The sequence below is a fragment of the Pseudooceanicola algae genome, from assembly GCF_003590145.2.
Taxonomy (GTDB): domain Bacteria; phylum Pseudomonadota; class Alphaproteobacteria; order Rhodobacterales; family Rhodobacteraceae; genus Pseudooceanicola; species Pseudooceanicola algae.
In genome coordinates, this window is record NZ_CP060436.1 from 3302501 (window position 1) to 3360171 (window position 57671).

Here is a 57671-nt window from a genome sequence, read left to right on the forward strand (position 1 = left end):
GGTAGAGAATACCAAGGCGCTTGAGAGAACGATGTTGAAGGAACTCGGCAAAATACCTCCGTAAGTTCGCGAGAAGGAGGCCCGGTAGATACGCAAGTATTTGCCGGGGGCACAAACCAGGGGGTGGCGACTGTTTACTAAAAACACAGGGCTCTGCGAAGTCGCAAGACGACGTATAGGGTCTGACGCCTGCCCGGTGCCTGAAGGTTAAAAGGAGGGGTGCAAGCTCTGAATTGAAGCCCAGGTAAACGGCGGCCGTAACTATAACGGTCCTAAGGTAGCGAAATTCCTTGTCGGGTAAGTTCCGACCTGCACGAATGGCGTAACGACTTCCCCGCTGTCTCCAACATCGACTCAGCGAAATTGAATTGCCTGTCAAGATGCAGGCTTCCCGCGGTTAGACGGAAAGACCCCGTGCACCTTTACTACAGCTTCACACTGGCATTAGGCCGAACATGTGCAGGATAGGTGGTAGACTTTGAAGCCAGGACGCTAGTCCCGGTGGAGTCACCCTTGAGATACCACCCTTGTTCTGCTTGATGTCTAACCGCGATCCGTTATCCGGATCCGGGACCCTGTGTGGCGGGTAGTTTGACTGGGGCGGTCGCCTCCTAAAGCGTAACGGAGGCGCGCGAAGGTTGGCTCAGAGCGGTCGGAAATCGCTCGTTGAGTGCAATGGCAGAAGCCAGCCTGACTGCGAGACTGACAAGTCGAGCAGAGTCGAAAGACGGCCATAGTGATCCGGTGGTCCCAAGTGGGAGGGCCATCGCTCAACGGATAAAAGGTACGCCGGGGATAACAGGCTGATACTGCCCAAGAGTCCATATCGACGGCAGTGTTTGGCACCTCGATGTCGGCTCATCTCATCCTGGGGCTGGAGCAGGTCCCAAGGGTACGGCTGTTCGCCGTTTAAAGAGGTACGTGAGCTGGGTTTAGAACGTCGTGAGACAGTTCGGTCCCTATCTGCCGTGGGTGTAGGATACTTGAGAAGAGTTGCCCCTAGTACGAGAGGACCGGGGTGAACGATCCACTGGTGGACCAGTTGTTATGCCAATAGCAGTGCTGGGTAGCTATGATCGGAAAGGATAACCGCTGAAGGCATCTAAGCGGGAAGCCCCCTTCAAAACAAGGTATCCCTGAGGGCCGTGGTAGACCACCACGTCGATAGGCTGGAGATGTAAGTGCAGCAATGCATTCAGTTGACCAGTACTAATGGCCCGATAGGCTTGATTTGATCCAGTAGAAGACAGAAACTTCTACGGAAAATCAAAAGCATACACATCAACAAGTAGACTTGAACCTGAACAACAATTGATAATCTCTCGACTTTGGATTTTTCCTCGGTCTGGTGGTCATAGCGCGAGCAAAACACCCAGCCCCATCCCGAACCTGGCCGTTAAGTGCCGTAGCGCTGATGGTACTGCGTCTTAAGACGTGGGAGAGTAAGTCGCCGCCAGACCTAGAAAAAATCCAAAACGATCAAAAAAACAAAAAAGCCCCCGCAAGAGAAATCTCGCAGGGGCTTTCTTGCGTAAACAAAATCACGCAATCGACACAAGACGTAAGCGAAGAAAAGGTCCCCCTGCAACCGCCACAAGGGGGACCTGCCGTCGTCGTGCCTTGCTCTCCTCCAGACGCCTGAAATAATGTTGATGGTGAGCGGGTCATAAGCCTCCGGGCGGTCCGGATTTTCGTTGCCAGCTCTATAGCCGGGTATCGATCGGGCGCAGAGACTGTGCTGGTCCCGGAGCCCGCTGAACATGGGCCGGATTTGGTTGCAGCGGTCATCACTCTGCCTTCGGTCGTGAAGACGGCGTGGGATCGCGCACAGTGGATATGTCACAAGGGCTCGGCCCATTAGGGCAGGGCTTGGCGCCGTAGGATATTAGCCGGCCACACAGTTGAGTGGCAAACGGTCAGATATCGGCGCCCGACCGGGGATCTGTTCACGTCGCTGCCCTACGCGCCGTAGGATCATCGGAACTGCAGATGTTCATAGATGATGCGTTCTGCCGGAACGCCCAGGGCCAGGAACTGTTTCACCATGTCCTCGACAAAGGGAGACGAGCCGCAAAGCATGACTGCGAAATCCCCAAGCTCGACCTCCTCCATGATCTGCGCGGCGGTCAGCCGGCCGCGGTCGGTCGTGGTCCATTGGTTGTAGTCGATATAGGAATCCGCTTCCAGAAAGCGGTCACGGATCTCGGAATCATAGACCGCGTCCTCGGGCGTGCGGGTTATATAATAGAACCAGATGCGCCGAAAATCGTCGTTCGATTTTTCGAACTCCAGCATACCCAGAAAAGGTGTGATGCCGATCCCCGCACCGATCCAGACCATCCTGCGGTAGGGGGCGAAATGAGATTGCGTGAAGCCACCGAAACTTCCGAAGACCTCGACTTCGTCGCCGGGGCTCAGATCGCTCACGGCTCGCGTGAAATCCCCCACCTGACTGATCGAAAACCGCAGGTCCCGCTTTACCGGCGACCCAGAGATCGAGAATGGATGAAGTTCGGCGGAATGGTCGGTCAGGGACGGCGTGCGCAGGAATGCGAAGGTTCCCGGCTGGTACATCATGCGTCGGTCGCGGGGCCGCAGTTCCAGGTCGACCACCCTCGGCCCGCGCTGAACCACCCGTTGCACGGTGTAAAGGAACCGGGGCCCGAAGCTGCGGAACAGCAGCACACGATAGGTCCAGGCCACGGTCCCTGACAGCAGCAGGATCACGATCCAGGTGCGCAGTGGCTCGAAGAACCGGATGGTGCCGTCCTCGATCGAAGCATGGGCGGTGCCCAGCAGGAACAATACGCCTATCACCCGGTGCAGGTTCAGCCATAGCTCGTGCCGCATCCGCTTGGCGTAGGCCAGCACGCCCAGTCCGGCCAGAAGGTAGAAGACCGCGATGTCGACGGTTCGGGCGCCCGGCCAGAAGGGCACCAGCATCACCGCCGCAGACTGACCCAGCTGCACGGCATGCAGGCAGAGAAGCACCACATGCAGCCCCATCAGCAGGAACGCTGCCAGCCCCAGCCGCCGGTGCAGCCGCACACCGTTGTCCAGACCGCCTATCAGCGGCTCCAGCGCCTGTGCCCGCGACACCACGACGATGGCAAGCGCGGCGCATGTAAAGGACCACAGCATCACCACCTGTGACGGCGCCAGCCAGGGCCAGAGCGATCCGCCAAAGCCGATCGACACGCGGCCCGCCACCCACAGCACCGTCGTTACCGCCAGGCAACCACCAATCAGAAGCCAGGGTTTCTGCCTTCGGCTCAAACGGTCAGAGGGGGCTATCGGGGCGGTCAGGGGGGTGTCGGACATACCGTAACGGATCTTTCAAGCTGGACAGGGGCAAGTCTAGGCACCCGACGCTAGGAGTCGACGCTCCATTGTCCTTTTCGCAATCCGGGCGCGGTTCGACAGGGAGGTCGGACCTTCACCTGCCTGCGAAAGCATCCTGCCGGTTTTTGACGTGGCCGGCCACGAAAGGAATCCGGCAATGGAAAGGGCGAGCGACGAAGCAATGGTCGGCCACGACGATCGCGGGATGCTCTTGCTGCGGGAGGCGTAAAGGCCGCCTCCTTTCGCTATTTCCGGTGATGGGGGGGGCGGAAGAATATTTATTCTGGACTTGTAAGGGGTCGGCTTGCCTGGGCCGAGGGGACGAGACAGCGCAAGGGCGCGCATTATTTCGGGGTTTCACCCGACAGCGAGCAGAGGATGTTGGCGTATTCGGTTCCGCCGACCGACCGGCGCAAGGCCCCTATCAAGAGCGCGAAGCTGGATGGATCTACCGAGATCACCACCGCTTGACTCAAAGGGGATCGCGGTGCCCCGAATAATCAGCAGCACACTGCCAAGCATGTGTTCGAAAGGCTGCAGGCCGAGCACAGCTTCATCGGCGGCGACACGATCGTGTAGGAAAGGGGAACCTTGACGTTCAGCCGATTTGCCCAACAGAGCCGCGCCACTTGAGAACTGGAAATCCATGCTTCGCAAGAGGCCACTAAGACCTGATATTCGCCGCAGGCTGAGTAAAATTCAAGTTGGTCTCTAAGCCTTCTTGCGGAGGTGCAACGAAGGCCTTGGCTTTGAGGCATTCTGAAGGCTTGCTTCCGTCCGCTGGGAAAGAATGTCCCGCACTGCCGCGAAGGTTTGGAAATTTCCTACCTTGTTGTCCCTACACTGGGCGCGCCGGGTCTTTCGAGATCGGCTTTGGTCAGTGCTTTTTGGACATCACGGTCACTCCGGACCGGTTTCCCTGGACAATTTCCGCAAACGGCTCAGGGTGACGGAGCGCTCGCCGTCGATCCACGTCATAGATCTAGTTGAATTATTGTTGCGCGACTCGTCAAACGTTGACGTGGCGTTGACATGGAATGCGGACAAGCAAAAAGCCCCGCGTGATGCGAGGCCTAAGGCTTTGGTATTGTCAGATATTATTGGTTGCGGGGGTAGGATTTGAACCTACGACCTTCAGGTTATGAGCCTGACGAGCTACCGGGCTGCTCCACCCCGCGCCAATGTCCTTTCGGATGGCGTCGATGTATCCCGGCAAACGGGGACACGCAAGGGTCTGCGAGGCATTTTTTTGACAGATTGATAAAAGTTTTCCGACAAGCCGATTTTTGGAGTTCACAGAAGCCAACCAACCGAACTTTATCTATTTATATCAACCGAATGCACCGAACTTCAGCTCGACGCGCGTCCTGGGATCCCTCGGTAACCGGGCCTCGAACTTAGTAAAATTCGCGAAAAGCCCACCCTGCGAACCTTCACCCCACCAAGGCCCCATCCTGCGCAACAATCCCCCCCCGAGTATCCGGAGGCGCTGATCGTTGACGAACGGTTCATACATGAAATTCAGAGGCCGGCGCGATTGCGACCACCTTCACGGGCTTGCGCCCGAGCATCTGGTATAGCCAACCCGGTGCCTGACCTGATGCAATCTCTCTAGGTCCCCGCCGCGCGCTGATCTGGGCCATTGCGCCGAGGTAGGGCAACCTTCGCAGGTATCGATCGCCTGCCTTTAAGAACCGCCCGAGCCTTTCTTTCCCGTCGCTGGAGTGAGCTGTCGGCGTCAGGCCGAGCGTCACGCCGAAGGCGTGCTTTCAGCACGACGCCGCGTATTCGCCTGCGCTGCGGAAGGCAGCCAAGTCGGGGGGGGGTGCCGCAAACGCGCTGGACGAGATCGTGCCCACCTCAGGCACCGTCGCCAGTCGACACGCGAGCGCATCTTCGCCCTGCATCTCACTGATCCGTGCGGTGACAGTTCCAATCGGAGCCTGTGTCGCGCAGCTGCTTGGAAAACATGTCCAGCGCAGCGCGTGCTGCATGCGGCGCCGAGAAGGCGATGGACGTTGTGGATGCCTTTTGCAACGACGATACCGAACTTTGCCAGGAGCGTGCGGATCGCGTTCACGATCTGTGTCCGCTGCCCGACCAGGAAGTCCCGCGCCTTGTGATCGAGTAGGTCTTCACGCGACGCACGAACGCCGCGGCGCGGCGTTTCAAAAGTGGGGGATGACGATCGCGGGCCGCATCCGGTCATCTCGGGCAGATCGGCTGCGCGGAAACTCAAACAAGGCCCGCAAACGGCTACGCTATCGGGCGCTTGCCGCTCGGTTCGAGATGGTTCGATTGCCTGATATTATTTCTCTAGGTGCTAAGAAACCGACCGCCCCCAGACGTTGGAAGTTCGACGTCATCACGCGCCGGTGCGCTTGGCAAGGAAGGCCTCGAGCTGAATGAGAGCGTCGTAGATCAGCACTGCGAACAGGCCTACGATCAGGCCGCCCTGCAGCACGAAGGCGGTGTTGTTGGTCAGAAGCCCGGCGATGATCACCTCGCCAAGTGTTCGGGCAGCGACAGTGGAGCCGATGGTCGCCGTGCCGAGGGCGATCACGACCGACAGCCGGATGCCCGTGAGCATCACCGGAAAAGCCAGCGGCAGTTCCACCTGTCGAAGCCGCTGCCAGCGGTTCAGGCCAATTCCGCGGGCTGCATCCATCGTTGTCGGTGGCAGAGTCGTAAGGGCGGTGACGGAATTCTCGAAGATCGGCAGCAGGCCGTAGAGAAACAGTGCCACCAGTGTCGGCCCGGCGCCGAATCCAAGCGTGGGCACGGCAAGCGCCAGCACGGCCACGGGCGGGAATGTCTGGCCCATGTTGGCGATGGTGCGCGAAAGCGGGCGGAAGGCTGCGCCTGCCGGGCGCGTGACGAAGATGGCGAGCGCCACGGCCACGATTGTCGCCGCGAGCGTTGCAGCGGCGACGAGGCCGAGGTGGCTGAGCGAAAGGGACAGCAGCGAGCTTCGGGCATAGATCACCGGCGCACCCTTTGGCGCCAGCGGTGCGAAGATCGGCGTGAACCATTCCGGCCGCAGCACAAGCGCCAGCAGCAACACCACCAGGAGCGGGCGCAGGATCAGTCCGATCTTCACGCCTGCAGCTCCGCGCGGTTGCGGATCGCGTCGAAGGTGACGCGGCCGACGGGGACGCCGTCGCGCGTGACGGGCACGGCGGAGCGCCCGGTCGAGAGGCAGGCAGCCAGCGCCTCGCGAAGGCTGGCCTCCGCTGGCAGGGCCTCGCCTTCGGCCGGGCCGTTTTCGACAAGCTCTGACAAGGGGACAAGCGACAGAAGGCGCAGCGGCCGTTCGACATCGCCCACCATGTCGCGGACGAAATCCGTGGCGGGTTCGGCGATGATCTCGGCCGGCGAGTCATATTGCACCAGTCGACCACCGTCCATCACCGCGACCTTGTCGCCAAGGCGGATCGCCTCTTCCATGTCGTGGGTGACGAGCATGATTGTCGATCCCAGTCGCCGCTGAATGCGGCGCAGATCGTCCTGCGCGCGCGCCCGGATGATCGGATCAAGCGCGCCGAAGGGTTCATCCATCAGCAGAAGTTCGGGACGCGAGGCCAGTGCCCGCGCCACGCCGACGCGTTGCTGCTGGCCACCGGAAAGCTCTGCCGGGTAACGATCGCGGAAGGCTGCCGGCTCCATGGAAAAGAGGGTCAGCAGTTCGTCGACGCGCGCGCGGATCTTGTCCTTTTTCCAGCCCAGAAGCAGCGGCACGGCTGCGATGTTGCGCGCCACGGTATGGTGCGGGAACAGCCCGTGCCCCTGGATGGCATAGCCGATCCGGCGGCGCAGCAGATGAGGCTTCTCGGCATGTGTCGGCTTGCCGTTTATCCGCACCTCGCCGGACGTGGGTTCTTCCAGCCGGTTGATCATGCGCAGCAGCGTCGTCTTTCCCGATCCCGAGGTGCCGACGATGACGGTGATCGTGCCCGTTTCAGCCGTCATGGTCACGCCATCGACGGCATCCGTGTCGCCGAAGGTCTTGGTCAGGGTGTCAATCTCGATCATGCGGTGTCCTTCGGGATCGGTCGGGCCAGTTCGACGAGGATGTCCATGACAATGGCCGAGGTCAGCGCCAGCGCCACCGTCGGCACCGCGCCCAGCAGGATCAGGTCGGTGGCTGTCTGGTTGAGCCCCTGGAAGACGAATGTGCCCAAGCCGCCGCCACCGATCAGGCCTGCAATCACCGCTAGGCCGATGTTCTGCACCAGAACGATGCGCAGGCCGGTGAGGATGACGGGAAGGCCAAGTGGCAGCTCGACCTTCAGAAGGCACTGCGTCGGCGTCATGCCCATCCCGCGCGCGGCGTCGCGGGCGGTGGCCGGAGCCGAGGCCAGGCCGGCGACCGTGTTCCCGACGACTGGCAGAAGCGAATAGAGGACCAGCGCCAGGAAGGCGGGGGCGAAGCCGATCCCCGCGATGCCGATCGCCTGCGCCCAGGGCAGGCTGTCGCCGACCCAGCCGAGGATTGGTATCATCAGGCCGAACATGGCGAGCGACGGAATGGTCTGCAGCAGGCTGAGAACGGGAAGCACACTGTCGCGCAGCTGTGCGCGACGATGACAGAGGATGCCGAGGGGGAAGCCGATGGCGGCCGCCGTGGCGAGCGAGCCGAAAGCCAACGCCAGATGGCGCAGCACCGCGTCGGCAAATTGCGCGCGGCGGCTGGCGTATTCCTGAAAGATCGACAGCGGCGCAAGCCCGCCCGACCCGAAGATCAGCGCCAGAGAGCACAGCACCGCGGCCAGCAGTCCGGCGCGGGCCATCGGCCCCGGTGCCAGCTGGGTAAGCGCGTCAGCCATCATCAGGGTCAGGATCAACAGCAGGCACCAGAAACCCAAGGCGGGGGAGACGCGGGCATAGGCGCTGTCGGCAACGTCCAGCAACGCCGGGGCGCCCTGCATCAGCAGCCACAGAATGCCTGCGAGGCCAAGTAGCGCGCCGCTAAGGCGCAGGGAATGCCGCCCGGCCGGGATGCCGAGCACAAGGCCCAGCACGACCACAGCAACGCCTGGCAGAGTCTCGGCAGGGCTGGCGATGCGCCAGGCCATCACGCTGTCGCCCGCCACGATGCGGTTCGCGGCGATGGTCATGAACGGGATCAACAGCGCACCCATCCCGAGGACGGCAAAGAAGACGCCTGGCGGGTAGACCCCCCGCCAGGCCTTCGATGTGGAGTGTCCTGCGGCGATCAAGCGATCAATCCAGCACGCCGCTTTGCGTCAGGTAGTCGCGCGCCACGGCCTCGGCCGGCTCACCGCCGACCTGGATGCGGCCGTTGAGCTCCTGCAAGGTCTTCATGTCGAGGGCGTTGAAGATCGGGTTCAGCACCTCCGGGATTTCCGGATATTCTTCCAGCACCTCGGCGCGGACGATGGGGGTCGGCTCGTAGACCGGTTGCACGCCCTTGTCGTCCTCCATGACAACAAGGCCCGTCGCCCCGATGCCGCCATCGGTGCCGTAAACCATCGCGGCGTTCACGCCCGATGTGCCGCGCGCGGCGGCCTGGATCGTCGCCGCCGTGTCACCGCCCGACAGGATCACGGTCTGGTCTTCCGACAGATCGAAGCCGTAGGTTTCCTGCATGGCGGGCAGAACAGCCGGGGACGAGACGAACTCGGTCGAGGCCGCCAGTTTCACATCGCCCCCGTTCGCAATCCAGGCGCCGAAATCGGACATGGTGGCCAGGTCGTTCTCTTCCGCCAGCGGGCCCGTGACGGCGATGGCCCAGGTGTTGTTGGCCGGCGCGCTGTCGAGCCAGGTGACGTTGTTGGCTTCGGCGTCGAGCTCGGCGGCGCGGTCGTGCGCTTCCTGCGGGTTCTTCCAGACATCGCTGTCGGCCTCATTGAAGAAGAAGGCCGCGTTGCCGGTGTATTCCGGATAGAGGTCGATCTGCCCGGCCAGAAGAGCCTCGCGGACAACCTGCGTGCCGCCCAGCTGTAGCCGCCGCTCGACGGGCATCCCGGCATCTTCCAGCGCAAGGGCGATGATATTCCCAAGCAACCCACCCTCTGTGTCGATCTTGGACGAGACGGTGATATCGGTCTGAGCCTGTGCGGTGACGGCAAAGGCTGCGAACAGCCCTACGGCGGGGATGAGGAGCTTCTTCACGGATGATTTCCTTCCGGTGGGATAAGTGCGCGATGCCATTCGGCGTGAGTTCCTAGAGGAAGATAGGGTACGCAGGCCGCCTGCCAACCTCATGGGGATCAGTTCAGGAAGTCGGACTGCTCTTCAGAGTGTCACGGCAGTGCTGCGACAAAAAATGTGACAGGCCAAGGGCGTTTGCCTGTCCTTGTCGCCCGCAGGCTCTCGTTGTGCCAGACGGAACCTTGGTGGGCAGATCAGGCGCAAAGCGGGGTGTCTGAAAATACGACGCTCATCAGGTCAAGCCGTTCAGCGCCCCGGTCCCGCTTGCCGCCGCAGTCGAGCGTTCAAAAACGTCGGACGCGATCGCCCTTGCGAACTTGGCGTCAAGTGTCCCCCGATTAAGCAGCCGGTACCAGAATGCACCGTGAATATAGCCAGAAACCAGCTCTGCGTTTCGGTTTGGTGACAGCTCTCCACGCTCTTTGGCCCGTTGCAGGAAGATCGTGATCATCTTCTCCCGCGGCAAAACGAACTTGGTATAGAACGTCTCTTGAAATTTCACATCTTGCTGGGCGGCCGCGATCAGGGCGCGCAGAATGTCCCCATCGGCGGTCAGGTGGCTGAAGATGCTTGTCAGGAACTCTTCAAGCACGACGCAGCAATCTCGGGCATCATCCAGCGGAATGGCAGCCGCGTAGTTCTGCGTCACTTCGAACACGGCATCCAGGACAAGATCGGCTTTCGTGTTCCATCGATTGTAAAGCGTTTGGCGTGCCACACCAGCCTCTTGGGCGATCGCTGCTATCGAGACCTTATCGTAACCTTTCTCGCGCACGAGGCGTAGAGCAGCCGCTTTCAGGGCTGCACCCGCTTGGGCGTTCACGGGGCGCCCGCCCGCACTTTCACTGGTCATGCACAGTCCTGTTCACAAATGTGGAGAAGATCTCTCTTTACTTATTGGACTAAAGTCTACTAACAGCAAGTAGACCGCAGTCTAGTAATGCAGCAGGAACCACGATGCCCCCAATTACCCTTACCCCGAAACACGCCGCGGCCATAACGGCCACGTTGGGTTTGCTGTCTTTGTTCCCGCCGTTGGCAACGGATATGTACCTCGCGGCGCTCGGCGATCTGGCCACCTCGATGGGATCCACCCATACGGCGGCAGAATTCTCTTTGTCGATCTTCTTTCTCGGGCTCTGCATGGGGCAGCTTTTGCTCGGGCCCTTGACCGACAGCTATGGCCGCAAGGGACCCCTGTTGGTTGGGACCGCCTTGTTTACCGTAACATCTGTCGCCCTGCCGCTGGTCAACGACATCGCGTGGTTCAATGCCCTGCGCTTTGTACAGGCCATCGGGGCAAGCGCAGGCATGGTGGTCGGTCGTGCTGTCGTCAAGGATTTGTATGAAGGGCGCCGTGCGGCACAGGTGATGACCGTGCTTGTCATGCTGCTGACAGTCGGGCCGATTGCGTCACCAACCTTGGGCAGTATACTGCTCGAAGCGTTCGGCTGGCGTTCGATCTTTGCCACGATGGCGCTCATCAGCATCGTAGCGCTCGGGCTGTCGTTGGTGGTCTTGCCCGAAACCCTACCTGTTTCGGCCCGGAAAACCCGACCCTTCATCGACGGTGCGCGTGCAGCGGCCCTGCTGTTGTCACAGCGTAGATTTGTTGTCATGGCGCTTGTGTCGGGTCTCGTTCAGGGCGGCATGTTTGCGTTCATCACGGGATCATCAGGGGTCTTTCAAGGGATCTTCGGGCTGGGCCCGTTTGAATTCGGCATCATGTTCGCTGTCATTGCTGCGGCGTTGATCATGTTCGGCAAGGTCAACGGAGTTTTGCTCAACCGCTACAACCCCGAGCAGATTGTCACGGCGGGGCTGCCAGTATTTGTTGCCTCGACCCTGCTTTTGACGCTGGTGTCCGGTACGGACACGCTTTGGGTTTTTGCCATTCCTCTGTGGGTTTCAATCGGCATGGTCGGACTGCTTTCGGCAAATGCGATGTCGATCACGATGGAGCTGTCCGGGGAGGGGGCTGGCATGGGTTCAGCACTGCTCGGCGCCATTCAGTTCGCCATCGCATTTTCCGTGTCATCCTGCGTCGCCTTGGGGGGCACTGATGTGGCTCTGCCGATGTCCCTTGGGCTATTGGTCACCTCCGGTTCCGCGGCGATCTTGTTCTACGCATTCGGCGACCGAGCACAAAACAGGTAGTTGTGCGCGGGAGTAGCTTAAATGCCAGCGGCACCCTTGCGGCATTCCGCGCTGTTCAAGGGGCCGAAGATGGCGTTGATCTTGTCGACGGTCAGCGCGTCCAGGAAGGTCCCGCCCATCATGATCCTGCGTCAGGACGGGCGGTTCAAAGCGGCCCCTGGGCGAGGCGCGCCCCTTAGCGCGGGCGAATGGCGGTGATCAGATCGCCCCGGGGATCGTCGGCGCCGAAGGACTTGTTGACCGCATAGACCGTGCCGTCCGGGCCGCTGGTCACGTCGTTGGGATAGCTGCCAAGGTCGAGCGTCGCAACGATATGCCCTTGGGCATCCACGGCCGAGATCGTGCCGGCGCCGCGATTGGTCACCCAGGCGAGCTGACCGGCGGGATCAAAACTGATGCTCAGCGCGCCAGCGCCGACTGGCACCGTATGCAGGACCTTGCCGGCATCCGGATCGACGATCAGCACATTGTCCGACCCTTGCCCGGACACAAAGACCCGCCCGCTGGTCGCGTCAAAGGCAATGCCCGTGGCGTGGATCGCGCCGGGCAGGGCAAAGACGCTGGTGACGCCCCGGCTTTCCAGGTCGATCACGGCCAACTCGCTGGTTGCACGGCTGCTGACGAAAAGGCGACCGCCCTCGGCATCAATGGCGCTGTTCATGACATAGAAATCCTCGCCGCGCAGGGAGGAGGGGATCTCGATCACCTCAAGCGGCTCCAGCGTCTCGGTGTCGAAGACATGCACCCTGGCTGTGGCGGAAGAGGTCACATAGGCTTTGCTGTGGACTTCGTCCACGATCACTTCGCGGCTGTGATAGACTTGGCCCTGGGGGAACTGGTGGACCAGCGACAGGTCGTCCTGGTCATAGACCGCGACGCTGTTCGATGCGGTGTTGGTCGCCCAGACATGGCCATGGCTATCGTCCAGACCGAGCCCGAAAACGGACGCCGGACCCGTGGCATAGGGGTTCTGCTCGCCATCGTTCTCGCCATCGTCCTCGTTTGTGTCCGCATAGGGCGCGGGCGTGATGCTGGCGATGGTTTCCAGCGTTTCCGGGTCCAGCTTCATCAGGGTCGAGCTATTGGGCCGGAAGGACGAGGCCGTGACGAACAGCGCCTTGGCACGGTCGCTATGGGCGATCTGGTAGAGGCCCGGCGTGGGCGAGGCGACAGAGGTCATCTCAAAAGCCTCGCTACCCGACAGCGGAATCTCGGGCGAGATCTTGAGGTCCAGAAGCTCTGTCGCCGAAGGATTCTCGGCCAGCACCACGATCGGATGCATGCCCACGGCGGCGGCTTGCGGCAGGGTCAGATCCAGCGTGACTTCTCCGGCCTCATCCGCGACCAGAGGCGCATCACCGGTCAGGACATAGGTGCCCCGTTGCAGGGTGATCTGCTGGCCGGGCACGAAACCGGTCCCGCGAAAGGTCATCTGCGTGCCGGGATGCAAGGGCTGGCCGGGACCGCCGGCAGTCAGGCGGAAGTGTCCTTCCATCTCGGCAGGGGCGGGGAAATCGGCTTGCGCGCGCGCGGTCAGCGGCAGGCCGGCAAGGGACATCGCCAGCGCAAGCGAGGTCGCAAGGCGCAACGGGGTTTGTCTGGGGGTCATGGGGAATTCCTTTTCAATCCGGCCCGGCAAAGGCTGGGCATGTGTGGGTCAGTAAAATTCGGTCAGAAGACGGTCCTGACGGCGCAGGGCGTCAAGGCAGGGTTCGGCCGGGGCGGAATCGCCCGGTTCTGAAAGGCAGGTTTCAAGGGCGGCCAGAATGGCAGCGCCGGGGGCGTGGCTGCCGCAGATCAGCACAGTCGCGCCCGAGGCGGTGAAATCACGCAGGCGGTCCCGCCGGGCGGTCAGCCAATCGGGCAGGCGGCAGGGGGCAGGCCCGCCGCGCGACAGCACCGCGTCGATCTGCAGCCGGGGCGGGGATTGATCCTGCAATTCCGAAAGGGGGGCGAAGACGTCGTGGCGTTCGCCATGGATCAGCCAGATCGGGGCTGTCCCGCGCGACCCGAGGCGCTGGCGCAACGGACCCAGGACCGCCGCCAGCCCGGTGCCGGTCGCGATCAGCAACAGCGGGCGGTCGGCCTGGTCGGCGGCTTGCAGGGCGCCAAGGTTTGGATTGTCGCGCAGGGTCATCCGCAGCGCCGCGCCCAGGGGCAGCCCGCCGGTCAGCCAGGCAGAACCGATGCCGAGCAGGCCTTCCCCGGTCTGACGCCGCCGCAGGATCAGTTCGACCGCGCCGCTGTCGGGAAGGGAAGCCACGGAATAGCTGCGTTGGCGGGGGCTGCCATCCGGGGCGGTGAGCATCACATCGGCGATTGCGCCGGGGGTCCAGTCGGGCGCTGGGCCAGAAGGTGCGAGGTGCAGGCGATAGACGGCCTCTTCCTTCTGTCCTGGGGTCAGCTTTTCGCGGTCTCTCAGGTGCCATAGGTCAGGCGCGGAAAGGGGGGGGAGGCAAGGTTCGCAAGCCGTGACCGGCAAAGCGGCTTCCCATTTCTCAAGGTCGGCGGGGGCAAGGCTGTCGACGTCTATGCGGGGGAACAGCGCGCGCGCGCCATGATCCGCCAGCCAGCCGTCGATCTGACGTCCGAAGCCGCAGAACGACGGGTAGCGCCGGTCGCCAAGCGCCAGAAGGCCGTAGCGCAGGCCGCTCAGGTCCGGGCGTGACCGGGCAAGCGCCTTGGCAAAGGTGCGAGCATTGTCGGGTGCCTCGCCATCCCCGGCCGAGGCCAGCAGGAACCAGGCCTCGCGCGTTTTGCTCAGGCATTCGGGCGTCACGGCGTCCAGCGGCAGGGCCGTGGTGCCAAGCCGGGCCGCCTGTTGCCGCGCCAGCGCCATGGTCTGCCCGGTTTGCGAGGCAAAGAGGACAAGAGGTTGGTCGGGCGTCGTGCGGGGGGCAGCCGCCTGGCCACGTCGCCATTTCCGGGTCAGCGTGGGCGCGATCCAGCCAAGGCCGATCAAGGCGGCAAGGCCAAGGCGCAGGGGATCGGGGCTGAGCGCGTCGATCATGCCGCCTCCCATTCCATCAGGGCGGGGCTGGCTTGCCGGATCACCTGGCCTCCGGGGCCGCGCAGGGTCAGCAAGACGCTCAGGTCGTTGTCGGCTGCGATGGTCAGCCCGGTTTCCGGCGGCAACACCATCAGCGCGCTGGCCCAGGCATCGGCGCTGGCGGCAGAAGGGTGAAAGACATGCACGCCCACCACTGCGCCGTCGCAGGGGCGTCCGGTGGCGGGGTTCAGGCTATGGCTCCAATCCTGCCCCGGTGCCCCGCTTCGGCGGCGCCAGGTGCCCGATCCGGCCACTGCGCCGCGATGCAGGGCGCCCAGCCAGCGGGCGGAGGGGGCTCCGGGCGCGGCCTCGACCTCGATCCACCAGGGGGCGCCCTCGGGGGACAGGCCCTTGGCGGCGATCTCTCCGCCCAGTTCGATCATATGGGTGGTCAGCCCCGCGGTGTGAAGCAGGGCCGAGGCGCGGTCCACCGCCCAGCCCTTGGCTATCCCGCCGAAATCGAGCCAGAGCCCGCCGGGTTGGTATAGCTGGTTCGCATCACCCCCCTTGGGTGCATGCAGCTTTTGCAGGCCCGAGGCCGCCCTTGCCCGCTCCAGTGCGTCAGGCGTGGGGGGCGTGGTCACCGGACCCGAAGGGCCGAAGCCCCAGAGGTCGGTCAAGCGGCCAAGCGTCGGGTCAAGGGCCCCCCCGGTCCGCGCGGCGATGTCGCGGGCGAGGTCCAGCAGGCCGGTGATCTCTGGTGGAAGGACGTGCCAGCCGGGTGCGGCGTGGTTGAACCGGGACAGGGCGCTGTCGCGGGACCAGGGGCTGAACAGGGCGATGGCCTCGTCCCAGGCGCGGTTGATCAGGGGTGCCGGGTCGGGCAGGCCGGGGCAGGTCCAGCATTGCAGGGACCATTGCGTGCCCATGCTCTGACCTCGGGCCGAAAGGCGCCGCCAGCCGGGGCCGGCCATGTGGCTGGGGCTGCCGGGTTCGACAAGGACGCGGTTGCAAGTCTCAGGCATGGATGAACAACAGGAACAGGATCGCGGGCAGCGCCAGCCCGCCCGCCGTCACCGGCCAGGTCGCCGGGCGGGCGCGGGCATGCAGAAACAGGAGCGCCAGCCCGGACAGGGCGAACAGCAGTGCGCCAAGGGCCAGCGCGTCGATGACCAGCGACCAGGCCGGACCGGTGTCGCGCCCCTTGTGCAGATCCGCCGCCACGGCCAGCCAGCCGTGCCGCGTGATCTCGATGCTGGCAGTGCCTGCCGCGCGATCGATCAGGGCCAGTCCATTGCCGCCCGGTCGCGGTAGGTCGATCCAGATCTCGTCTTCGGAAAAGTCCCCGCGCAGGGTGCTGACCGGCTCGCGGGTCTCTTTCAGCAGCCAGCGCGCAACGGGCGGCGGCAGGGGGGCGGTGCCACTGGTGGTATCTGCGGCCAGCGCGTCCCGAAGTTCGGCTGGCAGGGCAACTTCGCGGATCTCGGTGTCGCCGCGCCCGGAGAGGAAACCGGGGTGGTTCAGCACGAACCCGGTCACGGCGAAGAAGATCAGCGTCGACAGGCTCGCCGCGCCGGTCAGCCAGTGCCAAAGCTGCAATTGCCGCATCCACCAGCCGCGTCGGCCTTGCATCGGGGCAGAGGCGCGCGGCGCAGCGGCAGGGGATTTGACCGGAACGGGGGCCATCTCAGGGCGTGACCGTCAGGTGCAGCGCACCAAGTTCATCGGTCCCTTTGGCGCTGGCGGTGGCCGCCGCGCCGGTCCAGTCGAAGGGCAGGCGCACAAGGTCGCGCGCCCCGTCTTCGCGCGCGACCTCGACGGCCAGCGTGTATTGACCGGGGTCGAGATCGGCCAGTCCCGGCGAGGTGCCGTCCAGCGTGATGTCGTGACTGCCCGGGCCACGGGTCGGCCCGCTGATCCCGTCGGCGGGCAGTGTCATCTCCTTGCCCGTGGCGCGCCACCAGTTGCGCAGGTTGCTCAGGAAGCTGGTGCCGAGGTCATCGCGCAGGCGGGTGTCGTACCAGACTGCCACGGTGGCCAGCGGGGTCTTGTCTTCCACCGTCTCGACCCAGACCGCCAGGTAGGGGCGGTAGTAGGGGGTTGCGTCTATCTGCGGGATCGTGACGTTCAGCACCATTTCGCCGGCCTGCGCCGGAGAGGCCAGAAGCCCCCCCGCCACGACCGGCAGTGCAAGTCTGGTCAGGGTCATTGCCGCCTCAGTCCTGTGCGGCGCCATCGGATGCCTGATCGCCGCCGGTGTCGCCGTCGGCGCTGTCATCACCGTCGTCTTCGCGCACCGGGATCGGGTCGGCATCATCGACCACGCCGTTCTCGTCGGTGTCGTGACCGCTGAAGGTCGAGGCGGCCACCAGTTGCTGTTCGGACCATGACAACAGCCCGTCGCGGTTGCGGTCGACGATGGCGTGACGCACATGCGCCTGTTCCATCGAACGGTCGTAGCGCTCGTCCGGCGCCTTGCCCTGATCGGCATATTGCCGGTCAAGGCGGCCCTGGAATTCGGCGACGTATTCGGCCTCGTCCAGGTTGCCGTCATGATCCATGTCGGCCCCGTCAAAGCGTGACTGGCGCAGGTCGTTGTATTCATCGAGCATCACGACCCCGTCGCCATCGGCATCATGAGCGGCGATGAAGGCGGATTTGCGGTGGCCACCGGCCACACCGGGGGCGGGCGCGTCATCCTGCTGTGCCAGCGCGAGGCCGGGCAGAAGGGCGGCGAAGGCGATCGGGAAAAGAAGGCGGCTCATGGCTTGGTCTCCGTAGCTTGTGCTTTTGCGTTCAGGTTGGGACGTTCAGTTGGGGCAGGGGGCCGGGACCCCCTGCCCGGCGGGACCGTGTCTTGCGACCGGGGTCAGAAGGTCTTGGCCAGGCTGACCTTGAACGTGCGGCCGGGGGCGGCGCGGGTGGCAAGATGGGGCTGGTAGTATTCATCCATGAGGTTCTCGACCGCCAGGCGCATCTCGATCCCGTCGAGCATCCCTTGCTGCGCCGCGTAGGAGACCGAGATATTGTGGATGAAGCTGGACGGGGTCGGGTCGGTGGACCGGGTCATTTCGGCGTTGTAGACGCCTTCCCACTTCATGTTCACGCCATTGCCCAGACGCCGGCCAATACCCAGGCGTACCTGGTCCGCCGGTTGCTGCGACCAGTAATCCGACGTCGCGCCGACCGTCCGGTTGTAGCCGTTTGCGATGCTGGCGTTGAGGTCGGTGTAATAGCCGGCTGCCGTGGAATAGGCCGCCTCGACCTCGATCCCCTGGACCTCTACGTCGGTGACGTTGGAATAGGAGGTGATGTCGGACACATGGGTCTGGTAGCCATTGACCTTGACCGCCAGGGCATCGCCCGGCGCGATGACGCTGCCCGAGGCATAGGAGGCGCCGATTTCGTAGGTCGTGGATGTCTGAGATTGCGTCATGTAGGCCGGGTTCGACAGGTCATCCAGGATCGGCAGGCCTTCGGTATAGGCGTAGGAGGCAAAAACCGCGAAGCCGCTGTCCCATTGGTAGCGCAGCGACGCGCCGCCCATCAGCGCCTGGTTATGATAGGTGTCATAGCCATAATCGGTGCCGTCGATATTCTGGTCTTCGTAGCGCAGCGCGGGCGAGAAGGTGAAACCGCCGAACTCCATGTCATCGACCAGGAAGATGGCATAGCGCGTATCGTCGCCGCCCGGCGCCGATGAGGCATCCAGCCTGTCGCGGTTCATGTATTCGACCCCGACACGCAGCCGGTGATCGACCTCGCCGGAAGCGAATTCCATCGTGTTCTTCGCTGTCAGCTTGGTCGTGACATAGTCGTGGTCCGCATCCAGCAGGGAATTGGTGCTGGTCGGGTCGGTCGGGGATTGCTCGATCTCCTGATCCGCCCGGCTGAGCGTGACATCGACATTGATCAGGTCGCTGTCCATGGAATCGTAGGTGTATTGCAGGATCGTGGTCCGGGAATGAATGTCGCGGTCGACATTGCCGAAATCGACCTGGCCGAACTGGTCGTAGGGAACATCCTGTTCCGAGCTTTGCGTGTCGTTGTAGCTTAGCGTCAGGGCATGTTCGCGGTCTTCGCCGAAATGTACCGTGCCCTTCATCAGGTAGGACGGCGTTTCGAAATCCGTGTCGGATTCGGTATCGCCATTGCCGTCGACGTATTCTCCCTGCTCGCGGTAGGTGTAGTTGAACAGCAGTTCCAGCACGTCATCGGGCTGGTAGGCCAGCGTGGTCGAGGACACCAGCCCGTCGCCGTTGGAATTGTAGCCGAGGTACTGGCGCAGCTTGAAGCCCGGCTCGCCGCCCGTGAAGTCGGAGGCGTCCTTGGTTTCCAGCCGCACCATGCCGCCGATTGCACCCGACCCGTATTCGAAGGTGCCGACCGAGCCGCGGATGACCTCGGCCCGCTTGTAAAGCGCGGGGTCGGTGTAAAGCTGGGTTCCGATGCGGTATAGCTCCTCGGCCCCGCTGGAGGCGCCGTCGATCTGGATCTGCACCATCTGGTCATTGCCATAGGTGCCCGACCAGGCGCCGAAGCCCCGGATGTTGATGGCCGACCCGCCGGGGGTCGAGCCATTCACCAGCGTGACACCGGGCGCGGAATCCAGCAGTTCGGCAGTGGTGGAGGCCTGACGCGCCTCGATCTCTTCGCTGTCGATCACGGTGACCGGCGTGGCGGTCTGGGTCTGGACTTCGCGGTCGGATTCGACGCTGATCGGGGCGAGGATGATGACCTCGGAAGCCGATTGCGCAAGGGCGGTACAGGGGACGGTCAGCGCCACGCTGCTCAATAGCAGGCGACGCATTCTGGCAGAGGAGGCCATGGGTGCGATCCAATCTTTACCGAGGGGCAGCGAGATGGCGCGCCCTCTTCTTGTTTTTGATTTTATGGGAAAGCTGGATGCCGAAAGGGTTCTGGCTTGGCGCGTTCTTAATGGCGGATGCGCCGGAGATCAATCCTGATTATTTATGTCAAGTAATTTGGCGGGGCGCGCGATTCCCCGCTGACCGATCCTTGGTCGATGGGGGCCGTTTGACTGCGCGTGCCATGCCACAAGGGACCGCGCGCCGGATCAGGGGCGGCGGCAACACGCTCGGCTTTGCGAGAGGAGCCGAAAAACGGTCCGGGACTACAGGGCCACCGGGATTACTGGGCTACCGGGATTACTGGGCTACAGGGCCTCGGGCATCCGGCTGGCGATCCAGCGGGCGAATTCGTAGTTCGGCCGTTCCAGATGGCTGAGCGGGCCGGGATTGGCCAGACGCCCCTGCATGCCGCGCCAGACCCGTTCGGTACAGCCGCGGTCTTCGTCGTTCACATGGTCCAACAGGCCCTTGAGCGTGGCGAAATGGGTCTCGGCCTCGGGGTCGGCGGCAAAATCGGGATGCAGCCCGCCACCATAGACGATGCGCACCTGCCCCGGCCCGGCGGGGCTGAGGCAGAGATACCAGAAATAGCCCGGCGTCAGGGTGATCAGCAGAGACGGATAGATCGCCATCAGCCAGGTACGATAGCGGTCTTCGCCCTGAAGGGTCATATTGTCCTTGTGGGCGATGGACAGGGCGATGGAATCGTCCTTCAGGATATGGTGGTAATTGAAACCCGCCTTGCCTTCCGGGCAGGTCATGCGCCGCAGATCGACCGCGCCGCCGATGGTGGCGCCGTGGCACATGGGCAGGTGATAGCTTTCCATGAAATTCTCAGCCAGGATCTTCCAGTTGGTGTCCCACAGGTGGTCTTCGCGGAAGGTCTCGACATAGCGCGACATGTCGAGATAGCCGACAAGGTCGTCGACCTCGGCCAGCTGATCCTGCGGTTCCGGCAGATCGGGGTTGAGCGTGACCATGATCCAGCCGTTCCAGTCGGTACAGCGGATGGCGGGCAGGCCGTTGGCCTCCTTGCAGAAGCTCTTGTTCATGTCCATCGCCGGGGCGCCGCGCAGCGCGCCGTCCAGCCCATAGGTCCAGGCGTGGTAGGGGCAGGTGATCACGCGGGTATTGCCGCGCCCTTCCAGCAGCACCGACATGCGGTGACGACAGACATTGGACATCGCCCGCAGCCCCCCGTCCCGGTCGCGCAGGACCAGCACTGGCTCGCCGGCGATCTCCATGGTCAGGTAGTCTCCGGGGACCTTCAGCGCATCGGCCCGCCCTGCGCAAAGCCAAGATTTCGCAAAGACATGATCCTGTTCCAGTGCCTGAAAGCTTTCCGAAGTATAGACCGAGATCGGCATCGCGCGGGCCTGTTCGAAAGGCTGGGCGACATTGGCGCGCAATTCGGCTGCGGGGTCATGGATGTTCATCGGGCGCTCCCTGCGGTCTGTTCCTGGAAGGGGGCCGGGCAGGGGCGGCTTTTGCTGCCCCGGTTCCGGCTCCGTGGAATCACGGTCTGCCGATCTGGCGCAAAAGCAATAGAAGTGGTGGGGGCGGCGACGCTGCGCGCGCCCTCGGGGTTATAAAAACGGCAGGCGTTCAAGCCGGTGCCAAGCGACCGCAAGCTCTGGTTGCGTTGATCTTCGGTTGCGCTGGGCGCCGGCTATGGCCGGCCTAGCCCCAGGGACCGCTTTTCGGACCCCTGGATTTCTGCGGCCGGGTTGCCGCCGGGCGGGTCACGAAGGCGGGGTCCTGGCCGCCCCCGACGCGGGCCATCTCGCGCAGGGCGGCGATGCGGTTCTCGGTCGCCGGGTGGGTCGAAAACAGCTTGTCGCGCTTGTGGGCGTGCAGCGGGTTGATGATGAACATATGCGCCGAGGCCGGGTTGCGTTCCGCCGTCTCGTTGTCGATCCGGGCCGCGCCCATGGCGATCTTTTCCAACGCCGAGGCCAGCCAGAGGGGATTTTGGCAGATCTCCGCCCCGGCCTTGTCGGCGGCATATTCGCGGGTCCGGCTTACGGCCATCTGCACCACTGCGGCGGCCATCGGCGCCAGCACCATCATCGCCAGCGTGCCCATCAGTCCCAGGCGTTCGCGCGACCCGCCGAAAAACAGCGCAAAGTTCGCCAGCATGGAAATCGCACCGGCAAAGGTCGCCGTCACGGTCATGATGGCGGTGTCGTGGTTGCGGATATGCGCCAGTTCATGGGCGATGACCCCGGCCAGCTCTTCGCGCCTGAGGCTGCGCAACAGGCCGGTCGATACCGCGACGGCCGCGTTCTGCGGATTGCGCCCGGTGGCAAAGGCGTTGGGTTGCGCGGACTCAAGGATATAGACCGCCGGCACCGGCAGGCCTGCATTTCCAGCAAGGCCCGCGACCAGTTCCAGCAGGCTATCGGCCTCGCCCGGACCGACGGCGCGGGCATTGTGCATCTTCAGCAGCGCCTTGTCGGAATTCCACCAGGTAAAGATGTTCATCGCGGCGGCCACGACAAGCGCGATCACCATGCCGCTGCTGCCCCCCAGGAGATAGCCGAGCCCCATGAAAAGCGCGGTCATCGCCGCCATCAACATGCCGGTCTTGATATATCCCATGGTCATCGCTCCTGCTGCAGCGGCTGGAAGGGCCGTCCTGTGAAGGATATAGGGGATGGCAAAGGCCGTGCAATGGGCCGCCCCGCGCAAGGGCGCGGGATGGCAGCCAGGACCAGACGCGGCGGGTCTGGCGATTGGATCGAAGGCAGGGACGATGCGGGCAAGGGGCAGTGTGCGAAGATGACGACATATCGCCAGCAGGTCCTGACCCATCCCGGCCCCCGTCCCGGCGCGGATTACCGCGTGACGCTGTTCCTGCCGGATTGTCCTGCGCCCCGCGGCGGCTTTCCCAGCATCTGGTATCTTGATGGCAATGCGGCGGCGGCGGATCTGGATGGGCAGGCCCTTGCCGGGATCGACCCTGATCGCGCGCCCGTGCTTGTCGCGCTGGGCCAGGCGGGGAAGGACCGCTTTGCCGGGCTTGAGCGGGCGCGCGATTACACGCCCGAAGGTGGCGCGCCGAGCGATCCGCGTGGTCGTCCAGCGGGCGGTGCCCCGGCCTTTCAGACCCTGCTGACCGATCACCTGATTCCCGCCGCCGAAGCCTGCTTTGCCGCCGATCCGGGCGCGCGGCAGCTTTGGGGGCATTCTTATGGCGGGCTTTTCGTGCTGCGCATGGCAATGCAGAGGACGGCGCCGGTTTTCGCGCGGTTTACGGCGGCCAGCCCGGCGCTTTGGTGGGATCACGCGCGGTTCCTGGGGGTGCTTCAGGCGGGGCTTCGCGCCGGGCAGGGGCCCTGCGCGCCGGTCGATCTGCATCTTGGGGGGGCGGAACGCGAACGCGCCAGCCGTCCTGCGGACCCTTCGGCGCAACCGCTGGTGCAGATGCGCGCCGCCCTGCCACCCGATGCACTGGGCGGCCTTGCCGATGATCTGGCCCGTGCCGGCAACAGCGGCGCCTTCACCGTCTTTCCCGGTCTCAGCCATGGGGAGACCTTCACCCGCTCGGTCCGCGAGGTTGCGTGGCGACCCTGGCCGGTCGCGCGGGCCAGGTAACGACCCCGTCACCGGATCAGGCTATTAGTTGACTGTCTTCGTCAGGATTATTAAGCCTGCACCCGTTCACCCTGCCCATGCCGGACATTTCCCGGTGGGCAGGCATGGCGGGGACAGGCCTTGGCCCCGCGCGTCTGGCCCCGGCCCGGCGGAGAAGCCACAGCGCTGCTGCAGCAAACAGGGCGGGATTTTGACGGAGACCGGGACACCGGCGTCTCCTTGCAGCGAAAGGTCGATACATGATTCTTCACAGGGTAACAGCGCGCGGCTGGCTGAAGGCCACCGCTCTGGCCGGCCTCGTGGCCGTTTCCGCAGGCGCGCTTCAGGCCGAGCCCTTCTCGGAACTTGGCAGCTTCTCGGGGCGTCTTGGCGCATCGAACGCCGAACGCGGGCCGATCATCGCAGGCAGCGAAGTGCTGCTGTCGGGGCGTGGTCTGGAACCGGGCCAGCAGGTCAGCCTGCGCCAGGACGGCGAAACGCTGGGTGATCCGGTGACTGCCGACGACAACGGTGAATTCACCTTCAGCGTCCAGATCCCCGAAGATGCCGCGCCGGGCGCCTATCCGGTGGTTGCCGAACTGTCCAACCCCGCCTTTGCCACGACCTTCGATGTGCGGGTCGCGCCGAACCTCGGCCCGATCGGCACCGAAGATTTCACCGTCGAAAGCCATGACGCCGTGCCCGGTCTCTATCAGGTGGCAGAGGCCCCGGACCTCGGCGCCGTCTTTGTCGCGGCTGCCAACGGCCGCCCGCCGGTCGAGAAATCCGATCTGGTTAAACTCGACCTCGACACGCTGGAAATCCTGGCCAAGGTCACCCCCGCGCCTGCCCCCGACCGTGAAGATGGCCGCGCGGGCGGTGTCTATGCCGTCTACGGCGTGGGCGTCGATGCGGAACGTGGTCAGGTCTGGGCCACCAACACCCGTCAGAACAGCGTCGCGGTCTATTCCGCCGACGACCTCACGCTGATCAAGCAGTTCGAAGACGGGATCGTCAGCCATCCGCGCGATGTCGTACTGTACGAGGGCAAGGCCTATGTCTCGGCCACCTTCACCCCGAACGTCGAAGTCTTTGACGCCGATACGCTGGAACATGTCGGCACGGTCGAGCTGACCTCGGGCAAGCGTGGCGAGACCTTCGGCACCGGCTCCATGTCGCTGGAACGCGCCAGCGGAACGCTGGTCGTCTCGGGCCTTGGCAGCAGCGAAGTCGCGCTGGTCGACCTGGCCACCGGCGAACAGACTGCCGTTTACGCAGTTGATGGTGCAGAACGTGTCATCGGCGTGGCCGAGGATCTGGAACGCAACCGGATCTACACCGCCAATGCCGGCACCGACGATGTCTCGATCCTTGATGCAGGCACCGGTGAGCTGATCAAGACGGTTCCCGTCGGCTCCAGCCCGCTGAACGTCGCCGTGCAGCCCGACAGCGGCCTGGTCTATGTCGCCGTGCGCAACTCGGGCACCGTGGTGGTCCTGAACGCCGATGGCGAAGTGGTCGGCAACCTCGAAGTCGGCTCCTACCCGAACCACCTGACGGCGGATTCCAAGGGCGGCATCCTGGTTGTGAACAAGCGCCAGGGCGACAACGACGAGACCGGGGACAAGGTCACCCGTATCACCCCGAAGATGTAAGCAATTCCCGGCCGCGCGGATCCCTCCGCGCGGCCGGACCTTTCGGAGATCCCCCATGAAGCCGCTTTCCCAGACCTGGCCCGATGATCTTGCCGCCCGCTACAAGGCGCGGGGCTATTGGCGTGGCGAGACCTTTCCGGCCATGCTGCGGGACCGTGCGGCGGAACATCCCGACCGTATCGCCCTGACCGAGGGCGATACGAACCTGACCTACGGCGCCCTGAACGCCCGCGCCCGAAGCTTTGGCGCCGGCCTGCTGGCGCGGGGCTACCAGCCCGGTGACCGGGTGTTGGTGCAGCTGCACAATTGCATCGAATTCTTTACCGCGACCTTCGGCCTTTTCGCCGCCGGTCTGGTCCCCGTCTATGCGTTGCCCGCGCATCGGCGGACCGAGGTGGACCACCTGCTGCGCAAATCCGAGGCCGTGGCGATGATCACCAAGGCGCGCATGGACGGCTTTGACCACGGGGCACTGGGCGCCGACCTGCTGGGGGACATCCCCGCACTGCGCGAGGTGATCCTGATCGGCGGGACGGGCGATGCCGCCGGGCTGCCCGATCTTGAAGGTATCAGCGGCGATCCCGCGACCCTGCCCGACGACCCCGATCCCCAGAGCGTCGCGCATGTCCAGATCTCGGGCGGGTCGACCGGCATGTCAAAGCTGATCCCGCGCACCCACGACGATTACATCTATACCCTGCGCGCCAGCAACGAGATCTGCAATGTCACCGCCGCCTCGGTCTATGGCGCGGTGCTGCCGGTGGCGCATAACTTCACCATGAGCAGCCCCGGCGTCTATGGCGCGCTTCATGCCGGGGCGCGGGTGGTTCTGTTCCCCTCTCCGGTGCCCGATGCGGCCTTTCCGCTGATCCGCCGCGAAGGTGTTACGATCACCGGGCTGGTGCCGCCGCTGGCCTTGCTCTGGCTGGATTCGGCGGACCGCAGCCAGGCCGATCTTGCCCCGCTGGAGGTGCTGCTGGTCGGTGGTGCGAAATTCCTGCCAGAGGCCGCCCGCCGGGTGACCCCGGTACTGGGCTGCACCCTGCAACAGGTCTTCGGCATGGCCGAGGGGCTTGTGAATTACACGCGCCTTGACGATGACCCGGCGGTGATCACCCAGACGCAGGGCCGCCCGATCAGCCCGGATGACGAGATCCTCGTGCTCGACGATGCCGGTCAGCCGGTGCCGGATGGCAGCCCCGGTCACCTGTTGACCCGGGGTCCTTACACGATTTCGGCCTATCACGACGAAGCAGGCGCCAATACGCGCAGCTTCGAGGATGGGTTCTATCGCACCGGCGATATCGTGATCCGCCATCCGTCCGGCCATCTGACGGTGCAGGGACGGGCGGGGGATCATATCAACCGCGCCGGTGAAAAGATCTCCGCCGAAGAGGTCGAAGATCACCTGCTGGCGCATCCGGGCGTCTTCGATGCGGTGGTCGTGTCGATCCCGGACAGCCATCTGGGCGAACGCATCGCCGCCTTCATCCAGCTGAAACAGGGCCAGGCCCTGCGCGCGCTCGATATCCGCAAGTTCATGCGGACCCGCCAGGTCGCACCCTTCAAGACGCCGGACGACATCCGCTTTGTCACCGAATTCGGCACCACCGCCGTCGGCAAGATCAGCCGCAAGGAACTGCGCAATCAGCTGCGCACCGCCGCGCTGGCCGAGGACGCCGCAGCAGACACGCCTACGGAAGCAGAAAATACATGACCCAGACCGCCCTTGCCCTGACCTGCGACCAGATGCGCGCCGATATCGCCAAGCAGATCGACCTGCCTCCGGAAGAGGTCGAGCCGGACGAGAGCCTTGTCGATCTCGGGCTGGATTCCATGCAGGTGATGACCCTGCTGATGAAATGGGGCGAAAAGGTCGAAGGCCTCGATTTTGCCCGCTTCATGGAGGCCGGGACATTGGCCGAATGGTGGGCCATCGCCGAAGCGGCGCAAGCCCGGTGACCAGGGTCCAGCCCTATCCGGCCGCCGCCCTGCCGCTGTCGGACAGCCAGGAAGGCATCTGGTACGCGCAGCGCCGCGACCCCGGCAGCCCGACCTTCATGACCGGGCAGGCCCTGCGGATGACCGGGCCGCTGGACCGCAACGCGCTGGCGCGGGCCATCGACCGTGTTGGGGCAGAGGCCGAATGCCTGTCGTTGCGGTTCACCGAAGGCCCCTCTGGTCCGGTGCACTGGATGGAGCCGGGCGGCGCCCCCGGTCTTGCGGTGCAGGACCTGTCGGGCGAAGCCGACCCGGAAGCCAGCCTTCAGGCCGCGCTTCTGGCCGAGGCGCAGCGCCCGGCCGACCTGTTTCATGGTCCCATAGCGGGTTTTACCCTGTGGATCCTGGGGCCCGAGGACCATGTGCTGAGCGAACGCATCCACCATCTGGCGGCGGATGGCTATGCGGTGATGCTGATCACCAACCGGATCGCCGCGCTTTACAACGCCTTCGCCAGGCAGACCGACCCGGACGAGGGCTTTCCCCCCTATGCCCAGGTGATCGAGGCGGAATATGCCTATCGCGACGGGCCGAAGCACGAAAAGGACCGCGCCTATTGGCACGAGACGCTGGCCGATCTGGGCCCTGTCGAGCCGATGGCCCCCGGCGAGGCGGTCGCCTCGCATTGGTTCCACCGTCACGAAATCCCCCTGCCGCCCGAGGCGCTGAGCCGCCTGCACGGGCTGTCGCGCGACATTTCGATGTCCTGGCCTGATATCCTGACCGCGCTGACCGGAGCCTATGTCGCCCGCTGCCTGCCCCCGGTGCCGGGCGAGGCGGATGCGCCGCGCGAGGTCACCCTGGGCGTGCCGCTGATGAACCGCATGGGGTCCAAAGCCGCGCGGGTGCCCTCGACGCTGGTCAATGTGCTGCCGCTGCGTGTGACCGTCGACGAGGACGCGCCCCTGGCCGAATGGCTCAAGACCGCCGGCCGGGCCATGGCCGGGATGCGCCGTCACGCCCGCTATCGCGGCGAGGCCCTGCGCCGCGAACTGGGCCGCGTCGGCTCGGGCCAGCGCCTGCATGGGCCGCTGGTCAATGTGCTGCCCTTCGATGCCCGCCCGAAGATGGTGGGTCTGGTGACGCATCTGCAGATCCTCGGGGCCGGGTCGGTGGACGACATTACCTTCTGCTATCGTGGTGACGGGCAGAGCCTGTTGGTGCAGACCGACGCCAACCCCGCGCTCTATGACGAGGCGACGACGCAGGCCCATACCGCGCGGCTGCTGCAGTTCCTTGCCACGGCTTTGCAGGCGCCCTGCCTGGCCAAGGTCGCCACCCTGACGCCGCAGGAGGTCCGGACCCACGTCACGACGCGCAATGCCACGTCCCATCCGGTGCCGGAGACGACGCTGGTCGCCCTGACCCGCGCCCAGGCCGCCGCCACGCCCGAGGCACCGGCGCTGGTCTGCGGCGATGAAACCCTGAGCCATGCCGAGCTTGACCGGCGCAGCACCGCGCTGGCCCGCCGTCTTGCCGGGCGCGGGATCGGGCCGGGCGACGTGGTTGCCGTGGCGCTGCCGCGTTCGACCGCGCTGATCCTTGCCCTTCAGGCAGTGATCCGCGCCGGGGCGGCCTATGTGCCGCTCGATCCCGAAGATGCCTCGGCCCGCCGGGCGGACATGCTGACCCGCGCGGCCCCAAGGCTGATCCTCGCCGCCGATGATTTCGACGCGGCCGGTGTCGCGCCGGTTCTGCCCCCCGAAGACTGGGACAAGGGACCGGAAGCCGAACCGCGGGCCCCCGCACCGGGCGATGCGGCCTATGTGCTGTTCACCTCCGGCTCGACCGGGCAGCCCAAGGGGGTGGTGATCGACCACCGCGCCATCGTGAACCGGCTGCTCTGGATGCGGGCGGAATACGGCTTTGGCCCCGGTGACCGGGTGCTGCAGAAGACGCCGACGACCTTCGACGTTTCGGTGTGGGAGCTGTTCCTGCCCTTCCTGTCCGGCGCCACGCTGGTCATGGCCCCGCCGGGGGCGCACCGCGATCCGGTGGCGCTGGCCGGACTGATCCGCGACCAGGATATCTCGGTCCTGCATTTCGTGCCTTCGATGCTGGCCCTGTTCCTCGCCGCGCCGGCTTCTGACGGGCTGGTGATCCCCAAGGTCTTCGCCAGCGGAGAAGCCTTGCCCGTGTCCCTGGCGCGTCAGTTTCACCAGCGGATCAAGGGGCGGTTGCACAACCTCTATGGGCCGACCGAAGCTGCCGTCGACGTGACCTTCCAGGAGGCGCGGGGGGATGAAACCGGGACCTCGGTGCCGATCGGCAAGCCTGTCTGGAACACCGGCTGCTATCTGCTGGACGACCGGCTGCGCCCGGTGCCCGACGGCGTGACGGGGCGGCTATACCTGGCGGGGCGGCAGTTGGCGCGCGGCTACCTTGGTCAGCCTGACCTGACGGCAGAGCGGTTCCCCCCCGATCCATTCGTTCCCGGTGCGCGGATCTATGACACCGGGGATCTCGCGACCATGGCGGGGGACGGCACGATCACCTACCAGGGGCGGGCCGATTTTCAGGTCAAGATCCGGGGCGTGCGGATCGAGCTGGGAGAGGTCGAAGATGCCCTGGCCCGCACCGGACTGGTGGCGCAATCCGCCGTTCTGGCGCCGATGGATCACGTCGGTCAGGCCCAGCTTGTCGCCTATGTGGTGCCGCAGGGGGGGGCTGATGCGTCCGCGATCCGGGCCGCCCTTGCGGCGCGGCTGCCGGCGATGATGATGCCCTCGGCCATTGTGCCGCTGGCGGCCTTTCCGCTGAATGCCTCGGGCAAGCTTGACCGCAAGGCGCTGCCGGCGCCGCAATTGCATGCCGATGCCCCGGCGCGCACCCTGCAACCGGGGACCGAGACCCGGCTGGCCGCGCTTTATGCCGAAACCCTTGGCCTGCCCGCCGCCACGCCCGAGACCGAGTTCTTTGCCGCTGGGGGCGACAGCCTGAAGGCCGTGCGGCTGACCCTGCGCATCGAAGAGGTCTTTGGCGTCGATCCCGGCCTTGGCACCCTGTTCGAAGCGCCGGTTCTCGCGGACCTCGCGCGGCGCCTTGACCGGGTGGTGGCCCGCGATGACGGGCTCGGCCCGATCGTGCATCTGTCGGCGCGTGCCCCGGCGCCGAGGGTGTTCGCGATCCATCCGGCGGGGGGGATTTCCTGGTGCTATCGCGGCTTTGCCCGGCATCTGCCCGGCTGGGACCTGGTGGGGGTGCAATCGCCGCTTCTGGACCCCGATGCCCCGCTGCCCGAAGACCTTGCCAGCCTCGCCCATGAATATTGCGACCGGATCGAAGCGCTGGCCCCCGACGGCTCGCTGCACCTGATGGGCTGGTCCCTTGGCGGCATCATCGCCCATGCCATCGCGGCCGAAGCCGAGGCGCGGGGACGCGAGATTGGCCTGCTGGCGCTGCTGGATGCCTATCCGTCGGACTGCTGGCGCGATGAGCCCGAGCCGGATGAACGCGCCGCAATCCGGGCGCTTCTGGCCATCGCGGGCCATGATCCGGATGCCTATCCCCATCTGGTCAGCCGCGACGATATCCTCGGGTTCCTGCGCGAGACCGGGCATCCGCTTGGCCAGCTTCCCGAGGCGGTGCAGCAAGGCGTCGTGCGTTCGGTACAGCAGACCAACAGGCTGGTGCGTGGACATCGCGAAAGACGTATCGCGGCGCCGCTGCTGCATGTCCATGCGCGGCTGGATCATGCAGGCAGCAACCGGGCCCCTGCGCTTTGGGCGCCCTATTGCGGTGGGGTGCAGGTGCTGGACCTCGACTGCCGCCATCCCGATGTGGTCGGACCGGCGCAGGCTGAATTCATCGCGCAGGAATTCCGTCGCAGAAAAACCGCTTTCTGTGACGCTGATGCGATTTTGCCACAGAGAGAGTTTTTCATACGGGAGTGTTCCTGAGCAATTTACTCGGATAACGGGCGCTCATATCACGACCCCCGAGGCACTTCCGTTTCATCCAGCCCGGGTCCACCGACCCCCTCTGCCAGAGACGACGTGTTCGGCCTCCTAACTCACTACTCCCAGGGGGACGACCATGACCATGCAAACCCGGCCCACCAGCCGGCGCTCGGCCTTTCTTGCGACCACCGCCCTGCTGATGGCGACGGCCCTTCCGGCCTTTGCCCAGGACGAAATCACCCTTGATGACAGCCTTTCGGACATGGAGACCTATGTCACCGAAGACGGCGAAGTCATCATGCTGGACGCGATCACCGTGCAGGCCGCATCGGATGAACTGAAACAATCCCTTGGCACCTCGGTGATCACGGCAGACGATCTGGAATCGCGCCCGGTCACCAACGACGTGTCCGAAGCGGTCCGCCGGATGCCCGGCGTCAACCTGACCGGCGCCTCGGCCACCGGCCAGCGCGGCAACCAGCGCCAGATCGACATCCGTGGCATGGGCCCGGAAAATACGTTGATCCTGGTCGATGGCAAGCCCGTGCTGTCGCGCAACTCGGTCAAGATGGGCCGGGGCGGCGAACGCGACACCCGCGGCGATTCCAACTGGGTTCCCGCCGAAATGGTCGAGCGGATCGAGGTCATCCGTGGCCCGGCGGCCGCCCGTTACGGTTCCGGCGCGGCCGGTGGTGTGGTCAACATCATCACAAAGGTCCCGGAAGAAGAGACCTTTACCTTCAGCCTGTTCTACGAGCAGCCCGAAAGTGACCTGGAAGGCGCCAACGGGCGGACCAACTTCCTTTGGGCCAAACCGCTTGGCGACAACCTGAGCTTCCGCCTGATCGGGAACTACAACAAGTCCGACGGGGATGATCCGTCGCTGAACGCCTCGTCCGTCGAAGAGGGCGACACCATCCTGGCCGGCAACGAAGGCGTCGTGAACAAGGACGTCTCGACCCTGCTGCGTTGGGATGTCGACGATTTCAACCGCATCGATTTCGAACTGGGTTACAGCCGTCAAAGCAACATCTACGCCGGTGACACTCAGCTTGGCAGCACCGACGAGCTGACCGAAGGCTTGGCCGACGAAGGTGCCGAAACCAACATCATGCAGCGGACCACGGCGGCGATCACCCACACGGGCGACTATGCCTTTGGTGAGCTGACATCCTACCTTCAGTACGAGCATTCGGACAATAACCGTCTGAGCGAAGGCGCCTCGGGTGGCGGTGAAGGCCGGATCAATTCGACCGAGGACTGGACCACGACGCTGCTCGACAACGTCACGGCGAAAAGCGAGCTGGACATCGACGGCTCCTTCATGGGGCACGAGACGGTCTGGACGCTGGGCGGCGAAGTTCGCTACGAGCGCATGAACAACACCGATCTGATCACCTCGCGCGGGGATATCGACTTCGACTACGGTGATACCTCGGCCTCTGCAGCGGACCGCGATCCGATCAGCTCGCAGACGATCATCGGCCTCTATGGTGAAGCCAACATCCTTTACGGCGATGCCACCACCATCACCCCGGCGTTCCGGGTCGATTATGCCGATACTTTCGGCATGAATGTCTCGGGCGGGCTCAATGCCTCGGTCGACGTGTCGCCGTCCTGGAAGATCAAGACGGGATACGCGGCCGCCTTCAAGGCGCCGAACCTCTACCAGCTGAACCCCAACTACATCTACACGACCCGCGGCAACGGCTGCCCTTATCCCTACAACGGCGACGGACCCTGCTATGTCCTGGGCAACGAGGATCTGGACCCGGAAACCAGCCTGAACTTCGAACTCGGCACCGCCTATGACGGTCCGAACGGGCTGAGCGGGACGCTGACCTATTTCCACAACGATTACCGCGACAAGATCCAGTCCGGCACAGAACAGCTGGCCTATATCACCGTCGGGGCCGATCAGTATCGTGTCTACCAGTGGGTCAACATCCCCGAAGCCGAAGTTTCGGGTCTTGAAGGCAACATCAACTACATCGTCTCGTCCAGCGTCAGCTTCAACGCCAACTTCACCTACATGATCACCTCGAAAAACAAGCAGACCGGCGATCCGCTGAGCCTGGTGCCCGAGTACACGATCAACGCCTCGGTCAACTGGGACGTGAACGACAAGCTGACGCTTATCCCGTCGGTGGTTCACTACGGTGAAATCGACGCGGCTTCGACCAATGCCGCCACCGGCTATGCCTATGACGACACGGATTCCCGTGATCCTTATACGCTGGTCAATTTCGGCGGCACCTATGACGTGAACGAAGACTTCGCCGTGAACTTCGGGGTGAAGAACGTCTTCGACACTTCGGTCCTGCGGTCGGGCGATGGCGCGAACACCTTCAATGAACCGGGCCGGTCCTACTATGTCGGCCTGACCAAGACCTTCTGATCCAAGGGGTTTCCGGGCCGGTCAGCGTTCTGGAAACCGAAAGGCCCCGGACAGGTTCCGGGGCCTTTTTGCGTCGCCCTGCCGTGGGGCGTGCCGCCCCGGTGCCCCCGCGATCCGGGGGGCAGGGAACGCCATCTGCCTGCCAGTCGGGCAGATGAATTTCGCGAAGCCGCATGTGCAGGGCATGTCGCGAAAAGTTGTGCTTCAAGCCGGCGGAAAATCCGACCCAATCCGTGCTACCAAGAGCCCCGGTCTGGAAAGGCCCGCGACTCGACGGATTTGGAGAACAGATGACCGCCCCACGCCCCCTGACGCAGATCGCGGCCAGACAGTCACGTCCCCCCTTGCGCCCCGTTACCGGCCGCCGCGCCATGGCCCTTGCGGCCGGCTGTGTGCTTGGCCTGCTGATCGCCCTGCCGGGCGCCGCAGAGGCCCAGTTCCGGGGTGGCCCCAAAGGCCCGACCGAGGTCGGTGTGGTCCTGCTGGAAAGCGGTCTCGTGCCCTATACGGTGACCCTGCCGGGGCGCGCCGTCGCCCATGACGAGACCGAGATCCGCCCCCGTGTCGAAGGTATCATCGACGAGATTTCTTATCGCGCCGGCAGCGAGGTCGAGGTTGGTGACCTGTTGTTCCGTCTGGATTCGGACACCTATGCCCTGGCTCTGGACGCGGCCGAAGCGGGTCGGGACAGCGCCTTGTCGGCACTGGCCGTGGCCCAGGCGACAGTTGATCGCTATGAAAAACTGACCTCGGCGGCGATCACCCAGGCGGATCGTGATACCGCGACGGCGACGCTGGCTTCGGCCCGTGCCACCCTGGCGGCGTCCCGTGCGGCGTTGCAATCGGCGCAGCTGAACCTGGACCGGACCGAGATCCGCAGCCCGATTTCGGGCATTGTCGGCCTGTCGGAGTTTTCCGTCGGTGCGCTGGTGACCGCCAATCAAAGCGATGCCCTGGCCACGGTCACGCGAGTCGATCCGATCTATGTCGATGTGCAGGAAAGCTCGGCCCGGATGCTGCGCAACCGCGCGCGGATGCAGGAGGGATCGCTGGTGCCGAACGAGAAGGTCGACATCCAGCTGGTGTTGGAAACGGGTCAGGTCTACGAGGGCCCCGGCACGCTTGTCACGCCCTCGACCGAAGTGTCGACCACCACCGGCACAGTGGATTTCCGCTTTGAATTCGACAACCCCGAACGGCTGATCCTGCCGGGTCAGTTCCTGCGCGTCAGCGCCACGGTCGGCAGCGTCGAGGCGATCCTTGTGCCGCAACGCGCCACCTCGCGCAGTTCCGACGGCACGCTGACGGCCTTCATCGCCGTGGACGGCACGGCCAAGCAGGTCACCCTGACGACCCAGGGCGCCTATGAGAACGCCTGGATCGCCACCGAAGGCGTCGAGGCGGGCGACAGCCTGATCGTCGATGGCCTGCGCGACCTCAAGGCGGGGGCCGAGATCAAACCGGTGCCGGTCACCATAGATGCCGACGGCATCGTGGTCGATCAGGCGCAGGGCGCGGCTGCCGAGACCGGGCCCGGACCGGGGCCTGATCCCGAAACGGTTGGCGGGAACTAGGCATCATGGTCAATTTCTTCATTCACCGCCCGGTCTTCGCCTGGGTGCTTGCCATCGTGACCATGCTTGCCGGGGCCTTTTCCTTTACCCAGCTTCCGGTCTCGCAATACCCCGAAATCGCGCCGACCACGATCCGCATCTCGGCCAGCTACTCCGGGGCCACGGCGGATGCGGTGCAGAATTCCGTCACCTCGGTCATCGAGGACAGCCTGACCGCGATCGACGGGATGCTCTACATGGTTTCCTCCTCGCGAGAGGGGAGTTCCTCGGTCACGCTGACCTTCGATGAAAGCGTCGTGCCCGTGGATGCCCAGAACGAGGTCCAGTCCAAGGTCAGCCAGATCGAAAGCCAGCTGCCCGACAAGGTGCAGTCCAGCGGCGTGACGGTCACGCGGTCGTCGGATTCCATCCTTATGGTCGGGGCGCTGGTGTCGCCCGACGGGCGCTATTCCACGATCGAGCTTGGCGATATCCTCGACAACATGATCAGTGGCCCGGTGCAGCGTACCGAAGGCGTCGGCAGCGTGAACATCTTCGGTTCGGGCTACGCGATGCGCATCTGGCTCGATCCGCTGAAACTGGCGCAGTATCAGCTGACGCCTTCGGATGTGACCAGTGCGGTCGAGGCCCAGAACACCACCGTCTCCGTCGGCTCGCTCGGCGATCTGCCCACCACGCAAGGGCAGCAGTTCACCGCCACGATCACGGCGCAAAGCCAGCTGACCTCGGCAGCGCAATTCGAACAGATCCTGCTTAAGGTCGAAGAAGACGGCTCGGCGGTCTTCCTCGGAGACGTGGCGCAGGTCGAAATCGGGCAGGAAGACTACGGTACCAATGCCTATTTCAACGCCGAAAACGCCGCCGGTTTCGGCGTCAACCTTTCGACCGGGGCCAATGCGGTGGACACGGCGGCGGCGGTGCGCGCCACGCTGGCCCGGCTGCTGCCCGCGCTGCCCGACGGGGTGCAGGTGGAAACCGCCTATGACACCTCGCCCTTCGTCGAACTGTCGATCGAAAAGGTCTATCACACGCTGATCGAAGCAGTGATCCTCGTGCTGCTGGTGATCCTGATCTTCCTGCAGAAATGGCGCGCGACGCTGATCCCGATCATCGCCGTGCCGGTGGTCCTTCTGGGCACCTTCACGGTGCTGGCGGCCTTCGGCTATTCGATCAACACGCTGACCATGTTCGCCATGGTGCTGGCCATCGGCCTGCTTGTCGATGATGCCATCGTGGTGGTCGAGAACGTCGAACGGGTGATGGAAGAAGATGGCCTCGACCCGCTGGAAGCCACCGTGAAAAGCATGGGCCAGATCACCGGGGCGTTGGTCGGCATCGCGCTGGTCCTGTCGGCGGTCTTCCTGCCGATGGCCTTCATGACCGGCTCGACAGGGGTGATCTACAAGCAGTTCTCGATCACCATCATCACCGCCATGGTGCTGTCGGCGCTGGTCGCACTGATCCTGTCGCCGGCACTATGCGCCACCTTGCTGCGCTCGTCCAAAGAGGGCAGCAGCATCGCCCCGGCGCGCTGGTTCAACCGAAATTTCAACCGGGTGACACGGGGCTATTCCGGCATCGTCCGGCGTTTCCTGAAGGCGCCCTTCATCATGCTGGTGCTGCTGGCCGCGGTCACATTCGGGGCGGGCGCGATCTATACCAAGCTGCCGTCGTCCTTCCTGCCGGAAGAGGATCAGGGCGTGATGATGGTGATCGTCCGCCTGACCGAAGGTTCGACCACCGCGCAGACCAAGGCCGTGGTGGACCAGATCGATGCCTACCTGCGCACCGAGGAAGCCGAGGCCGTGGAAAGCACCTTTGCCACGCTCGGCTTCGGGTTCGGCGGGTCGGGGCAGAATGCCGCGATGGTCTTTGCCAAGCTGAAGGATTTCGAGGACCGCGAAGGCGACGGCGCGACCGCCGGCGAAGTCGTGGGGCGGGGCAACGCCCGTTTCGGCAACCTGCGCGCCGGGCGGGTCTTCTTCATCCAGCCACCGGCCATTCCGGGGCTGGGCAATACCTCGGGCTTTTCGATGTACCTGATCGACCAGGCGGGCAACGGGCTGACGGCCCTGCGCACCGCTGCGGCCGAGCTTGAGGCGCAGGCCACCGCGGATCCGCGTGTGCAGAACCTGCGCGTGACCGGGGATGAAGACGAGGCCGTGTTGCAGATCAACCTCGATCAGCAGAAGGCCGAAAGCTTTGGCGTCTCGCTGTCCAGCGTCAACGCGCTGCTGTCGATCATCTTCTCGGGCTCTTCGGTCAACGATTTCAACATGAACGGCAATCTGCGCCCCGTGATGGTGCAGGGGGGCGCGGAATTCCGCATGCAGCCCGAAGACATCGCCAGTTGGTACGCCCGCAACGATGCCGGAGAGATGGTGCCCTTTGCCTCCTTCATGACCACGGACTGGGTGTCGTCCTTTCCGTCGCTGGCGCGCTATGGCGGGACCTCGGCCATGTCGATTTCCGGGTCGCCCACGGCCGGAACATCTTCGGGCGATGCAATTGACGCGATGGAGGAAATCGTCGCCGGCATCGACGGGGACTTCGACGTGGCCTGGACCGGGCTGTCCTATCAGGAACTGCAATCCGGGAACCAGGCGCCCTACCTTTATGCGCTTTCGGTGCTCGTGGTCTTCCTGTCGCTGGCCGCGCTGTACGAAAGCTGGTCGATCCCCTTCTCGGTCATGCTGGCGGTGCCGGTCGGTATCTTGGGCGCGCTTACGGCGGCCTGGTTCGCGGGCGGCGACAATGACGTCTACTTCAAGGTGGGCATCCTGACGACCATCGGGCTGGCGGCCAAGAACGCCATCCTGATCGTCGAGTTCGCCAAGGATCTGGAGGCCGAAGGCAAGGAACTGGTCGAAGCCACGATCCAGGCCGCGCGGATGCGGCTGCGGCCCATCCTGATGACCTCCTTCGCCTTCATGCTGGGGGTGGTGCCGCTTGCCACCGCCAGCGGGGCCGGGGCGGCGGCGCAGAACGCCATCGGCATCGGCGTGTTGGGTGGCATGGCCGCGGCGACCTTCATCGGTGTCTTCATGATCCCCAGCTTCTATGTCTTCGTGCGCCGGATGGCGGACCGTACGTCGCGCCGCAAGGCCTGAACGTCTGTCACGTGCTCCCGCGTCCTTCGGTTGCGAACCGGAGGGCGCGGAGTCGGCGCCCGTGCCCTTCCGACAAGTTTTCATTAACCAAGCTGATGAATTGGTTTACCTTTTTTTGGATTTCCCGAGACGCGGGGCGTTCAATATCGTATTCATGATGTAAGGACGCCCTGCCGGCACCGAAGACGGGATCTTCGCGACCGGGCCGGGCGTCAGTGGCAAAGCCGCGCTTTCAAGAAAACTCGTGTGACGGTGTGGGCCGCTTCTGCGCCCGTGATCGTCAGCGCATTCCCCCACATTCGTCGCTTCTGCAGGAACAGGAGACCCGAGATGCGCCTTCTCGTGACGGATACGACCTGGAATATCGCCGGCCTTGCCCATAACCTGGGCAAGGAAGGTTTCTACATTTCCGAAGCGGCCAATGCCGAGGAAACCCTGGAATTCGCAGCCTCGGCCGAGATCGATGCCATTCTGGTCGATCCCGATATGCCCGACATGCCGGCGGTGAAGCTGGTCGCGCGTCTGCGGATGGCCCATCCGCATCTGGTGATCTGCGTCGTGTCGCGGCGCAATACCGATGAAATCCGGGCCCCGTTCCTGATTGCCGGCGCCGACGACGTGATCGAATGGCCCGACCGAACCCAGGAAATCGCGGCGCGGCTCAGGGCTTTTGTGCGCCGGGCGGCGGGGTTCGCCTTGCCGGTGCTGGAAACCGGGGGGCTGCGGCTGGATTTGGGGCAGATGAAGCTGCACTACGAAGAGATGCCGATCCACCTGACACGCGTGGAATACGAGATGATCGAGATGCTGATGCTGCGCAACGGCCGGATCGTCACCCGCGATCAGATCATGATGCAGATCTACGCCTGGGAAGACGAACCGGACCCCAAGATCATCGACGTCTACACCTGCCGCATCCGCGCCAAGCTGGCCGCGATCGGTGCGCCGGACGACCTGATCGTGACTTGCTTCGGGCAGGGCCTGCGCATCCCCTATCTGGTCGAACCCCCACGCAAGACCGAGGCGGCCTGAGGTCCAGCACGCACGCATGTTAGCAAAACGTTAACCACGACCCGCGAGACTTTAACGGCCCGGAAGAAACGGGCGGAGTCTACGGATGCACCGGGCGGCAACCTTTTTGATCGGAATCGCGACGTCCTTGGGCGTCGGGCAGGCGCAGGCGGGGGCCTGGCCGCGCGGCGAGGGCAATCATTTTGTCTCGTCAGCGGTATACCTGCATCAGGGGAAGGACAGCGATTGGACCTCGCTGACTTATTTCCACGAATATGGCCTGACCCCGGACCTGACCATCGGGGCCGACATTGGCGGGGCGATTTCCGATGTCGGCAAGGCGGTCCTGTTTCTGGCCTATCCGCTGCCGCCGATGTTCGGGTTGAACATCGGCGGCCAGATCGGCATCGGCACGGTCGATCGCCAGCCGGTGTTGCGTCCGGGGATTTCCTTTGGGCGCGGGTCGGAAAAACCTTCCGGCTGGATCGTCACCGATGCGGTGCTGGAATATTTCATCGACGACCAGACCTATGACTGGAAGGTCGACACCACCTTCGGGCTGAACGTGACCGAGGGGCTGAAGCTGTATGGGCAGATCCAGTCGGGCCAGATCTATGGCGATCTGCCCTATGCCCGGCTGGAAGGGTCGGCGGCGGTCCGGTTGCGGCCGGGGCTGGACCTTGACCTCGGGGCCTCGTCGGGGCTGTACAACAGTGATGACCTGCGGCTGAAGATCGGCATCTGGCGCAGTTTTTTAAGGTTTCACCGGGCTTTTGACCGCGCCTGACCCGCGCTAGGGTGCGGGCATGACAGACCCCTTTCGCCCGGTGGGCGACGGCGCCCGCGCCACGGCCGTGACCCTGATGCAACTGCCCCATGCTGCCCTTGCCACGCTGACCGGGCAGGGGGCGCCCTTCGTGACGCGCATCGCCCTGGCGCGGGATCCCGGCGGCGTGCCCCTGACACTGGTGTCCCGGCTGGCGCTGCACACCGAGGCCCTGCTGACCGGCGCGTCCTGTTCACTGCTGCTGGGAGAACCGGGGGACAAGGGCGACCCGCTGACCCACCCGCGCCTGACCGTGCAGGCCCGGCCGGCGCCGGTGCTGCGCGATGATCCCGGCTTTGACGATTTGGCGCAGCACTACATCAGCCAGCGTCCCAAGGCGCAGCTTTACATCGGGTTCACGGATTTCCTGTTGGTGCGCCTGATGCCCGAGACCGCGTTTCTGAACGGTGGCTTCGGCAAGGCCTATCGCCTGACGCCCGGCGATCTTGGTCTGGCATCGCCCTGACATGAAAACGGCCCCCGCAGGGGCCGCCCATGATCGTCTTTCAAAAACGGATCAAAGCAGATCGCCGGCCAGCGCGCGGTCGATCAGATCGGCCGTTTCCGCGACGCCATAGAGCGCGATGAAACCACCGAACCGCGGGCCCTGGCTGGCACCCAGAAGCACCTCGTAAAGGCAGGAGAACCACTGCTTCATCGGGTCGAACCGATCCCGGCCGACGGTATAGACCACCGATTGCAGCCCCTCATCGGTCATCTCGCCGTCATGGGCCCGAAGCGCGTCGCGCAGCGCTTCCAGCGCCTCGCGCTCGGCGTCGGTCGGGGCTCGGAAGACCTTGCCGGGTTTCACGAAGTCATTGTAGTAGCGCACCGCGAAACCGGCGGCCTGATCCATCTGGGGGTTCGCCTCGGGGCTGGCTTCGGGCGCGTAACGGCCGATGAAGCCCCAAAGGGTCTCCTTGTCCTCGGCACCCGAGACCGAGGCGAGGTTCAGCAGCATAGAGAAGGGCACGACCATGTCGCTGGCCGGCACGTCGCCGCCGTGGATATGCCAGACCGGGTTGGCCAGCTGGCCCTTGGCATCCTGATCGGGATAGGCACGCAGCTGCTGGTGATATTCGTCCATCGCCCGCGGGATCACGTCAAAGAACAGCCGCTTGGCGGTCTTGGGCTTCTGGAACATGAAGTAGCTCAGGCTCTCGGTGCTGGCATAGCTCAGCCATTCGTCGATCGAGATCCCGTTGCCGCTGGATTTCGAGATCTTCTGGCCCTTGTCGTCGAGGAACAGTTCATACGTGAAATGCTCGGGCTTCTTGCCGCCGAGGATCTCGCAGATGCGGTCGTAGATCGGCGTGTTGGTGGAATGGTCCTTGCCGTACATCTCGAAATCCACGGCCAGCGCGGCCCACCGGGCGCCGAAGTCGGGCTTCCACTGCAGCTTCACGTTTCCGCCCGTCACGGGCAGGGTCCATTCGCGGCCGTCTTCGTCGTCGAAGGTGACGGTGTAATCGGTCGCGTTGACCTCTTTCATCGGGACGTAAAGCACGCGCCCGGTTTCCGGATGGATCGGCAGGAAGATGGAATAGGTCTGCTGGCGTTCCTCGCGCAGGGACTTCAGCATCACCTTCATCACGTCATCGTATTTCTCGACGGCGCGTTTCAGCACCTCGTCGAAGGCACCGGAGGCATAGAATTCCGTGGCCGAGAAGAACTCGTACTCGAAGCCGAAGGTATCGAGGAACCGGCGCAGCATGGCGTTGTTGTGATGGCCGAAGCTGTCGAATTCGCCGAAGGGATCGGGGACACTGGTCAGGGGACGGTGCAGGTTTTCCTTCAGCAGGTCCTGGTTTGGGACGTTGCCGGGGACCTTGCGCATGCCGTCCATGTCGTCGCTGAAACAGATCAGCCGGGTCGGGATGTCGCTGATTTCCTGGAAAGCACGGCGGATCATCGTGGTGCGCAGCACCTCACCGAAGGTGCCGATATGGGGCAGGCCCGAGGGGCCGTAGCCGGTTTCGAACAGGACGTGGCCGGATTTCGGCGGAGTCTTCTCGTAACGCTTCGCCAGGCGGCGGGCCTCTTCGAAAGGCCAGGCCTTCGATTCCAGTGCAGCAGCGCGCAGATCGGACATGATCGTCTCCATAGAACAGGGCAACCCCTTCGCCGGGGCCTGCGCTTCCTATTGTGCGGGGGCGGAGAGGTCAATATTCTGAAGGGAAAGCCCCTGCGACGCGGTTTCGTCGCGGATCCCAAGGAAGGACCCCCATGGCCCCCACACCTCCCCATACGCTGTCATCGCAGGATTGCCTCGTGCTGCTGATGATCGCGGTTTCCGTTTCCGACCAGAACGTGCGGACTGCCGAGCTGATCAAGATCGAGAACCAGGTGAATACCCTGCCGATCTTCGGCGCCTATGACGACAGTCGCATCCAGCAGATGTCGCTGATCGTGTTCGAACTGTTTTCCGAAGAAGACGGGTTGGATGCGCTGTTCGGCCTGATCCGCGACAACCTGCCCGCGCGGCTGTTCGAGACCGCCTATGCGCTGGCCTGCGATGTGGCCGCCGCCGATGGCACCTTGCGCGAAGCCGAGCTGCGCCTGCTGGAAGAGATCCGCTATGAGCTGGATCTGGACCGGCTTCATGCCGCCGCGATCGAGCGTGGCGCGCGCGCGCGCCACCTGACCGAGTGAGTCACCCTGCGCGATAGGCAAGGTCCCGCCCAACCCGCGCAGATAGCTAGAATGCTGACCTCTTCGTGAGCCTGTGTGTCTTGCAAGAATCCCCATCCGGGGCAAATTGGCAGGCGAGCAGACAAGAACGACTCACAAAAGGGAGCAGTCACATGAAACGCAGGTTTCTCATCATCGGTCTGGGCGTTCTATGCCTGATGCCGATCCTCGGCGCCTATGTCGAAAAGACCATGCCGGAAGGCGCGGTGCTGAAGGCGGTGCGCCTTCAGGCCGACAAGCCAGAGCCGCGGCATTGGGTCTATTGATCGCTGCCTGGGCAGGCCCGGCTGATCCGCGCAAGCGGGCCTGCGGTTACAGAGGACGTTGCTGAGTTCTGTATATTTCGGGGCTGTCAGGCGGTCCCGAACATCTCGTCCCAGCGGCGGATCAGGTTCTGTTGCAGCATTCTTGCGCGGTTGGCCCAGGGCAGACCGCCCGGCGGGCTTTCCCGTTGCGCGCGTGTCAGGGCGTCGCGAAGTTCCGCATCTGCGGACATGATGGCAAAGACCATCATCCGCCCGCTGGCCGCCTTTTCATATCCCGCCAGGGCGCAGACGAAATTCAGTGTACCTGTCTTGGCGTGAATGCCGATGGGGCTGTCGGACTGCGGCCGCCCGGAGGCATCGCGCGGGGTGATCTTTTTCAGCAGCGGTTGCAGGTCACGCTTGGCTTCCTCACTCAGCAGCATGGTCACCAGGTCACCGGCCGAGATCCGCGAGGCATCGCCAAGGCCCGAATGGTCCACCAGGTCGATGGTCTTCAGCCCAAGGTGCTGGCGGGCCCAAAGGCTCATCTCGGCGGCGGAATCGCGCAAGGTTTCCGGCGCGGTATTCGATGTGCTGGCGAAGACCGGAGTCAGCCCGCCCCCGTCCGAGCCCTGGGCCAGCCCTTCTGCGGCCGCTGCGGGCGGGCTGGCCGGGGGCGCGGCATAGGGGGCCACCAGCGGTGCGGGGGGCAGCGGCGCGTTGATCCGCGCCCGCGCCATCGAGGCGGTCAGCCCCAGCATCTCGGCCGTCATGTTGTTGGAATAATACAGCATGTCTTCGGCGATTTCGGTCAGCGCCGGGCTTTCGTGCATCGCCATCTGGTAGGTGATCTCGGGCAGTTCTCGGATCGGCTGCGGGTCGGACAACACGATGCCATGCGACCGCGCGAGGACCTGAAAGACCTCGGCGGTATAGGCCGCGGGGCGGCGGACCGGCAGCCAGCGCGCCCCGCCGGTGCCAAGCGCACCCGATGCAACGGTCCAGGCGTCGCGCCCATCGGTATCGGCAAAGGTATAGACCGGTCCGGCGCGGTCGACGATTTCCATGGTGGCGACGCTGACCTGGGGTTTCAGGTCGCGCACCCGCGCATCCATCGTGGCGACCCATTTGCCGCCTTCACGCTTCCATTCGAAATGCACGCGATTGAAATTCAGGTTCAGTCCCGACAGGCCGGGGTTGTAGCCAACCTGATCGGGCTGGGCAGCGTCGATCTGGCGTTCTTCGGGCACGACATTGGCGTGGTAAAGATAGCGGCCCGTGACCTCGGTCACTCCGGCGATCTTCAGTCCGGTGGCAAGGTCCGCAAGGTCGGCGGTATCGAGCACCGGATCCCCGCCACCGGCCAGGATCAGGTCACCGTCGAGCTTGCCTCCGACCAGCGGGCCGGTGGCCAGCAGCCGGGTGCGGAACCGGTAATCGCCGCCAAGGGTCGCCAGCGCATAGAGCGTCGTGACGGTCTTGGCGACGCTGGCCGGGGGCAGGGGAATATCCTTGCTGCGGTCTTCCAGCAGGGCGCCGGTGTTCATGTCGGCCAGGGCGAAATGGGTTTCGCCGCTGATCCGCGCCCGTTCGATCAGCCCGTCAGCGGGCGAGACGCTACGCTGCCCGAGGTTGGCGGGCCGGGACTTTGGCCGGATCGTGCCATCGGGCGCGGCAAGCGCGGCCCCGGCGCTGCCGGCGGCCAGCATGGCCAGAAAGCTCCTGCGGCGGATCTGTTTCATGTCACCTCGGTTCGTTCGGCTGCTGGGGCCCCACGGCGGGTCCTTTGGTGTCGGTAGTCTTGCGGGTAAGTCTTACGGCTCCGTCAATCGCCGGTCGTCCGGTTCGGGCTTCACGCTTCGGGCCCTGATCCATGTGCGTGATCCCCTGAGCTTGATCCCCTGACCGATGCGGTGCCATTTCTAGGGCTGCGGCGCAGGCCGGGTCAACACGGCCAACAGTCCGGTTCACGCGATTGTGCCGCCCCTGCACGCGGCGTCGCATGTTGCGGTGCGGTTCGGGAACCGGCGTACTTTAACCTCGCGGCGACCGCGCGCCAAGGGCGGCCGCGGGGTCGCCCCGGTCAGGGGGCGTTTCGGTGGGGGCATCTGAGCGTTCTTCCGCCACTTTCCAGCCGCCGGTCTCGCGAATCCGGCTGGAGGAGGCCGCGACCAGCGGGACATTGACGAAACACCATTGCGGCAGGCCATGTCGGCCCAGCAAACGGCTGTCGCGTTCGTTTAGCCGCGCGCCGCGATAGATCCGGGCAGCACGGGATTCGCGCGCCGCAAGGCGTTCGCCGGGGCGGGCCAGCACCCCGACGGGCACGTTGTTCATGATCCAGCGCCATTCCTGCCAGCGATCGATCTGGACCAGGTTGTCGGCCCCCATCAGCCAGATGAAGCCCGTGCCGGGATAAAGCCCTTTCAGCGCGCGCAGCGTCTCGGCAGTGTAGCGGGTGCCGGTACGGGCCTCGATCCCCGTGACATGGACCCTTGGATGCTGCATGAGGGCGCGGCCGGCGGCCAGCCGGGCCTGCATCGGGGCCGGGCCATGGGGTTTCAGCGGGTTGCCGGGGCTGACCAGCCACCAGACCGCATCCAGATCGAAACGCTTCAGCGCCTCCAGCGTGATATGACGGTGGCCTTCATGCGGCGGGTCGAAGGACCCGCCCAGAAGGCCGATGCGCTGGCCCGGCAAGGCGAGGGGGCGTTTTTGCACCAAGGGCGCGGGTCCTTTGCTTTCACGACGTCTGTTTTCCCGACGTAGGGGCGAGGTTGTGACGCAAGGCGCGGGAAAGTCAAACAATTCGCCACAATTTGAAGGTGTGGCGGGTCCGGCAACGCCAGGCCTCTGGGGCCGGACGCGGGGTTCAGGGTAGTTTCGCAGGCGTCGGCAGGGGGGCACGGCCCGGGGTTGAGCCGGCCAGCCCTGTGGCTGTGCCGCCAGAAGACGGCCCGGCGATCACGCCGCCTGGCTCGCCGCTGCCACGCAGGCCCATGTCGGCAGTCCGCGCGCTGCTTTGCCCGCGCCGCCGTCTGGCACGTTTGCGGCGGCGACTGATCTTGCGGCGCAGGTTGGCGTCTTCGCTGCCTTCCAGAAAGCTGCCGATGATCCGAAGCGCCGGGATGTGATCGCAGACAACCTTGAGGAAGACGAGGAAGGGCACCGCAAGCAGCGCCCCGGCGACGCCCCAGAGCCAGGCCCAGAAGATCACCGCGATGAAGACCGCAGCGGTGTTCAGGCGCAGGTGCCGCCCGACCAGGATCGGGGTGATCAGCTGGCCTTCGATCGAGGTGAGGAACAGGTAGGCGGCCGGCACAAGCATGGCCTGGCCGAAGCTGTCGAAGGTCACCAGCGCCACGGCGCCCGCGACGACGGTGCCGAGCATCCCCCCGAGATAGGGCAGATAATTCAGCAGGAAGGCCGCGACGCCCCAGAACAGACCATAAGGCATCCCGAGCACATGCAGCGTGACGCCGATGGAAATGCCGAGGCCCGCGTTGATGACCGTGATCGCGGCGAGATAGCGCGAGATCTGTCGTTCCACCACGCGGCTGATCCGTAGCGCGCGGCGTTTGCGGGCGAAATCGGGCATCGCCTCGACCAGCTTGCGTTGGAACATATCGCCGGAGGACAGCAGGAACAGCGCCAGCAGCAGCGCGATCACCAGCGCCGAGCCGGTGCCCGCCGCCGAGGCGAGCGCGGTTTGCAGGACCGAGCCTTCGCGCACCACGACGGTCGTCTGTTCGTCGTCGCCGGCCTCGGCCTCGCCGCCGGTAAGGGCCTGCATTTGTTCGGAGGCCTCGCGGACGCGCTCGATCTTCTGACCGACGGACCAGAGCTTCAGCCGGAGTTCCTGCTGGATCTCCGGGGCTTGCTGGATCAGCATCTGAACCGGCAGGCGCAGCATGTAGAGTCCATAGGCCATGCCGGAGCCGATGGAGACGATGATCAGGATGGCGGCGATATGCGAGGGCAGGCCGAGGCGGCGCAGCCAGCGTACGAAGGGCGCCAGCGTCAGCGCGATGAGCAGGCCAAGCACGATGGGCAGGACGATGACCTTGGCCAGCGAGATCGACCAGAAGGTAAAGAGGATCAGCAGCCCGGCCAGCAGGTATTCTATGCGGTGCAGGTTGCGCAAAAGCGCAGCAGGACGGCGCGCCGTTTCGGGTTCGGCGCTGTCCTGCGCTGCGCTTTGGTGGTTCATTCGGGGGACCTTCCGCCATTTGTGTCGATCTGTCTCAACGCGCCGCCTCGGCCGGGGTTCCCCTTGCACGTAGCGAGCGGCGCGGATCCGGAGGACGCGGCCTCTGGCGGGAGTATTTTCGGCCAGATGACAGGGAGGCACGCCGGGGCGCTGAATTTGGGGGGTGCCCCGGCATCCCGATTGCTCCTTGCCCCTGCTTTCTGTATCCAGCGGCCAAGCTATTCACCCTTCAGGGAGCATCCTCATGGCCGCCTATCAATACGTATACCACATGTCCGGCGTCTCGAAGACCTATCCCGGCGGGAAGAAGTGTTTCGAGAACATTCACTTGAACTTCCTGCCCGGTGTCAAGATCGGCGTCGTCGGCGTCAACGGGGCCGGTAAATCCACCCTGCTGAAGATCATGGCCGGCTGGGACAAGGAATTCCAGGGCGAAGCCTGGCACGCCGAAGGCGCCAAGGTCGGCTATCTGCCCCAGGAGCCCGAGCTGGATGCCTCGCTCGACGTGCGCGGCAACGTGATGCTGGGCGTCGCGGCCAAGAAGGCCATCCTGGATCGCTACAACGAGTTGGCGATGAATTATTCCGATGAGACCGCCGACGAGATGGCGCAGCTTCAGGACGAGATCGACAGCCAGAACCTGTGGGATCTGGACAGCCAGGTCGATGTCTCGATGGAGGCGTTGCGCTGCCCGCCGGACGATGCGGATGTGACCAGCCTGTCGGGCGGTGAAAAGCGCCGCGTGGCGCTGTGCAAGCTGCTGCTGGAAGCGCCCGACATGCTGCTGCTCGATGAACCGACCAACCACCTGGACGCGGAAACCATCGCCTGGCTGCAGAACCACCTGATCGAATACAAGGGCACAATCCTGATCGTCACCCACGACCGTTACTTCCTGGATGACATCACCAGCTGGATCCTGGAACTCGACCGCGGCAAGGGCGTGCCTTACGAGGGGAACTACTCTGCCTGGCTGGAACAGAAGGCCAAGCGGCTGGAACAGGAAGCCCGCGAGGACAAGTCCAAGGTCAAGACGCTGGAACGCGAACTGGAATGGATGCGCGCCAGCCCCAAGGCGCGGCAGGCCAAGTCCAAGGCCCGGATCAAGTCCTACAACGAACTGGCCAACCAGTCCGAGCGCGAGAAGCTGAGCCGCGCCCAGATCATCATCCCGAACGGCCCCCGCCTTGGCGACAAGGTGATCGAGGTCGCGGGTCTGAAGAAGGCCATGGGCGACAAGCTGCTGGTAGAAGGCCTCGACTTTGCCCTGCCGCCGGGCGGCATCGTCGGCGTGATCGGTCCCAACGGCGCCGGCAAGACGACCCTGTTCCGCATGCTGACCGGGCAGGAACAGCCCGACGAGGGCACGGTCGAGTTCGGCGATACGGTAAAGCTCTCCTACGTCGATCAGAACCGCGACGACCTGAACCCGAACGAGAACGTCTGGGAAGCCATCGCCGACGGTCAGGACATCATCAAGCTGGGCGATGCGGAAGTGAATGCGCGGGCCTATTGCTCGGCCTTCAACTTCAAGGGCGGCGACCAGCAGAAGAAGGTCAGCCTGCTGTCCGGGGGCGAACGCAACCGGGTCCACATGGCGCGCCTGCTGCGGTCGGGGGGCAATGTGCTGCTGCTCGATGAACCGACCAACGACCTTGATGTGGAAACCCTGCGGGCGCTGGAAGACGCGCTGGTCGATTTCGCCGGTTGCGCGGTGGTGATCTCGCACGATCGGTTCTTCCTTGACCGGATCTGCACCCATATTCTGGCCTTCGAGGGCGAGGCGCATGTGGAATGGTTCGAGGGCAACTTCGAGGATTACGAGGAGGACAAGAAACGTCGCCTCGGGGCCGATGCGCTGGAACCCAAGCGGATCAAGTACAAGAAGTTCGCCCGCTAAAGGCGAAAGGCGCCCCTGTCGCGGGGGCGCCAGGCCGGGCGAGCCGATTTCGGTGGGTTCCCCGGCAGATCTACTTGGTGATGATCTGCTGCTTGTACTGGTTGACGGTCATCTTCATCGACGGGCTGCCCTTGATGTTGCGGCCAATCAGATCGACCGTCTTGGCATCGATGCCCTCGACCGCATCGACGGCCTGCTGGGGTGTCATGCCCTGATCGATATTGACCTGCACCTGAGCATATTTGCGCATCTGGCTGCGGGTAAAGCCCGCTTCCTTGTAGGCAGGGCCGCGCCCGGAGGGCAACCAGATCTGAGCTTCGGCCGGGATCGCCGTGACCCCGGCAGGGACGGCCAGGCCAAGGGCCAGGGCCAGCAGCAGGGGGGATCTGACATGTTTCATGGGGGCGTCCTTCCAGTCTTTTGTCCTGCCGTATAAATGTGGTCGGCGCGGCGGGAATTCAATTCACAATTGCATGTCTCGTCAGGGGATCCTGTAAGGCGCGCGTAAATCGCGACTGGATCGGGGCCCGTTTCAGGATCGGCAAAACCCTGCCGGTTGTGCGGATCGCTGCCGATCCGGGCCGCCGAAAGGGTGACGTGACCCGGCGCAAGGTAAAGAAAATTCTTGGAGCGGTCCCGGAAGATCTGGTAAACTCAAGGGGCTAAGCGCTCTCTATCGACACTGCTGTTTGGCTATTCGGCTACAGTCATCGATCGACACGACGTAGCCGGGCTGTCGCATGTTGCGGGCAGCAGAAGAAACAGGAGTTTACGGGTATGGCTACTGGCACCGTGAAATGGTTCAACACCACCAAGGGCTATGGCTTTATCGCGCCGGACGGCGGCAAGAAGGACATCTTCGTGCATATCTCCGCTGTCGAGCGGTCGGGCCTGACCGGCCTGCAGGACGGCGCGAAGGTCACCTTCGATATCGAAGCCGGCCGGGATGGTCGCGAAAGTGCGGTCAACCTGGCGCTGGACTGAGGAACGCAATCCGGCCCGGCCCTGTCGCCGAACCGTTTTTCGACGCCGGGCATTTTGTCCGCAGGAAATTTGACAGGCCCGGAGCATCCTGCTTCGGGCCTTGTCGCGTCTTCTGGGCCCGCCTGCGGGCACGCGCCGCTCATGTCATTCGGGGGCTGGCATGTCTTTTGCTGGCGGGGATCGGGGTGTGACTCAGACCACTTGCGGGCTTTTCCGGGGCGCGGTGTCTGCGCTTGCTTCGGGTGCACAGAAATGCCGGTACAGCATGTCGATGATTTCGCGGACCGTGTCGTCCTTGAGGCTGTAGAAGATCGTCTTGCCTTCGCGGCGCGTCGTCACGAAATCCTCTTCACGCAGGCGGGCCAGCATCTGGCTGACTGCGGCCTGTCTTGTCCCCAGCAGGTCTTCGAGTTCCCCAACAGATTTCTCGCCGGTGCTGAGGTGACACAGGATCGTCAGCCGTCCCTTGTGCGCGAGAGCTTTGAGAAAAGACGCCGCGTTTTCCGCGTTTTCGGCCATTTCATCAGGCGTGGTTGTCATGTTCCTCATTCTTCTCAGTGAATTAATCCGGCGTCATGCCGTGTCTGGAATGGCAATTTGCATCATGTTTTTACAAATTTACGTTAACGTCAAGTGCGCGGGCCGCGGCCCTGCGGCCCCGGCGGAATGTCGTCCTGCAGGGTATTTCATGGGATCTTCCGGCCAAGGATCGGTCGATTGATGACGGACGACGGCTTTGATCGCGACGGTGCTCAATATCAGAGGCCACGCCGGGGGAACGCGAGACCTGTCAGGCCGGGTTGTCTTGCGCCGGGCCAGCCATGACGCCCCGGCGCGAGCTGAAAACCGATCCGGGTGTCAGAGGCGTGCCACTTTTGCCGCAAAGGCCCGCGCTGTGGCGGGGGCTTCGCCCATCTGGCGCGACGGGTCGAACAGACCGTCCAGATCAGTGTCGGGAAAGGCCCTTGCTGCGAGGTCGGCAAGCGGGGTGCCGGTGGCAACGCATTCCTGCGCCAGGGATTTCACAGCGGCCTGAGCCTCGGGGCGGGGCAGGGTTTCGGTCAGCCGGAACGACAGGGCCTCGGCATGCAGCAGGCCGAGGGAGTCGGCAAAAACGGCGGCCATGGTCTGGGCCTGGGGCTGCAATCCGGGCACGAGGTCGCGGGCGGTTTCAAGAGCGGCGCAGGCCGACAGGCAGAGCTGCGGCAGGGTCATCCATTCGGTGAACCAGGCCGCGCCATCGCGTTCCTGGCGTGGCATTCCCGCGCCTTTCAGCGTGGCCTCCAGCCCGATCACCTGACGCGCCAGGGCGATCAGCACCGAGGGCTGCACCGGGTTCTGCTTCTGCGGCATGGTCGAAGACCCGCCAGCGGCGCCAAGGCGGACTTCGCCAGCCGAGCTTTGGGCCATCAGCACGAGGTCCTCGCCCATCTTGCCCAGTACCTGCGCCAGCCGGGTCAGCCAGGCGGCGATGCGCAGCACGGGGCCGCGATCCGCATGCCAGCTGCGCTCCGGATCACCAAGGCCGAGGCCGTTGGCAAGGGCCGCGCGCAGTTCCGGCCCCTTGCCGGTGAATTCCGCGCTGGTCCCGGCGGCCCCGGACAGTGACACCCAAAGCGCGTTGCGGCGCAGGGCGGGCAGGTCCTCAAGCAGGTCCAGCAGGGGCCAGCCCCAGGCGGCGACATGGCTGCCGAAGCTGACCGGCGTGGCGAACTGGCCATAGGTGCGCCCGGCCATGGGCAGATCCGCATGGGCCTCGGCCTGGGTGGCCAGCGTCTGAAGGACCTCTTGCAGCCCGGTTTCGCACAGGGCCAGCAACTGGCGCAGGCGCAGCATCTGGGCGCTGTCCATGATGTCCTGCGAGGTGGCCCCCCAATGCAGGTACTGGGCATGTTCCGGGGCCTCCATCGCCTTGCGGAAGGCCGCGACCAGCCCAGGCACCGGCACGCCGTTCTGCGCGGCACTGGTTGCCAGCCCGCCCGGATCCAGCGGGATTTCCAGCGACGCGCGGTGGATGAAGTCCGCGCTTTCCCCGGGGATCAGCCCAAGCGCGCCCTGGGCCTTGGCCAGCGCCCCTTCGACCAGCAGCATGGCGCGGACCTCGGCGCTGTCGGTGAACAGGCGCGCGGCCTCACCAGCGGGGAACAGGCGGTTGTAAAGCTGGCTGTCGTGCACGGATCCGGCCATCAGTTGGCCCCCGCGATCTGGTGCAGAAGGGCGGCAAGGCCTGCGGGGTCGGAAAGAAAGGGGGAATGGCTGGTGGGCATGTCGTATCGGTCCTGCGGCGCGAATGTCTGGGCCATCCCGGCCTGAAAAGCGGGCGGAATGGTGCGATCCTCGGTGCAGCGGATATAGCAGCGCGGCACGGATTGGTAGCGTCCAGTCAGGCGGATCGGCGTGGCCTGCGGCGCGATGGCTTCGGGGCAAAGACGGGCTTCGGCCTGCGCGGCAAGGTCGGGGGGCAGGTCGTGATAGAACAGCCCCCGCGCCTTTCCGGGGCGCAGCGCATAGGCCAGCCCGTCGGACGTCTTGCCGAATGCACCGATCAGGGGCTGGCTGGCCTGCTCGCGGCGCATGTCGATCATCGACAGCCCGTCACGGGGCGCATAGGCGGCCAGGTAATAGAGCCGGGCAAAGCGATCCGGCGCGGCCTCGGCCGCGGCGGAGATCGGGAAGCCTGCCGCCGAATGGCCCAGCAGGTGCACCCCGCTGTCGCCCTGCGTCGCGTCAAGGATCGCCTCGGCATTCAGCGCCAGTGTCATGGCCTCGGGCGGGCGGCTGTCGCCGGGTCGCCCCGGCAGGTCGATCGCCCGGGCCACATGGCCCAGGCGTGCAAGGTCCGCGATCAGCGCCTGCCAGCACCAGGCCCCGTGACAGGAGCCGTGGATCAGCAGAAAGCCCGCCATCACATGTCCAGAAAGACGGTTTCACCTTCGCCCTGAAGGCGGATGTTGAAGGTGTACTTTCCTTCGGCGGTTTTCTTCGCGATCAGGGTCTCGACCCGTGGGCGCTGTTCGATCCGGGACAGGACGGGGTCGGCGGAGTTGTCCTCGTCCTCGAAATAGATCCGGGTCTGAAGGCCGGTGTTGATGCCCCGCGCCGTCAGCCAGAGCAGGATATGCGGAGCCTGCTTGCCGCCGCCACGCGCGGGCGTCGCCCCCGGTTTGACGGTGCGCAGGGTGAAGATACCGGTGTCGGAATCCGCGCCGATGCGGGCAAAGCCGGTGACGGCGGGATCGGCCCCGTCCTGACCGGGATAGACCCCGGCGGTATCCGCCTGCCAGCATTCCAGCATCACGTCGCGCAGGGCCCAGCCCATGCCGTCAAAGACTTCGCCCGAGATCTCGATGATTTCGCCCTTCGCGCCGTCAAGGATGGGACCATCGGTGCCGATCTCGATCGCAAGGGCGCCGGCATTGCCCGCATAGGTCGGCATGCAGCCGATGTGGACATAGGGGCCGGCTGTCTGCGAGGCGGTTTCAACCAGCCTGTCGAGTTTCTGAACCATGGATCACATCCCTTCCAGCTTGTTTTCAAAGCGCGTCTGGCGACGGCCCCGCAGCACGATGTCGAACTTGTAGGCCAGGAAATCCATCGGCCTTGCCTTGGACAGATCCAGCGCGGCGACAAGGCCTTCGATCTGGCTGCGGTCCTTGACCGTCTTCACGATCGGGCAGATGTCGATCAGCGGATCGCCTTCGAAATACATCTGGGTGATCAGGCGCTGGCCAAAGCTGTGCCCGAAGACGGAAAAGTGGATATGCATGGGCCGCCAGTCATTGCCCCGGTTCATCCATGGGTAGGCGCCGGGCCGCACGGTCAGGAATTCGTAATAGCCGTCCTCGTCGGTGATGGTGCGCCCGCAGCCGCCAAAATTGGGATCGAGGGGGGCGAAGTACGCGTCCTTCTTGTGACGGTAGCGCCCGCCGGCATTGGCCTGCCAGACCTCGACCAGGGTATGGGGGACGGGGCGGGCGTTCTCGTCCAGCACGCGGCCGTGCACAAGGATGCGTTCGCCGACGGCCAGTTCCTTGCCCTGCGTCCAGTTGGTGATCAGGTTGTTGTCATGTTCGCCCAGGACCGAATGACCGAAGCGCGGGCCGGTTTCTTCCGAAGGGGTGCTTTCCATCGACAGCAGCGGCCATTTGGGGCTGCGCGACACCGAGGTCTTGTACCCGGTGTCGAAGGCGGGCGGATGGGCGTCCCGGTTGCGGGGGATCAGGGGGCCGAGATCCGTGGTCATTCTGCGTCCTCTTCCATTTCGGCGTAGGTGGCCTTGGCAAGCTTCAGCGCGTGGTTCGCCTTGGGCACACCGGCATAGATGGCGACATGCTGGAAGGCTTCCTGCACGTCCTGTTTCGTCGCGCCCGTGTTCGCCGTGGCGCGGATATGCATCGGGATTTCCTCGAAATTCCCGGTGGCGGCCAGCAGGGCGAGGGTCAGCATCGACCGTTCGCGGCGGCTGATCCCGTCGCTGGCCCAGACCGTGCCCCAGGCGCCTTCGGTGATCAGCGTCTGAAAGGGGTCGTCGAAGTCGGTCTTGCCCGCTTCGGCGCGATCCACATGGGCGTCCCCCAGAACGGATCGACGGACCTGCATGCCCTTGTCGAAGGTCTCAGACATGGCCTGTCTCCTTGATGAAAGTGGTCAGAATGCGGGCGTAGGTTTCGGGATCCTCCACGCAGGGCAGGTGGCCCACGCCGCGCATCAGTTCGAACCGCGATCCCGGTACCAGGTCGATGGTCTCGCGCACGAGGTCCGGCGGGGTGGAGCCGTCGCGATCCCCGGCGATGCCCAGCACCGGCAGGCGCAGCCCGCTGGTCGGCGTGTAGAAATCCGTCCCCGAGATCGCCGCGCAGCAGCCCGCGTAGCCCTGAGGGTCCTGCCGGATCAGCATGTTGCGCCAGGCCTCAAGCTCTGCCCCGGCGCGGAAGGCGGGGGCGAACCAGCGCTCCAGCACGCCATCGGCCATGCCGGCGATGCCGTCCTCAAGCGTGGTGCGGATGCGGGCGTTCCACATGTCCGGCATCCCGATCTTGGCGGCGGAATTGGAAATCACCAGCCCACGCACCAGATCCAGCCGCTTGATCGCCAGCCCCTGGCCGATCATGCCGCCGATGGACAGGCCGACGAACAGGGCATCACGCACCTTCAGGTGATCCAGCAACGCCTCGGCATCGCGCACCAGCGTGCCCATGGAATAAGGCGATGGCGTCGCTTCGGTCAGCCCATGGCCGCGTTTGTCGTAGCGGATGATGCGCAGCCCCGGCGGCAGCATCGGCACCAGCTTGTCCCACAGGCGCAGGTCGGTGCCGAGCGAATTGGCAAAGACGATGGGCGCGCCTTCGGGGTCGCCTTCGTCGGTGTAATGGATCTTCAGCTGGTCAAGCGCGGCGATCTTCATCAGTAGGGCAATCCGATATAGTTTTCGGCCAGGGCGGTCTGCGCCGCCACGGAGCCTTCGAGGTAATCAAGCTCGGCCTCCTGCATGTGTAGCTCGAACCCGGTGTTTTCGGGGAAATTATGCAGCAGGTTGGTCATCGACCAGGAAAAGCGCTCGGATTTCCACACCCGCGCCAGGGCGCGTTCGGAATAGCTGTCGATGCCGCTGTCGTCGCCGTCATAATGCTGCACCAGCCCATGATAAAGGTAATGCACGTCCGAAAAGGCCAAATTCAGCCCCTTGGCCCCGGTGGGCGGAACGATATGAGCGGCGTCCCCCACCAGGAACAGGCGGCCCCATCGCATCGGCTCGGCCACGAAACTGCGCAGGGGGGCGATGCTTTTCTCAAGCGTAGGGCCGGTGATGATCGTCTCGGCGGCCTCTTCGGGGATCCGGCGTTTCAGCTCGTCCCAGAAGGCGGCGTCGGTCCAGGCCTCGACCTTGTCGGTCAGCGGGCACTGCACGTAATAGCGCGAAAGGTTGGCATTGCGCATCGAACACAGGGCAAAGCCGCGTCGGTTCTGGGCATAGATCAGCTCGTGCGAGACGGGCGGGGTTTCGGACAGCACTCCGAGCCAGCCGAAGGGGAAGACACGTTCGTATTCCTTCAGCACGTTGTCCGGAATGGTCTTGCGCGACACGCCGTGGAAGCCGTCGCATCCGGCGATGTAATCGCAGTCGATCCGGTGTTCGCGACCATCCTTCATGTAGGTCACATGGGGCGCATCGGATTTCGCGTCGTGGATCGTGACGCCTTCGGCCTCGGTGATGATCTTGCCATCTTCGGCGGCGCGGGCGGCGTATAGATCGCGGGTCACCTCGGTCTGGCCGTAGACCATGACCTGCTTGCCGGTGCGTTCGGCAAAATCTATGCGGAAGCCCCGGTTGCGGCAGGCAAGGTAGGTGCCGTCATGGGCAAAGCCTTCGGCGTCCATCCGTTGTCCGACCCCGGCTTCGCGCAGTAGCTCGACGCTGCCCCATTCCAGCACGCCGGCGCGAATGCGTGACAGCACGTATTCCTGGCTGCGGCGCTCAAGGACAATCGTGTCGATCCCCTTGCGGTGCAGCAGTTGGGACAGCAGCAGACCCGATGGCCCACCGCCGATGATGGCGACCTGACAACGCATGGCATCCTCCCTGAAAACAGGATGAAGATGTCAAAAGTGATTGTCACCGTCAATCAAAATCGACTTTTCGAATCTGCATGGACGCAAAAGCCCCGCAGCCGGGTCAGCGGCGCGGGGCTTGTCATGTCGCAGGGCTGTGGGCCGGAAGCGCCTAGAGCATGGCGAGCGCGCGGGTGAACATCGCCGGGTCGACATTGCCGCCCGAGACCACGGCGATCACGGTGTCGCTGTCCAGCGCGGCGGCCGTGTCGAGCGCGGCGGCCAGGGCAACAGCGCCGCCTGGTTCCGCCACGATCTTGAGCCGCAGGAAGGCTTGGGCGACGGCCGAAAGCGCCTGACCCTCGGTCACGGTCAGACCGGGGCCACAAAGGGATTGCATCAGCGGGAAGGTCAGTTGCCCCGGCGCGGGCGTGATGATCGCGTCGCAGATATTGCCCGACAGGCGGTCATTGCGCTCGATCTGGCCCGAAATCAGGGACCGGGCCACATCGTCGAACCCTTCCGGCTCGACCGGGCGGACGCGCAGGCCGGGCGCGCGTTCGGCGCAGGCCAGGGCGATGCCGGAGGTCAACCCACCGCCACCACAGGGCACCAGAACCTCTGCCTCGCGGATGCCGAGCGCCTCGGCCTCGGCGGCGATCTCAAGCCCGACGGTCCCCTGTCCGGCGACCACCTGTGGTTCGTCGAAGGGCCGCACCAGCGTCAGACCGCGTTCCGCCGACAGCCGTTCGCCGATCTCGTCGCGGTCCTCGGTGGCGCGGTCGTAAAGGACGACCTCGGCCCCAAGGGCGCGGGTGTTGGCGATCTTCAGGGACGGGGCGTCGGCGGGCATGACGATCACCGACGGGATGTCGTGCTGGCTGGCGGCATAGGCGATTCCCTGGGCATGGTTGCCCGACGAGAACGCAATCACGCCACTGCGACGCAGCGCGGGATCAAGCGCGGAAATCGCTGACCAGGCGCCGCGGAACTTGAAGCTACCGGTATGTTGGAGGCATTCGGGTTTGATCAGGACCCGGCGCCCGGCCAGTTGGTCGAGAAAGGGAGAGGACAGCAGCGGGGTCTGGCGGGCATGGCCTTTCAGGCGCCCGGCCGCGGCCAGGATCATGTCGAAATTCATTGCAGTAGCTCCAGCCAGTCTTTCAGGGCAGCAAGGGACGTGGGTTCGTCGAGGAAGGGGACATGCCCGCGACCCGGAACGAGACGCGCGATCATGTTGGGAAAGACCTCCTGCATCCGGGCAAAGGTTGCCGGGGCAAGGATGTCGGAATGTTCGGCGCGCAGCGCGGCCAGAGGCAGGCCCTCCAGCGCTGCGAACAGCGGCCAAAGATCCGGGGTGGGCGCATCGACACCGGCCAGCACCGCATCGCGCAGGGCCGGGTCATAGGTGATCTTCACGCCATCGGGTGTCTCGGCCAGACCATGGGTGACCTCCTGGCGCCAGCGTGACAGGGGCACATCGGCAAAACCCGGCGCGGCGGCGCGGGC

At 64.5% G+C, this 57671-nt stretch carries 48 protein-coding genes, 1 tRNA gene and 2 rRNA genes (2 of these 51 running past the window's edge); 19 read left to right on the forward strand and 32 right to left on the reverse strand.

Annotated elements, in window-relative coordinates:
- A 23S ribosomal RNA gene (locus tag PSAL_RS15455) occupies window positions 1-1234 on the forward strand; it begins 1604 nt to the left of the window's first position.
- Window positions 1235-1344: 110 nt separating this feature from the next.
- Window positions 1345-1459: ribosomal RNA gene (rrf, locus tag PSAL_RS15460) — 5S ribosomal RNA — on the forward strand.
- A gap of 515 nt (window positions 1460-1974) precedes the next feature.
- On the opposite strand, the gene PSAL_RS15465 is transcribed toward rrf, so the two are convergent.
- The 3 genes from PSAL_RS15465 to PSAL_RS19390 form a co-directional block, all read right to left on the reverse strand.
- A complete protein-coding gene (locus PSAL_RS15465) occupies window positions 1975-3321 on the reverse strand; it encodes a ferredoxin reductase family protein (protein WP_119838197.1) in 1347 nt (448 codons plus the stop codon).
- 1122 nt (window positions 3322-4443) lie between these two features.
- Window positions 4444-4520 (reverse strand) — tRNA-Met (locus tag PSAL_RS15470).
- Between the two features lie 330 nt (window positions 4521-4850).
- Window positions 4851-5096 carry a transposase gene (locus PSAL_RS19390; RefSeq protein WP_119838198.1) on the reverse strand — a complete coding sequence of 82 codons (246 nt, stop codon included), beginning with the start codon at window positions 5094-5096 and terminating at the stop codon, window positions 4851-4853.
- Between the two features lie 215 nt (window positions 5097-5311).
- Here PSAL_RS19390 and PSAL_RS15480 point away from each other — a divergent pair, with 215 nt between their 5' ends.
- On the forward strand, window positions 5312-5473 hold the full coding sequence (locus tag PSAL_RS15480) for a hypothetical protein (RefSeq protein ID WP_196222721.1): 162 nt from the start codon (window positions 5312-5314) through the stop codon (window positions 5471-5473).
- 234 nt (window positions 5474-5707) lie between these two features.
- On the opposite strand, the gene PSAL_RS15485 is transcribed toward PSAL_RS15480, so the two are convergent.
- The 5 genes from PSAL_RS15485 to PSAL_RS15505 all read right to left on the reverse strand — a co-directional run bounded on the left by PSAL_RS15485 (window position 5708) and on the right by PSAL_RS15505 (window position 10369).
- Window positions 5708-6442, reverse strand: a complete 735-nt coding sequence (locus PSAL_RS15485) for an ABC transporter permease (protein ID WP_119838199.1) — start codon at window positions 6440-6442, stop codon at window positions 5708-5710.
- Window positions 6439-7374, reverse strand: a complete 936-nt coding sequence (locus tag PSAL_RS15490; RefSeq protein ID WP_119838200.1) for an ABC transporter ATP-binding protein — start codon at window positions 7372-7374, stop codon at window positions 6439-6441. Before PSAL_RS15490 ends, PSAL_RS15485 begins: the two co-directional genes overlap by 4 nt.
- Window positions 7371-8561 (reverse strand): ABC transporter permease, encoded by a 1191-nt coding sequence (locus tag PSAL_RS15495; protein WP_231388541.1) that lies wholly within the window; start codon window positions 8559-8561, stop codon window positions 7371-7373. The genes PSAL_RS15490 and PSAL_RS15495 overlap by 4 nt, the downstream gene beginning before the upstream one ends.
- Window positions 8562-8565: 4 nt before the next feature.
- A complete protein-coding gene (gene osmF / locus PSAL_RS15500) occupies window positions 8566-9516 on the reverse strand; it encodes a glycine betaine ABC transporter substrate-binding protein OsmF (RefSeq protein ID WP_119838202.1) in 951 nt (316 codons plus the stop codon).
- A gap of 232 nt (window positions 9517-9748) precedes the next feature.
- A complete protein-coding gene (locus PSAL_RS15505) occupies window positions 9749-10369 on the reverse strand; it encodes a TetR/AcrR family transcriptional regulator (RefSeq protein ID WP_119838203.1) in 621 nt (206 codons plus the stop codon).
- Between the two features lie 104 nt (window positions 10370-10473).
- Between PSAL_RS15505 and PSAL_RS15510 the strand changes: the two genes are divergently transcribed.
- Window positions 10474-11673 carry a multidrug effflux MFS transporter gene (locus PSAL_RS15510; RefSeq protein ID WP_119838204.1) on the forward strand — a complete coding sequence of 400 codons (1200 nt, stop codon included), beginning with the start codon at window positions 10474-10476 and terminating at the stop codon, window positions 11671-11673.
- A gap of 175 nt (window positions 11674-11848) precedes the next feature.
- Here PSAL_RS15510 and PSAL_RS15515 read toward each other — a convergent pair whose 3' ends face one another.
- The 9 genes from PSAL_RS15515 to htpX form a co-directional block, all read right to left on the reverse strand.
- The gene (locus PSAL_RS15515; protein ID WP_119838205.1) at window positions 11849-13282 is read right to left on the reverse strand and encodes a YncE family protein; all 1434 of its coding nucleotides are present in this window, start codon (window positions 13280-13282) and stop codon (window positions 11849-11851) included.
- A 48-nt stretch (window positions 13283-13330) separates the two neighbouring features.
- Window positions 13331-14683, reverse strand: a complete 1353-nt coding sequence (locus tag PSAL_RS15520) for a flavodoxin domain-containing protein (protein WP_196222722.1) — start codon at window positions 14681-14683, stop codon at window positions 13331-13333.
- Window positions 14680-15687 carry an FAD:protein FMN transferase gene (locus tag PSAL_RS15525; RefSeq protein ID WP_119838207.1) on the reverse strand — a complete coding sequence of 336 codons (1008 nt, stop codon included), beginning with the start codon at window positions 15685-15687 and terminating at the stop codon, window positions 14680-14682. The genes PSAL_RS15520 and PSAL_RS15525 overlap by 4 nt, the downstream gene beginning before the upstream one ends.
- Complete coding sequence (locus PSAL_RS15530) at window positions 15680-16348, reverse strand: PepSY-associated TM helix domain-containing protein (RefSeq protein ID WP_119838208.1); 669 nt, start codon at window positions 16346-16348, stop codon at window positions 15680-15682. Before PSAL_RS15530 ends, PSAL_RS15525 begins: the two co-directional genes overlap by 8 nt.
- Before the next feature lies 1 nt (window position 16349).
- Window positions 16350-16871, reverse strand: coding sequence for a DUF2271 domain-containing protein (locus tag PSAL_RS15535; RefSeq protein ID WP_119838209.1), 522 nt, complete (start codon window positions 16869-16871; stop codon window positions 16350-16352).
- 7 nt (window positions 16872-16878) lie between these two features.
- Entirely contained in the window at window positions 16879-17427 is a 549-nt protein-coding gene (locus PSAL_RS15540) for a CREC-EF hand family protein (protein WP_119838210.1), read from the reverse strand.
- A 104-nt stretch (window positions 17428-17531) separates the two neighbouring features.
- Complete coding sequence (locus tag PSAL_RS15545; protein ID WP_231388542.1) at window positions 17532-19472, reverse strand: TonB-dependent receptor plug domain-containing protein; 1941 nt, start codon at window positions 19470-19472, stop codon at window positions 17532-17534.
- Between the two features lie 366 nt (window positions 19473-19838).
- On the reverse strand, window positions 19839-20969 hold the full coding sequence (locus PSAL_RS15550; protein WP_119838212.1) for an aromatic ring-hydroxylating oxygenase subunit alpha: 1131 nt from the start codon (window positions 20967-20969) through the stop codon (window positions 19839-19841).
- A 244-nt stretch (window positions 20970-21213) separates the two neighbouring features.
- Window positions 21214-22134: a zinc metalloprotease HtpX gene (gene htpX, locus PSAL_RS15555; protein ID WP_119838213.1), complete on the reverse strand. Its 921-nt coding sequence runs from the start codon at window positions 22132-22134 to the stop codon at window positions 21214-21216.
- Window positions 22135-22314: 180 nt separating this feature from the next.
- On the opposite strand from htpX, the gene PSAL_RS15560 reads away from it, so the two are divergent.
- The 11 genes from PSAL_RS15560 to PSAL_RS15610 all read left to right on the forward strand — a co-directional run bounded on the left by PSAL_RS15560 (window position 22315) and on the right by PSAL_RS15610 (window position 40049).
- Entirely contained in the window at window positions 22315-23130 is an 816-nt protein-coding gene (locus PSAL_RS15560) for an alpha/beta hydrolase (protein ID WP_196222723.1), read from the forward strand.
- 239 nt (window positions 23131-23369) lie between these two features.
- Window positions 23370-24764 (forward strand): YncE family protein, encoded by a 1395-nt coding sequence (locus PSAL_RS15565; protein WP_119838215.1) that lies wholly within the window; start codon window positions 23370-23372, stop codon window positions 24762-24764.
- 55 nt (window positions 24765-24819) lie between these two features.
- A complete protein-coding gene (locus PSAL_RS15570; protein ID WP_119838216.1) occupies window positions 24820-26481 on the forward strand; it encodes a (2,3-dihydroxybenzoyl)adenylate synthase in 1662 nt (553 codons plus the stop codon).
- Window positions 26478-26726 (forward strand): phosphopantetheine-binding protein, encoded by a 249-nt coding sequence (locus PSAL_RS15575; RefSeq protein ID WP_119838217.1) that lies wholly within the window; start codon window positions 26478-26480, stop codon window positions 26724-26726. Before PSAL_RS15570 ends, PSAL_RS15575 begins: the two co-directional genes overlap by 4 nt.
- The gene (locus tag PSAL_RS15580; RefSeq protein WP_196222724.1) at window positions 26723-30664 is read left to right on the forward strand and encodes a non-ribosomal peptide synthetase; all 3942 of its coding nucleotides are present in this window, start codon (window positions 26723-26725) and stop codon (window positions 30662-30664) included. The genes PSAL_RS15575 and PSAL_RS15580 overlap by 4 nt, the downstream gene beginning before the upstream one ends.
- 136 nt (window positions 30665-30800) lie before the next feature.
- Window positions 30801-33062 carry a FepA family TonB-dependent siderophore receptor gene (locus tag PSAL_RS15585; protein WP_231388543.1) on the forward strand — a complete coding sequence of 754 codons (2262 nt, stop codon included), beginning with the start codon at window positions 30801-30803 and terminating at the stop codon, window positions 33060-33062.
- Between the two features lie 290 nt (window positions 33063-33352).
- Window positions 33353-34636: an efflux RND transporter periplasmic adaptor subunit gene (locus tag PSAL_RS15590; RefSeq protein ID WP_231388544.1), complete on the forward strand. Its 1284-nt coding sequence runs from the start codon at window positions 33353-33355 to the stop codon at window positions 34634-34636.
- A gap of 5 nt (window positions 34637-34641) precedes the next feature.
- The gene (locus PSAL_RS15595) at window positions 34642-37746 is read left to right on the forward strand and encodes an efflux RND transporter permease subunit (protein WP_119838219.1); all 3105 of its coding nucleotides are present in this window, start codon (window positions 34642-34644) and stop codon (window positions 37744-37746) included.
- A gap of 330 nt (window positions 37747-38076) precedes the next feature.
- Complete coding sequence (locus PSAL_RS15600; RefSeq protein WP_119838220.1) at window positions 38077-38778, forward strand: response regulator transcription factor; 702 nt, start codon at window positions 38077-38079, stop codon at window positions 38776-38778.
- A gap of 85 nt (window positions 38779-38863) precedes the next feature.
- On the forward strand, window positions 38864-39544 hold the full coding sequence (locus tag PSAL_RS15605) for a hypothetical protein (protein WP_119838221.1): 681 nt from the start codon (window positions 38864-38866) through the stop codon (window positions 39542-39544).
- Window positions 39545-39563: 19 nt separating this feature from the next.
- Window positions 39564-40049 carry a HugZ family pyridoxamine 5'-phosphate oxidase gene (locus PSAL_RS15610; protein WP_119838222.1) on the forward strand — a complete coding sequence of 162 codons (486 nt, stop codon included), beginning with the start codon at window positions 39564-39566 and terminating at the stop codon, window positions 40047-40049.
- A gap of 51 nt (window positions 40050-40100) precedes the next feature.
- Here PSAL_RS15610 and PSAL_RS15615 read toward each other — a convergent pair whose 3' ends face one another.
- Window positions 40101-41675, reverse strand: coding sequence for a lysine--tRNA ligase (locus PSAL_RS15615; RefSeq protein WP_119838294.1), 1575 nt, complete (start codon window positions 41673-41675; stop codon window positions 40101-40103).
- Between the two features lie 134 nt (window positions 41676-41809).
- Between PSAL_RS15615 and PSAL_RS15620 the strand changes: the two genes are divergently transcribed.
- Both PSAL_RS15620 and PSAL_RS15625 read left to right on the forward strand, forming a co-directional pair.
- Entirely contained in the window at window positions 41810-42235 is a 426-nt protein-coding gene (locus PSAL_RS15620; protein ID WP_119838223.1) for a tellurite resistance TerB family protein, read from the forward strand.
- A gap of 152 nt (window positions 42236-42387) precedes the next feature.
- The gene (locus tag PSAL_RS15625; protein ID WP_196222725.1) at window positions 42388-42540 is read left to right on the forward strand and encodes a hypothetical protein; all 153 of its coding nucleotides are present in this window, start codon (window positions 42388-42390) and stop codon (window positions 42538-42540) included.
- 86 nt (window positions 42541-42626) lie between these two features.
- On the opposite strand, the gene PSAL_RS15630 is transcribed toward PSAL_RS15625, so the two are convergent.
- The 3 genes from PSAL_RS15630 to PSAL_RS15640 form a co-directional block, all read right to left on the reverse strand.
- Window positions 42627-44261, reverse strand: a complete 1635-nt coding sequence (locus PSAL_RS15630) for a D-alanyl-D-alanine carboxypeptidase/D-alanyl-D-alanine-endopeptidase (protein ID WP_147407605.1) — start codon at window positions 44259-44261, stop codon at window positions 42627-42629.
- A gap of 292 nt (window positions 44262-44553) precedes the next feature.
- Window positions 44554-45243, reverse strand: coding sequence for a nicotinate-nucleotide adenylyltransferase (locus tag PSAL_RS15635; protein ID WP_119838225.1), 690 nt, complete (start codon window positions 45241-45243; stop codon window positions 44554-44556).
- Between the two features lie 148 nt (window positions 45244-45391).
- The gene (locus PSAL_RS15640) at window positions 45392-46729 is read right to left on the reverse strand and encodes an AI-2E family transporter (protein ID WP_231388545.1); all 1338 of its coding nucleotides are present in this window, start codon (window positions 46727-46729) and stop codon (window positions 45392-45394) included.
- Between the two features lie 244 nt (window positions 46730-46973).
- Here PSAL_RS15640 and ettA point away from each other — a divergent pair, with 244 nt between their 5' ends.
- Complete coding sequence (gene ettA / locus PSAL_RS15645; RefSeq protein WP_119838226.1) at window positions 46974-48629, forward strand: energy-dependent translational throttle protein EttA; 1656 nt, start codon at window positions 46974-46976, stop codon at window positions 48627-48629.
- Window positions 48630-48699: 70 nt separating this feature from the next.
- On the opposite strand, the gene PSAL_RS15650 is transcribed toward ettA, so the two are convergent.
- Window positions 48700-49029: a hypothetical protein gene (locus PSAL_RS15650; protein WP_119838227.1), complete on the reverse strand. Its 330-nt coding sequence runs from the start codon at window positions 49027-49029 to the stop codon at window positions 48700-48702.
- Between the two features lie 377 nt (window positions 49030-49406).
- Between PSAL_RS15650 and PSAL_RS15655 the strand changes: the two genes are divergently transcribed.
- Window positions 49407-49613 (forward strand): cold-shock protein, encoded by a 207-nt coding sequence (locus tag PSAL_RS15655; protein WP_119838228.1) that lies wholly within the window; start codon window positions 49407-49409, stop codon window positions 49611-49613.
- Between the two features lie 192 nt (window positions 49614-49805).
- Here PSAL_RS15655 and PSAL_RS15660 read toward each other — a convergent pair whose 3' ends face one another.
- The 10 genes from PSAL_RS15660 to PSAL_RS15705 all read right to left on the reverse strand — a co-directional run.
- Complete coding sequence (locus tag PSAL_RS15660; protein ID WP_231388546.1) at window positions 49806-50153, reverse strand: ArsR/SmtB family transcription factor; 348 nt, start codon at window positions 50151-50153, stop codon at window positions 49806-49808.
- A gap of 318 nt (window positions 50154-50471) precedes the next feature.
- Window positions 50472-51800, reverse strand: a complete 1329-nt coding sequence (locus PSAL_RS15665; protein ID WP_119838229.1) for a lyase family protein — start codon at window positions 51798-51800, stop codon at window positions 50472-50474.
- A complete protein-coding gene (locus PSAL_RS15670) occupies window positions 51800-52519 on the reverse strand; it encodes an alpha/beta fold hydrolase (protein ID WP_119838230.1) in 720 nt (239 codons plus the stop codon). Before PSAL_RS15670 ends, PSAL_RS15665 begins: the two co-directional genes overlap by 1 nt.
- The gene (pcaG, locus tag PSAL_RS15675; RefSeq protein WP_119838231.1) at window positions 52519-53121 is read right to left on the reverse strand and encodes a protocatechuate 3,4-dioxygenase subunit alpha; all 603 of its coding nucleotides are present in this window, start codon (window positions 53119-53121) and stop codon (window positions 52519-52521) included. Before pcaG ends, PSAL_RS15670 begins: the two co-directional genes overlap by 1 nt.
- Before the next feature lie 3 nt (window positions 53122-53124).
- Window positions 53125-53856 (reverse strand): protocatechuate 3,4-dioxygenase subunit beta, encoded by a 732-nt coding sequence (gene pcaH, locus PSAL_RS15680; protein WP_119838232.1) that lies wholly within the window; start codon window positions 53854-53856, stop codon window positions 53125-53127.
- On the reverse strand, window positions 53853-54236 hold the full coding sequence (gene pcaC / locus PSAL_RS15685; protein ID WP_119838233.1) for a 4-carboxymuconolactone decarboxylase: 384 nt from the start codon (window positions 54234-54236) through the stop codon (window positions 53853-53855). The genes pcaH and pcaC overlap by 4 nt, the downstream gene beginning before the upstream one ends.
- A complete protein-coding gene (gene pcaD / locus PSAL_RS15690) occupies window positions 54229-55017 on the reverse strand; it encodes a 3-oxoadipate enol-lactonase (protein WP_119838234.1) in 789 nt (262 codons plus the stop codon). The genes pcaC and pcaD overlap by 8 nt, the downstream gene beginning before the upstream one ends.
- Window positions 55017-56183, reverse strand: coding sequence for a 4-hydroxybenzoate 3-monooxygenase (gene pobA / locus PSAL_RS15695; RefSeq protein ID WP_119838235.1), 1167 nt, complete (start codon window positions 56181-56183; stop codon window positions 55017-55019). The genes pcaD and pobA overlap by 1 nt, the downstream gene beginning before the upstream one ends.
- A gap of 151 nt (window positions 56184-56334) precedes the next feature.
- Complete coding sequence (locus tag PSAL_RS15700; protein ID WP_119838236.1) at window positions 56335-57303, reverse strand: threonine ammonia-lyase; 969 nt, start codon at window positions 57301-57303, stop codon at window positions 56335-56337.
- Window positions 57300-57671: the end of an alpha/beta fold hydrolase gene (locus PSAL_RS15705; RefSeq protein WP_119838237.1), read on the reverse strand. The gene runs 447 nt beyond the window's last position; the window shows 372 of its 819 coding nt (coding positions 448-819); its start codon lies off the right edge, out of view — the gene reads right to left on this strand; the stop codon is at window positions 57300-57302. Before PSAL_RS15705 ends, PSAL_RS15700 begins: the two co-directional genes overlap by 4 nt.

Excerpts from the sequence above, each read along its gene's own strand:
- PSAL_RS15465 (WP_119838197.1), bottom strand. The coding sequence starts at position 3,321 with ATGTCCGACACCCCCCTGACCGCCCCGATAGCCCCCTCTGACCGTTTG.
- PSAL_RS15480 (WP_196222721.1), top strand. The coding sequence starts at position 5,312 with ATGTCCAGCGCAGCGCGTGCTGCATGCGGCGCCGAGAAGGCGATGGAC.
- PSAL_RS15490 (WP_119838200.1), bottom strand. The coding sequence starts at position 7,374 with ATGATCGAGATTGACACCCTGACCAAGACCTTCGGCGACACGGATGCC.
- osmF (WP_119838202.1), bottom strand. The coding sequence starts at position 9,516 with ATGGCATCGCGCACTTATCCCACCGGAAGGAAATCATCCGTGAAGAAG.
- PSAL_RS15505 (WP_119838203.1), bottom strand. The coding sequence starts at position 10,369 with ATGACCAGTGAAAGTGCGGGCGGGCGCCCCGTGAACGCCCAAGCGGGT.
- PSAL_RS15510 (WP_119838204.1), top strand. The coding sequence starts at position 10,474 with ATGCCCCCAATTACCCTTACCCCGAAACACGCCGCGGCCATAACGGCC.
- PSAL_RS15515 (WP_119838205.1), bottom strand. The coding sequence starts at position 13,282 with ATGACCCCCAGACAAACCCCGTTGCGCCTTGCGACCTCGCTTGCGCTG.
- PSAL_RS15520 (WP_196222722.1), bottom strand. The coding sequence starts at position 14,683 with ATGATCGACGCGCTCAGCCCCGATCCCCTGCGCCTTGGCCTTGCCGCC.
- PSAL_RS15525 (WP_119838207.1), bottom strand. The coding sequence starts at position 15,687 with ATGCCTGAGACTTGCAACCGCGTCCTTGTCGAACCCGGCAGCCCCAGC.
- PSAL_RS15530 (WP_119838208.1), bottom strand. The coding sequence starts at position 16,348 with ATGGCCCCCGTTCCGGTCAAATCCCCTGCCGCTGCGCCGCGCGCCTCT.
- PSAL_RS15535 (WP_119838209.1), bottom strand. The coding sequence starts at position 16,871 with ATGACCCTGACCAGACTTGCACTGCCGGTCGTGGCGGGGGGGCTTCTG.
- PSAL_RS15540 (WP_119838210.1), bottom strand. The coding sequence starts at position 17,427 with ATGAGCCGCCTTCTTTTCCCGATCGCCTTCGCCGCCCTTCTGCCCGGC.
- PSAL_RS15545 (WP_231388542.1), bottom strand. The coding sequence starts at position 19,472 with ATGCGTCGCCTGCTATTGAGCAGCGTGGCGCTGACCGTCCCCTGTACC.
- PSAL_RS15550 (WP_119838212.1), bottom strand. The coding sequence starts at position 20,969 with ATGAACATCCATGACCCCGCAGCCGAATTGCGCGCCAATGTCGCCCAG.
- htpX (WP_119838213.1), bottom strand. The coding sequence starts at position 22,134 with ATGGGATATATCAAGACCGGCATGTTGATGGCGGCGATGACCGCGCTT.
- PSAL_RS15560 (WP_196222723.1), top strand. The coding sequence starts at position 22,315 with ATGACGACATATCGCCAGCAGGTCCTGACCCATCCCGGCCCCCGTCCC.
- PSAL_RS15565 (WP_119838215.1), top strand. The coding sequence starts at position 23,370 with ATGATTCTTCACAGGGTAACAGCGCGCGGCTGGCTGAAGGCCACCGCT.
- PSAL_RS15570 (WP_119838216.1), top strand. The coding sequence starts at position 24,820 with ATGAAGCCGCTTTCCCAGACCTGGCCCGATGATCTTGCCGCCCGCTAC.
- PSAL_RS15575 (WP_119838217.1), top strand. The coding sequence starts at position 26,478 with ATGACCCAGACCGCCCTTGCCCTGACCTGCGACCAGATGCGCGCCGAT.
- PSAL_RS15585 (WP_231388543.1), top strand. The coding sequence starts at position 30,801 with ATGACCATGCAAACCCGGCCCACCAGCCGGCGCTCGGCCTTTCTTGCG.
- PSAL_RS15590 (WP_231388544.1), top strand. The coding sequence starts at position 33,353 with ATGACCGCCCCACGCCCCCTGACGCAGATCGCGGCCAGACAGTCACGT.
- PSAL_RS15595 (WP_119838219.1), top strand. The coding sequence starts at position 34,642 with ATGGTCAATTTCTTCATTCACCGCCCGGTCTTCGCCTGGGTGCTTGCC.
- PSAL_RS15600 (WP_119838220.1), top strand. The coding sequence starts at position 38,077 with ATGCGCCTTCTCGTGACGGATACGACCTGGAATATCGCCGGCCTTGCC.
- PSAL_RS15605 (WP_119838221.1), top strand. The coding sequence starts at position 38,864 with ATGCACCGGGCGGCAACCTTTTTGATCGGAATCGCGACGTCCTTGGGC.
- PSAL_RS15610 (WP_119838222.1), top strand. The coding sequence starts at position 39,564 with ATGACAGACCCCTTTCGCCCGGTGGGCGACGGCGCCCGCGCCACGGCC.
- PSAL_RS15615 (WP_119838294.1), bottom strand. The coding sequence starts at position 41,675 with ATGTCCGATCTGCGCGCTGCTGCACTGGAATCGAAGGCCTGGCCTTTC.
- PSAL_RS15620 (WP_119838223.1), top strand. The coding sequence starts at position 41,810 with ATGGCCCCCACACCTCCCCATACGCTGTCATCGCAGGATTGCCTCGTG.
- PSAL_RS15625 (WP_196222725.1), top strand. The coding sequence starts at position 42,388 with ATGAAACGCAGGTTTCTCATCATCGGTCTGGGCGTTCTATGCCTGATG.
- PSAL_RS15630 (WP_147407605.1), bottom strand. The coding sequence starts at position 44,261 with ATGAAACAGATCCGCCGCAGGAGCTTTCTGGCCATGCTGGCCGCCGGC.
- PSAL_RS15640 (WP_231388545.1), bottom strand. The coding sequence starts at position 46,729 with ATGAACCACCAAAGCGCAGCGCAGGACAGCGCCGAACCCGAAACGGCG.
- ettA (WP_119838226.1), top strand. The coding sequence starts at position 46,974 with ATGGCCGCCTATCAATACGTATACCACATGTCCGGCGTCTCGAAGACC.
- PSAL_RS15650 (WP_119838227.1), bottom strand. The coding sequence starts at position 49,029 with ATGAAACATGTCAGATCCCCCCTGCTGCTGGCCCTGGCCCTTGGCCTG.
- PSAL_RS15655 (WP_119838228.1), top strand. The coding sequence starts at position 49,407 with ATGGCTACTGGCACCGTGAAATGGTTCAACACCACCAAGGGCTATGGC.
- PSAL_RS15660 (WP_231388546.1), bottom strand. The coding sequence starts at position 50,153 with ATGACAACCACGCCTGATGAAATGGCCGAAAACGCGGAAAACGCGGCG.
- PSAL_RS15665 (WP_119838229.1), bottom strand. The coding sequence starts at position 51,800 with ATGGCCGGATCCGTGCACGACAGCCAGCTTTACAACCGCCTGTTCCCC.
- PSAL_RS15670 (WP_119838230.1), bottom strand. The coding sequence starts at position 52,519 with ATGGCGGGCTTTCTGCTGATCCACGGCTCCTGTCACGGGGCCTGGTGC.
- pcaG (WP_119838231.1), bottom strand. The coding sequence starts at position 53,121 with ATGGTTCAGAAACTCGACAGGCTGGTTGAAACCGCCTCGCAGACAGCC.
- pcaH (WP_119838232.1), bottom strand. The coding sequence starts at position 53,856 with ATGACCACGGATCTCGGCCCCCTGATCCCCCGCAACCGGGACGCCCAT.
- pcaC (WP_119838233.1), bottom strand. The coding sequence starts at position 54,236 with ATGTCTGAGACCTTCGACAAGGGCATGCAGGTCCGTCGATCCGTTCTG.
- pcaD (WP_119838234.1), bottom strand. The coding sequence starts at position 55,017 with ATGAAGATCGCCGCGCTTGACCAGCTGAAGATCCATTACACCGACGAA.
- pobA (WP_119838235.1), bottom strand. The coding sequence starts at position 56,183 with ATGCGTTGTCAGGTCGCCATCATCGGCGGTGGGCCATCGGGTCTGCTG.
- PSAL_RS15700 (WP_119838236.1), bottom strand. The coding sequence starts at position 57,303 with ATGAATTTCGACATGATCCTGGCCGCGGCCGGGCGCCTGAAAGGCCAT.